The organism is Sphingomonas fucosidasi, from assembly GCF_036663855.1.
GTDB classification, from domain to species: Bacteria; Pseudomonadota; Alphaproteobacteria; order Sphingomonadales; family Sphingomonadaceae; genus Sphingomonas; species Sphingomonas faeni_B.
Map to the genome: position 1 here is coordinate 340,930 of NZ_JAXOJR010000001.1, position 57,671 is coordinate 398,600.

The following is a 57,671-nucleotide window of genomic DNA, read 5'->3' on the forward strand; positions in this document are numbered from 1 at the left end:
TTCCACCTCAGGCGAAGGACATTTGCTCTGCGTCAGCACACCGGCGACCACGGTCCCCGGCTCCAGCGTCACGAACGTCAGGTCGCACCGATCCCAATTCTTGTACGCCGCGCGCGCGACATGCAGCGCGACTCCGTCGATCGAAGGGGCGGCGGGGAAGGGCAAGGCGAGCGGCGAGGTCTGCATCCCGCCTTCATAGTCGCTGCAATCCAGGCGGCAAGATCGCCGATCGCGCTTGACCATCGACGGTCCGCCGGTGTCCAAGATAGCGCGAGGGGGCTCGACGATGACGGACGCGAACGCAAGCGAACCCTATTCCAGCCGCTTGGATGCCCGGTTCGACGGCAGCAGCCGGACGGTGATGATAACCGTCCTCGCGCTGATCGCGGCGTGCAGCCTCGCCTTCGCCGCCTGCATCCTGCTCATCGCCAAGGACGGTTATCGCTCGTGGCGATCTCCGTACCCGACGATTCTCCCCCGTGATCTTCCCGTTGCCGTAACCCCTGCGAGCCCGATTGGCAGGTATGCGGACTGGTTCGGTCCCGATGACTATCCCCCGGCAGCAATCCGCGCCGAGCAGGAGGGTGCGGTCCGGGTCGCGCTACTCGTCGGCGTCGATGGACGCGTCGAGGCCTGCGAGATCCTCGCCGGAAGCGGTATCAAGAGGCTCGATCGCGGGACATGCCGCGCGGCGGTCCGTCACGGTCGCTTCAGGCCGGCGCGCGATGCACGGGGCGCAGCGATCGTCTCGCGCTTCGAGCTCCCCCGCGTCCGATGGGCGCTGCCACGAGACGAACGGTAGATTTATCGCGCCGGCTCGCATACAGCCGGTGCTGCATGAACCTGCTGCTGCTCCTTTCCGCCCTCCTGTCCGCGCTGACCGGCGCGGTGCCGGGCGTGCGTGGCCAGTCGGCACAGGCTGTCGCGCAGGGCAGCGTTTGCTCGCAGTCGGTGGCGGCAGCGCCGGTCAAGGTTGCGATACGGCCGGCCGCCGTTCTGGCGTCGTTGGAAGACGTTTCCGTCTCCGCGGCGTTGCGGGTTATCGCCTTGAGCAAGGCTCCGATCTGGGCGGACCGCCGGCGCGAATAGCGTCGGGCTTCTGACCCCTCGGCTTACGGGCCGCCCTATCTCTCCCCGCGTGCGTGCCCTCAGCGTGCCGCCGCGTCATAAATTCAGGAAATCAGCCCATGTTCGGTGGCCTCGCCAAATCCTTGTTCGGTTCGTCCAACGACCGCTACGTCAAGTCGCTCAACCCGATCCTCGCGAAGATCGCCTCGTTCGAGCCGTCGCTTCAGGCGATGTCGGACGAAGAGCTCTCCGCGCAGACCGTCAAGTTCCGCGCGCGTCTCGCGAACGGCGAGAAGCTCGACGACCTGCTCCCCGAGGCATTCGCGACCGTCCGCGAGGCCGCGCACCGCGTGCTCGGCCAGCGCCATTACGACGTGCAGATGGTCGGCGGCATCGTCCTCCACCGCGGCGAGATCGCCGAGATGCGGACCGGCGAGGGCAAGACGCTCGTCGCCACGCTCGCGACCTATCTCAACGCGCTCCCAGGTGATGGCGTCCACGTCGTCACGGTCAACGACTATCTCGCGGCACGCGATGCGGAGTGGATGGGGCAGGTCTACACCTTCCTCGGCATGACGATCGGCGTCATCATCCCGAACCTGTCGGACGAGGAACGCCGCGCCGCCTATGCCGCCGACATCACCTACGGCACCAACAACGAGTTCGGCTTCGACTATTTGCGCGACAACATGAAGTACGAGCGCAGCGCGATGACGCAGCGCGCCTTCAACTTCGCGGTCGTCGACGAGGTCGATTCGGTCTTGATCGACGAGGCGCGCACGCCGCTGATCATTTCCGGCCCGACCGACGACAAGTCCGAGCTGTACATGCAGGTCGACGCGGTCGTGAAGCAGTTGGAGCCAATCGACTACGACAAGGACGAGAAGCAGAAGACCATCATCCTCACCGAGGACGGCACCGAGAAGGTCGAGCGGATGCTCGAGGCGGCGGGGCTGCTCGAGGGGCAGAACCTGTACGACTTCGAGAACACGCAGGTCGTCCATCACCTCAACCAGGCGCTGCGCGCGATCGTGATGTTCAAGTCGGACATCGACTACATCGTCAAGGACGGCAAGGTCATCATCATCGACGAGTTCACCGGTCGCATGATGGACGGCCGGCGCTGGTCGGACGGCCTGCACCAGGCGGTCGAGGCCAAGGAGGGCGTCCAGATCGAGCCCGAGAACCAGACGATGGCCTCGATCACGTTCCAGAACTATTTCCGCATGTACCCGAAGATCGGCGGCATGACCGGCACCGCGGCGACCGAGGCGGCCGAGTTCTACGACATCTACAAGATCAACGTCGTCAGCATCCCGACCAACGTCGAGGTGAAGCGCGTCGACGAGGAAGACGAGTTCTACAAGGACACCAAGGACAAGTTCGCGGCGATCGCCAAGAAGATCAAGCATCACGCCGATCTGGGCCAGCCGGTGCTGGTCGGCACGGTGTCGATCGAGAAGTCCGAGATGCTGAGCGAGTTCCTCGTCGGCGAGCAGGTCGAGCACAAGGTGCTGAACGCGCGCTTCCACGAGATGGAGGCGCACATCGTCGCGCAGGCCGGGCGCAAGTCCGCGGTGACGATCGCGACCAACATGGCGGGCCGCGGCACCGACATCAAACTCGGCGGCAACCTCGAATTCCGCATGCTCGACGAGCATCCCGAGCTGGTCGAGGGCACGCCCGAATATGACGAGGCGGCGGCGCGCATCACGATCGAGATCGAGGCGGAGAAGCAGGCGGTGCTCGCCGCGGGCGGCCTGTTCGTGCTCGGCACCGAGCGTCACGAGAGCCGGCGCATCGACAACCAGCTGCGCGGGCGCTCGGGTCGCCAGGGCGATCCGGGCCTGTCGCGCTTCTATCTCAGCCTCGACGACGATCTGCTGCGGATCTTCGGGCCTGACACGCTGTTCGCCAAGATGATGCGCAACAACATCGAGGACGGCGAGGCGATCGGCAGCAAGTGGTTGTCGAAGGCGATCGAGACCGCGCAGAAGAAGGTCGAGGCGCGCAACTACGACATCCGCAAGCAGGTCGTCGAATATGATGACGTGATGAACGAGCAGCGGAAAGTGATCTACGAGCAGCGCGCGGACATCATGGATGCCGATACGGTCGGCGACGTGGTGACCGACATGCGCGCGGAGACGGTCAACGTGATCGTCGGCGATGCATGCCCACCCAACTCCTATCCCGAGCAGTGGGACGTGGCGGGGATGAAGACGCGGCTGGCCGAGGTGATGAACCTTGAGCCGCCGATCGACGCGTGGCTGCTCGAGGAATCGGTCGATCCCGAGGTGATCGAGGAGCGCGTCCGCGCGCTGGCGGACGAGGCGATCGCGACGAAGGCGGCCGATCTCGATACCGAGACGTGGACCTCGGTCGAGAAGTCGATCCTGCTGCAGAATCTCGACCATCACTGGAAGGAGCATCTGGCGACGCTCGATGCGCTGCGTCAGGTCGTCCATCTGCGGGCTTATGCGCAGAAAACGCCCATCAACGAGTATAAGCAGGAGGCGTTCTCGCTGTTCCAGCGGATGCTCGAAACGATCCGCGAGGACGTGACCAAGACGATCGCGCATGCGCAGTTCCAGATGCAGGCGCCGGTCGGTTTGCCGGAATTGCCCGACTTCATCACGACGCATTTCGACCCGTTCACGGGGGAAGATAACTCGAATGATTTCGACGGCGGCACGCGCGGCCACATCACGTCGACGATGCCGCCGTTGCAGATCCCGCAGCCGCAGGAGGCCGACATCGGCGAGGATCCAGCGAACTGGGAGGGCGTCGTGAGCCGGAACGCGCCATGCCCGTGCGGGTCGGGACGCAAGTACAAGCAGTGCCACGGCGCGGTTTGATCGAATGAGTCCGGCCTGCTTGGATGTAGAGGCATCCCAAGCAGGCCGCCCCGCAGTCCTCGCAACGCCCCGTCCCGCGACCGGCTAGTCGATCCGCCCGTGGCGACGATGCTGGTGCCGGACTACGTACCAAACGCCTTGGAAAACGGGACGTGCGGCCAGCGCCACACGTCCCGCCTGGTTACCAGATATGGACGCGCTGTGCGGGCGCCAGGTACAACGCGTTACCCGGCTTTACGCCGAACGCCGTGTACCATGCGTCGACGTTGCGGACGATGCCGTTGACCCGGTAGAAGGGTGGCGAATGCGGATCGGTCAGCAGCCGCGCCCGCGCCGCGCCTTCGCGCAGTTTCGCCTGCCATGCCTGCGCATAAGCCAGGAAGAACCGCTGGTCGCCGGTCAATCCGCCGATCACCGGCGCCTTGCCGTGATCCGCCTGGTATTTCTGATACGCCGCATAGGCGGTCTCGACGCCGCCGAGATCGCCGATATTCTCGCCGAGCGTCAGCGCGCCCTTCACATGCACGCCGGGGATCGGCTCATACGCGTCATATTGTTTCGACAGCGCGGCGGTGCGCTGCGTGAACGCCGCTCGTGCCTCCGGCGTCCACCAGTTCTCGAACTTGCCGGACGCACTAAACTGGCTGCCCTGGTCGTCGAAGCCATGCCCCATCTCGTGCCCGATGATCGCCCCGATCGCCCCGTAATTCACCGCGGCATCCGCCTTCAGATCGAAATAGGGGGGCTGCAGGATCGCCGCCGGGAAAGTGATCTGGTTGTTGAGCGGGTCATAATAGGCGTTCACGGTCTGCGGCGTCATGCCCCACAGCGTGCGATCGACCGGCTTGCCGAGCCGCGACAGTTCGAGCTGGTGCTGGAACTCGCCCGAGCGCATCGCATTGCCGACCGGATCGCCGCGAACGACCTGCAACGATGCATAGTCGATATACTTGACCGGATGCCCGATCCGCGGATCGAACGCGGCGAGTTTGGCCAGCGCCTGCGTCTTGGTCGCCTGGTCCATCCAGGTGTTCGCGGTGATCCGCTCCTTGTACGCGGCGCGCAGATTGGCGATCAGCTCGCCCATCTTCGCTTCGCTCTCGGGCGGGTAATGGCGCTTCACATAGACTTCGCCGACCGCCTCGCCCATCGTCCCGTTGACCAGCGCGATGCCGCGCTTCCACCGCGCGCGCTGCTGCGGCTGGTCGGCGAGCGTCTTGCCGTAGAAATCGAACGTCGCCTGATCGAACGCCTTGGGCAACACGGCGGAGCTGGCCGAGGCGAGACGGAACTTCATCCAGTCCTGCCACGTCGATACCGGCGTCGCCGCAAAGATCTTGCCCAGTTCGGTCAGCGCGGTCGAATTGGTCATGTAGACGATCGGGAAATTGCCATAGCCCGCGGTCGACAGCAGCAAAGGCCAGTCGAATTCGGGGGCCAGTGCCTTGCGACCTGCCGCATCCATGGGCTTGAGCATCGCCTTGAGGTCACGCGACTGGACCGGCGACCATTGCACCTTCGCCATCGCCGTTTCCAACGCGACGATCCGATCCGCCTTGGCCGACGCGTCCGGGATCCCGGACAAGGTCAGCATCTTCTCGACATACGCACGATAGGCGGTGCGGAAGGTATCGTATTTCGGACCCTGTTCGAGATAGTAATCGCGACCGCCCATACCGAGCGAACCTTGGCCGGCGGCGACTGAATAGCGCTTCGGATCGGCTGGATCGGGCAACTGGCCGACCTCGACCGGCGCGGCATAGCCGACCGTTGAGAACAGCGTTTGCAGCTTCTGCTTGTCGCCGGCCGCATCGATTTTCGCGAAATACGGCTTCAGCGGTGCAGCCCCGGCGCGTTCGATCGCGGCTTCGTCCATGAAGCTTGCATACAGGTCGCCGAATTGCTTCGCGCCGGGGCCGACCGCGGCCGGATCACGCGCGGCGTCGTCGAGGATCGTGCGGACCTGCTGCTCGGCCTGGTCGGCGAGAATGACGCTGCCGCCCGCTGAGGTGCGATCGGCGGCGATCTCGGTCCGCTTGTTCCAGTTGCCGTTCGCATACGTCCAGAAATCGTCACCCGGCTTCACCGCCTTGTCGGCCGCGGTCAGGTCGATCCCGAACGTCCCGTAGCGCGTGCCGGTCGAGGCTTGTGGCGCCGCCGGTGTGGATTGGGTCTGCGCGACGGCCGACGCCGACAAGGCGAGCACGGCGACGCCGAGCGATAGGCGGGGAATGTGGGTGAACGGCATCGAAACTCCTGGACGAGAAGGGGCAACCCCCGGGTTGAACGCTGATCGATAAAGCAAGCCGGACGACATCGCCTCCGGTCGGCGTGCACGAAGGTGCCCCCGTCGCGCAGCCGGCAAGCTGACGCATATTTCGTCCGCTAGCAATATCCGTGCGATGGTCGGCAAAACGCGCTGCGCAACTGCCCTGCGCTCGTCGCACCATCTCGTGCGACGTCGAAGCCCAGTCTGGATTCCGTGCTGCACGGCGCAATGATCCCGTCGAAGGAAACCGGGATCACCCTGTTCAAAAGGTTAGCGCTTTCCAATGCCGACACGACCACCTAAGCGACGGGCATCCCCGGGGGGCCGCTGATGCGCGGCTGAGAGGTGGGCTGCAGCCCATGACCCGCTGAACCTGATCCGGCTTATACCGGCGTAGGGAGGGTCTGCGGCTGGCCCGTCGTCCCTCCGATTGGAGTGGACGTGATTTTTTTCAGTGCTGGTTTTCGTATAATGTCCGCCGCGCGCGAGCGCAGGCTTTTAGGCCTGGTCGTAACAACCTTCGCCGCATCGTCGGCAGGTGCGCAGGTGGCTGACCCGGTCGAACCCGCAGAAATCCGCGTCGTCGGCAAGCAGGACCCGGCAGGGCTGCTGCCCGACCAGAAGGTCCCGCGCGCGCAGAGCGCGATCTCCGCCGACTTCATCAACAAGCAGGCACCGACGCTCAACGCGTTCCAGCTCGTCACGCTGCTCCCCGGTGCGAACGTCGCGTCGAGCGATCCCTATGGCCTGTCGACGAGCTCCAGCCTGACGCTGCGCGGTCTCGGCCAGGACGAGATCGGCGTGCTGATGGAGGGCGCACCGCAGAACGACATCGGCTATTACTACGCCTACCCCTCGCAGTTCGCCGACCCAGAGAACCTCAAGCGCATCTCGCTCGCCCAAGGCTCGGTCGATATCGATTCCCCGACGCTCGGCGGTGCAGGCGGTTTACTGTCGCTATCGCTCGACGATCCGAAGGCGCGTCCCGGCGCGCTGGTCGACCTGTCGCTCGGCAGCTACGCGGCGCGGCGCGCGTTCGTCCGGATCGATAGCGGGACGATCGGCAACACCGGGCTGAAGGCGTTCCTGTCCTATTCGAACACGCGCGCGGACAATTGGCGGGGGGCGGGCTACGACACGCGCCAGCACATCGACGCCAAGATCCTCAGCGAATGGGGCGCCGGCAACCGCGCCAGCCTCGCGCTCTCCTACAACGACGCGAACTCGTCGAGCTACCCAAGCCCGACGCTCGCCGAGTGGAACGCGCAGGGCCGCGATTTCAATTTCGACGAGCGCTACACGGCAGGGAACACCAACTATTGGCGGCTGTACCGCGCGCCGTTCCGCAATCTCTACGCCTCCGCGCCGGTGCACCTCGTGCTGAACGATCGGCTTGCGCTCGACAGCACCACCTATCTCCAGTTCGGTTACGGCAACTCGCCCTACGGGACGCAGCTGACCACCGAAGGCAATTTCCTCGGCACCGAGGCACTCGCCCAGCCGATCGCGCTGCCCGGCGCAGTCGACGGCGTCGCGACCGTGCTCGGCAATTACACCGGCGACCAGATGCGGACCGGCAACGTCAGCAAGCTCACCTTCAAGACAGGCATGCACACGCTGACCGCCGGGCTCTGGTTCGATTATGGCACCGATCGCGTCACCCAGTCGTACACGTCGATCGACGCCGATGGGCAGCCGTTCGACCGCTGGGGGTATCGCGCGAAAGCGATCCGCACCGCCGACGGCCGCCTGCTCGCCTATGAGAACCAGCGCACCGTCACGGTCACGAAGGGCTTCTTCCTCGCCGACAGCATCGCGCTGACGCCGCGGCTGACGATCGACGCCGGGTTCAAGGGCGTCAACGTGCTGCGCAACGGCCGCACCTATTTGCCTGGACCGCAGGACAAGGTCCGCAACGACAGTTTCGCCGCATTGCCGCGCGCCGCGATCCACTACCGGCTCGACGATCGCCAACAGCTGTTCGCCAACATCACCACCAACTTCCGCACGCCCAACGAATTCACGCTCTACAACAGCTATTTCGGCGGCGAAGTCGTCGTGCGCGGGACGAACGCGCTCAAGAACGAATATTCGGTCTCGCAGGAGATCGGCTATCGCTTCATCGGCGAACAGCTCTCCGCCTCGGTGACCGGCTTCCACTACAAGTTCCGCAACCGACAACTCGCCACCGTGCTCGACCAGGGCGGCGCGCAGGTCAACGCGACGCTCAACGCCGGCGGCCAGACCTCGTACGGGGTGGATGCGGAGATCGACTATCGCCCGGTCGCAGGCGTCAGCCTCTACCTTTCGGGCGAATATCTGCGCGCGCGGATCGACGACGACCTGCCCGTCGGCGCGGACTTCCTGCCGACCAAGGGCAAGCACGCGGTCTCCAGTCCCACCGTCCAGTTCGGTGCCGGCGGGATCTATGACGATGGCCGGTTCTTCGGCAGCGTCGCGTCGAAATATATCGGCCGGCAATATGCGAGCTTCATGAACGACGAGCGGATCAAGGGCTATGCGACGCTCGATCTGTCGGTCGGCATGCACCTCGCCGACTGGCTCGACGGCAAGCGCACCGATCTGCGCGTCAACGCGATCAACGTCACCGATCCGCACGTCCTCGCCGGCGTCCAGTCGGTCAGCACCAACGCGCAGGACACGATCGGCCGCAACGGCACGGTCATCGCAGGCTCCCCCCCGGCCTATTATATCGGCAGCGGTGCGGCGGTCATGGCGACGATCTCGCGGGCATTCTGAGATGGCGACGCAGCCTGCGCATCTGGTCCACGGCATGGGCACCGCGATGGAGGCGCCGACCTGGCCCGCGATCACCGCCGACGAGGCGAATGCGGTGATCGCCCGCTTTCCGGCGGCAGGGCGGCTGACCGGGCTGCACTGGCATTCCCCGCGACCGTTCTCCGCCGCGACGCTGGCGCACACGACGCAGGGCGCGTTCCTGTTGAAGCGCCACCACCGCAGCGTCCGCTCGATCGAGGGACTGGCGGAGGAGCACGCGTTCATCGCGCACCTCGCCGGCGCGGGCATGTCGGTACCCGAGGTGATGGCAACCGCAGACGGCGCGACGGCGGTGACGAGCGGCGCCTGGTCGTACGAACTGCACCGTGCGGCGCCGGGTGCGGACCTGTACCGCAACAGCCTGTCATGGACGCCGTTCGCCTCGCACGCGCATGCCCATGCCGCCGGTGTCGCGCTCGCGAATTTACATGAGGCGGCGCGCAGTTTCAGCGCGCCGGCCCGCCGACCGCAGCCACTGGTTGCCAGCTTCACCATCCTCCCCGCCGCCGATCCGCTCGCCGCAGCCGAAGCCTATGTCGCGGCCCGTCCCGCGCTGGCCGCGTTCCTCGAATCCAAGCCTTGGCGACGCGAGCTCGCGAGGCTGTTCGAAGCCTTGGGGCAGGGGTTGGCCCCTCTGCTTGCCGAGCAAACGCCGCTGTGGACGCACAACGACTGGCACCCCTCCAACCTGCTCTGGACGAACGGCGGCAGTGTCCGAACCGCGTTCGACTTCGGACTCGCCGACCGGACCTGCGCCGTGCACGACATCGCCACCGCGATCGAGCGCACCGCCGTTCGCTGGCTCGACCTAGGGCAGGGGACCGACGACATCGGCGATCCAGAGGCAGCATTGGCGCTGCTTGCGGGCTACGCCACCACCGCGCCGCTCGCTCGCGCCGACATTGCCGCGGTCGTTCGCGTGTTGCCGCTGGTCCACCTCGAGTTCGCGCTGTCGGAGATCGATTACTTCACCGCAGTGGTCGAAGACCCGGCATCTGCCGGGCTCGCCTGGGACGGGTATGTGATCGGCCACGCCGAGTGGTTTTTGTCTACCCCAGGGCAGGATTTCCTTCGCGCGATCGAAGCCGGGGCTCATTCCCAATGACCGCGTTCGAGATCGTCGCGGTCGCGGTGAGCGTCACGGGCATCTGGCTGACCGCGACGCGCCGCATGCTGTGCTGGCCGGTCAACCTCATCGCCTGCGGGCTCTATTTCAAGCTGTTCCTCGACGTCCGGCTCTATGCCGACATGGTCCTGCAAGCGCTGTTCGGGCTCGCGATCCTCTATGGCTGGGTCGCCTGGACCCGCGGCAAGGACGCCACCGGCGACGTCGTCGTGGTCCCGCTTCGCCCCGCGCACGCGATCGCGAGTCTCGCCGCGGGCGCGGCCGGCGCCGTCGCGATCGGCTGGTTCATGAGCCGCTACACCGACGCCGCGCTGCCATGGATGGACGCCGCGCTCAGCAGCTTCAGCCTCGTCGCGCAATATTGGACCGCACGCCGCCACACCGCCAACTGGCTGCTCTGGATCGCAGTCGACATTCTCTATGTCGGGATGTTCCTGGTCAAAGGCCTGACGCTGACCGCGGGCTTGTACGCGGCGATGATCGCGCTCGCGGTGATCGGCTATCGCCGCTGGCGACAAGCGGAAGTGCCCCAGGTGGCCGCCCCCATCGCCTCGCGCTGACCGCCCCCGCGACGGTTGCGCAGCGGGCTGCAGCATGCTCTACCTACTCAGACAAATAGAATGTCGAGAAGAGGGTGCTGCCATGACCGATCCGTCGCCTGCCGGACAATCGCGTCGTCATTTCCTGACGAGCGTCGGCAAAAGCGCGCTGCTGGCGGGGCCGTTGGCGGCCACCGCCAACGCCGTCTATGCCGCAACCCCCGTTAAGGCGCCGGGGGTGCCGACGGCGTCGCTGCGTCCGTTCGACATGGCCGATGTGACGCTCGGCGAGGGACCGTTCCTGCACGCGCAGCGCAAGACCGAAGCGTATCTCCTGTCGCTCGACCCCGATCGGATGCTCCACAATTTCCGCGTGAATGCTGGATTGCCGCCCAAGGCGCCGGTCTATGGCGGCTGGGAATCGGATCCGATGTGGGCGGACATCAACTGCCACGGGCACACGCTCGGGCATTATCTGTCGGCCTGCGCGCTCGCCTATCGCGCCACCGGCGATAAGCGGTTCAAGGCGCGGATCGAACATATCGCCGACGATCTTGCAGCCTGCCAGGCGGCGTCGGGCACCGGCCTGGTCTGTGCCTTCCCCGATGGGCCGGCGCTGGTGGCGGCCCATCTGCGTGGCGAACCGATTACCGGCGTGCCCTGGTATACGCTTCACAAGGTCTATGCAGGCTTGCGGGATTCCGCGGTATTGGCGGACAGCGATACGGCGCGTGCGGTACTGATGCGGCTGGCGGATTGGGCGGTCGTGGCGAGCCGACCGCTCAGCCCGGCGCAGTTCGAGACGATGCTCGACACCGAGCATGGCGGCATGAACGAGGTGTTCGCCGATCTCTACACGATGACCGGCACCGCCGAATATCGCACGATGGCCGAACGATTCTCGCACAAGGCGATCCTCGCGCCCTTGGCCCAGAACCGCGATCATCTCGACGGACTTCATGCCAATACGCAGGTGCCCAAGATCATCGGGTTCCAGCGTGTGTGGGAGATCACCGGTGACGCTAAATACCGCACGGCCTCGGAGTTTTTCTGGAATACGGTAGCGCTGACCCGGTCGTTCGCGACCGGCGGGCACGGCGACAACGAGCATTTCTTTCCCGTCGCGGATTTCGGCAAGCACGTTTTCTCGGCCAAGGGGTCCGAGACCTGCTGCCAGCACAATATGCTGAAACTGACCCGAGCGCTGTTTCTGCACGATCCACAGGCGCGCTACGCCGATTATTACGAGCGGACGTTGTATAACGGAATCCTGGCGTCGCAGGATCCCGATACCGGCATGGCGACGTATTTCCAGGGTGCGCGGCCCGGTTACATGAAGCTGTATCATGCTCCCGAGACGGCGTTCTGGTGCTGCACGGGCACGGGGATGGAGAACCACGTCAAGTATCGCGATTCGATCTACTTCCATGACGACCGCGCGCTGTATGTGAACCTGTTCGTGCCGTCCGCGGTCCGGTGGCGGGAGAAAGGCGCAGTCCTGACGCAGACGACCGCGTTCCCCGAAACCTCCACGACAAGCTTGCGCTGGACGCTGAAGTCGCCGGCCGAACTGGCGCTCAAATTGCGCCATCCCGGCTGGAGCGGCACCGCGATCGTCCTGATCAACGGCGTCGAGGCCATGCGGTCGAGCGTTCCCGGTCGGTATCTGGAGATCGCCCGCGTCTGGCGGAACGGCGATGTGGTGGAAGTGCGTCTGGATATGGATCCGGTCGCCGAACGCCTGCCAACCGCCCCGGATATCGTCGCCTTCACCGTCGGTCCGCTGGTACTGGCAGGCGCGTTCGGACAGGACGGGCTGGCGCCGGGCGCGGACATCGTCACCAACGAGCGTAAATATGGCGACTATAACGCGACCGCGTTCACGCCGCCCAGATTGACGGGTGATCCCGAGACGCTCGCGCAGGCGATCCGCCCGACCAAGCGCACGCTGGAGTTCACGATCCCCGCTGCAGACGGCCGTCCTGTCCGCCTGGTCCCGTATCACCGGATCGCGCACGAACGGTACGCGACCTATTGGCAAGTCGGACCGGTCACGCCGACGGTCTAAGCGCTGGCAACGATTGAGGATGGATACGTGACGGTCGAACTATACGGAATTCCGAACTGCGACACGATGAAGAAGGCGCGCGCTTGGCTTGATGCGCAGGACGTCACGTACGTGTTCCACGATTACAAGAAGGTCGGCATCACGGAGGATCGGTTGCGGCGCTGGATCGGGATGTCGGGCTGGGAGGTTCTGCTCAACCGCAACGGCACCACGTTTCGCAAGCTCCCCGAGGCCGAGCGGTCCGACATGAGCGCCGATCGCGCGGTGGCGCTGATGCTGGCGCAACCGTCGATGATCAAGCGTCCGGTGCTCGAAGCCGGCGATACGCTGCTGGTAGGATTCACGCCCGAGCGGTATGACGCGGCGGGGCTGGGCAACGCCTGAAGGAGAGTAGAATGCCTGTCGCTACATGGAATGGCCGCGAGATTGCGCGATCGGACGATACCGTCGTCGTCGAAGGCAATCACTACTTCCCCGCCGACAGCGTCGACCCGGCGCTGCTCGAGGAGAGCGCTACGCACTCGAACTGCCCGTGGAAGGGTGTGGCGAGCTACAAGACGCTGGTCGTCGACGGCAAGCGCAACATCGATGCGGTCTGGTATTACCCGGACCCGAAGTCGGCCGCGGCCGAGATAAAGGACCGCTATGCGTTCTGGAAAGGCGTGACGGTCGGTTGAGGACGCGAGGTACGCGATGCTGTCGCCGCCGAGCCTCGCCATCGTCTTTTGGGGCTCGCCGTCGTCCCCAAGCCCCCCGTCATCCCAGCGAAAGCTGGGATCTCCCGGTTAGGCACACTTCGTGAACCACGAGGGATACCCCAGCTTTCGCTAGGGTGACGGTTATCGAACTCGGATCGCAGCCCGCAATCCTCCCCCGCCAGGGGGAGGTGTCGCCGAAGGCGACGGAGGGGGAGGACACGGAGCAGGTGTTATCCCTTTCCCCCCTCCGTCTGGCAAAGGCCAGCCCCCCCCCCCCCTGGCGGGGGAGGTTCAAAGGTTCAGCTCAGATCGCGCCCGAGAACGTGTCGCACTGCGCCGGATCGCCGCTGTCCAGCCCGCGCTTCAACCACGACTGGCGCTGCGCCGACGTCCCATGCGTGAAGCTATCCGGCACCACACGCCCCTGCGACTCCTTCTGCAGCGTATCGTCGCCGATCGCCTGCGCGGCCGTCATGCCCTCCTGGATATCGCCAGCCTCGAGTCGCGACCGGTTGGCCGCCGCCCACACGCCCGCATAGCAATCCGCCTGCAGTTCCAACCGTACCGACAGCGCATTGCCTTCGGTCTCGCTAGCCTGGCGCTGCGCCTGCTGGACCTGCGCGTTGGTGCCGAGCAGCTTCTGGATATGATGACCGAACTCGTGCGCGATCACGTAATCCTGTGCGAAATCACCGTCCGCCTTGAACCGGGTCGACAGCTCGTTGAAGAAGCTCGTGTCGAGATAGATGCCCTGATCGGTCGGGCAATAGAACGGCCCCATCGCCGACTGCGCGGCACCGCATCCCGAACGGCCATTGCCGTCGAAGAACACCAGCTTGGGCGCTTCGAAGCGCTGGCCGTTCTTGGCGAAGATCGCCTCCCAGGTATTGTCGGCCGAACTGAACGCGTTGCAGGCCGCCTTGCTCTCGGGCGTCAGGTTGCAGCTCGACGTCGTGTCGGTGCCGGCGCGCGGCGCTCCGCTCTGTGTGGTCGGGGCAGAGGACTGTCCGCCGCCGAGCAGGCCGCCCAGGCCACCCATGCCGCCGAACACTGCCATCAGGATCAGCACGACGACGATCCCGCCGCACCCGAATCGGCTGCCGATCATCGGCAACAGCCCCATCAGCAGGCCGCCGCCACCGCCGCCGAAACCGCCGCCGCCGCCGCCCGAGCCGCGCTGGTCCTCGACGTTGATGTTCGGATCGTAATCGTCGAGCCGCATGAATATGCCCCTTTTCGTTTCTTCTCGGGAACGAAATGCGCAAGGTGGCGCTAGAGTTGCACGGCGGTCGAATCCGCCGCGTAAAGCGATAGGGGGAGTGCGTATGTTCCTGAAGGGCAAGACCGCGGTCATCACCGGATCCACCTCGGGGATCGGCCTGGCCTACGCCAAGGCGTTTGCGGCGCAGGGCGCCGCGGTGGTGCTCAACGGCTTCGGCGACGCGGACGCGATCGAGCGGGACCGCGCCGCCTTGGCGCAGGTCAGCGGAGCCGCCGCGCTCTACGATCCCGCCGACATGACGAAGCCCGACGAAATCGCCGCGATGGTCGAGCGGGCGGCGCGTGAGACCGGCAGCGTCGACATCGTCGTCAACAACGCGGGCATCCAGCACGTCGCCGGGATCGCCGACTTTCCTATCGACAAGTTCGACGCGATCATCGCGATCAACCTGTCCTCGGCGTGGCACACGATGCGCGCCGCGGTGCCGCACATGCGCGCGAAGGGCTGGGGCCGGATCATCTCGACCGCGTCGGCGCACTCGCTCGTCGCGAGCCCCAACAAGTCGGCGTACGTCATGGCCAAGCACGCGATCGCCGGGCTCACCAAGACGATCGCGCTGGAGACCGCGACCGACGGCATCACCGTCAACTGCATCTCGCCCGGCTATGTCTGGACCCCGCTGGTCGAGAACCAGATTCCGGACACGATGGCGGCGCGGGGGATGACGCGCGATCAGGTGATGAACGACGTCCTGCTTGCCGCGCAACCGACCAAGGAATTCGTCACGCCGGAGCAGGTCGCGGCGTTCGCGCTGTTCCTGTGTCGCGACGAGGCCAAGGCGATCACCGGCGCGAACCTGTCGATGGATGGCGGCTGGACGGCGGCGTGACCGATCGGCGCGCCGCCGCCCGGAAAACCATTGCCGTTCAAGGCGATACGCGCTTAGCTTGGCGCAGGCCAACGGGACACGAGACGATGCGAACCTGGTTCGGAACTGCCGCGTGCATGATGGTCGTGGCCTGTGGATCGACCGTGGCCGGTGTCGGGAACGCCAGCGCCGCGCGGCCCAACCTGGATTGGCGGCGGGTAGCCACCCCAGCGGATCGCGCGCGGCTGCGCGGCTGGCGTGGCGCCTGGGTCGCCGCGCTCGCGCAGGTCGATCCGAAGGAGGTCGCGCGCGATCCGGTGCTGTTCGACCCCGACCGTTCGCTGGTCGACCCGTTGCCACCCGCGGGCGCGTATCGGTGTCGCACGTACAAGCTCGGTGCTCGCGCGGGCATCGGCCCGACCTTCACGGCCTCGGGCTGGTTCGCCTGCCGGATCGGCACGAGCGAGGACGATGGCGAGCGCGTGGTCAGCCTCGTCAAGCTCGACGGATCGCAGCGCCCGGTCGGCTCGGTCTTCGCCGACACCAATGCGCGGGCGATCTTCCTGGGAACGATGGAGCTCGGCGACGAGACGCGGCCGCTGCGCTATGGTCGCGACGCCAACCGCGACATGGCCGGGCTGATCGAGCGGATCGCCCCGCAGCGCTGGCGCGTGGTGCTGCCCTATCCGCGGTTCGAATCGCTCCTCGACGTGGTCGAGCTGGTCCCCGCGTCCTAGCGAGCGGCGGGCAGGTGGCCCGGAACCGTCGTCGTCACCATGCCGGATGCGGCCGCTCCCGTCGCGACCGCTACGCCGGGCGACTCGATCGGGCCAAGGCTGGTGAGATACTGCCTGCCGTGCATCTCGATCGGCGTGACGCGGCCGGCGTTACCGGCCAGCACCGCCTTCAGATACGAGCGCGGTTTCTTCATCAACCCGGGCTGATCGAGCGCGGACAGCCCCACCAGGCGCGCGGCTTCCTTGACGAAGTGGACGCAATTATGGTCGCCCAGACGGTACACGCTGTCTGGCTTGCCCTCGCTCCACGCCTCGACCAGCCGCAGCACGGCGACGTATTGCGCGTCGGTCATCACCACCGAGAATTGCGCGTCGCTGCTCGCGACATAGCTCGGCCTGGCGATGTCGAGCTTGCCCGCGACCGGTCCCATCAACAGCGCGGGCGATACCGATTTCGCCGTGAAGCCTGCATTCGTGTCGACCCGCGCGCCGCCCGCATCGGGCACCCCGCGCAAGGTGAAGAACGCGTGCGGGAAACTGTTGCCGAGTTCATGGCTCCAGAACGTGATCGTGACCGCAGCCTGCGCCGGCAGTGCGTATCCGACGCACAGGCAGAACAGGGCGATCAGGCGTAGCAGCGGCTTCATCGGCCGAGGCTATCGCCGAATCTCCAGCCTTACCAGAGGCATGCGTCCGATTTACATCAGCGCTGCGTGGTAGTTTCGCCGCCGCCGGAGGCTGGCGCCGGGGCAAGCGTCGCGTTCTCGCGCTTCTCGGGCCGGATATAGATCGACGACAGCGTCGGTACGGCGGCGCGCAGTTCGGTCTCCATCGCCTCGATCATCGTCTCGCCGTCGCCCATCGTCACCGCATCGTCGAAGTCCGCGCTGATCGCGGCGAAGATGCTGTCGGGCGCGGCATGGACCGTGCGGACATGGTTGACCGAGACGATCGCAGGATGCGCCGCAACGATCTTGTGGATCGTGGCGATCACCGCCGGGTCGGCGCGCTCGCCGATCAGCAGGCCCTTCGATTCGCGCGCGAGCAGCACGGCGACCAGCGCGAGGATCAGCCCGATCGCGATCGACGCGGCGCCGTCGATGCGCGGATCGTCGAACGCGTGGCTCGCCCAGATACCGATCCCGGCGATGACGAGGCCCGCCAGCGCCGCGGAATCCTCGAACAGCACGATGAAGCCGGTGGGATCCTTCGACCGGTGGATCGCCGACCACCAGCCCATGTCGCCCTTGGTCTTCGAGAATTCCCGCACCGCGATCGTCCAGCTGCTGCCCTCGAGCGCGAACGAGATCGCCAGCACGATGTAGTTGATCGTCGGGGTCGTCAGCGGCTCGGGGTCCTGGATGTGCCGCCAGCCCTCGAAGATCGACACGCCCGCGCCGATCGCGAAGATCAGGATCGCGACGACGAACGCCCAGAAATACAGCTCGCGGCCATAGCCGAACGGGTGCGCCTCGTCGGCGGGACGCTTGGCCTTGCCCTGGCCATACAGCAGCAACACTTGGTTGCCGCTGTCGACCACCGAGTGGAAGCCTTCGGTCAGCATCGACGACGAACCGGTCATCCCGGCCGCGACGAATTTCGCCACGCCGATCCCGAGATTGGCGGCGAGGGCGCCATAGAGGACGATGTCGTCCTTGATGCGAGCGGTCAGTGTCTTGGCCATCCCGCCGTCCTACACGAGGGGATGCGGTTGGAAAGGGGCGGCTTCGCAAGAGGTTGGGGGGTGCAATCGAAGCGCGACGGCAATTGGAATGCGGCTGCGGCGTGCGACTTGCTACTTCGCGCTGCGTCATCCTGACGAAAGTCAGGACCCAGAGCCACAAGCGTATCCGCCTGTAATCCTGGGTCCTGACTTTCGTCAGGATGACGGATGGGTGCAACGTGCAGCAGCCGCGCCAAAACAGGAATACCCGCCGGTGGACGAGCCACCGGCGGACACCTTTCCTCCCCAGGAAACTGCGTAAATCGTATCAGCCGAGCCGGCCGAGGCGGTGGTACAGCGCACTCATCCGCATCAGCCGCGCGTCGTCGATCGAGGTCTTGCTGATCATCTCGCCGAGCACTTCCTTCATCAGCGCGAAATCGTTGGTCGAGAAGACGGCGCGGGCGCGGGGTTGTTCGGTGGTGGTCTGCATGGCTTGCCTCCTTCGATGGCTCGTCTTGTCTCTCTCTTTACAGCGACTGCGTATCGAGAGAGGCGATACGCATTCAATAGCGAGCAACACCGGCGTGCTGGAAGGCGCGACCGCGTTACGCCAGCGTCGCGGTGTCCGCCGTCCTTGTATCTGAGCTGTCGACCTGTAAAGATCGTGACAGGAGGGCTTCAGGATGGCGGAACGGAAATTACTGGCGGGGCACGCGATCCGTCGTCTGCGGCGCGGCGCTGGGCTGACGCAGGCGGCGATGGCCGACATGCTGGCGATCAGCCCGAGCTACCTGAACCTGGTCGAGCGCAACCAGCGCCCGGTGTCGGCGACATTGCTGATCAAGCTGGCGGAGAGCTTCGACTTCGATCCGCGTTCGCTCACTGCGGCCGAGCCCGGCGGCGGCGCGGAGGCAATCCGGCGGCGGCTGGCTGACCCGATGTTCGCCGACCTAGAGATCGATCGCAACGAGGTCGAGGAATGGCTCGCCAGCGCGCCCGGCGGTGCGGCGGCGTTCGCGCGCGTGTTCGACCGGATCGGTGGGGGCGCGGTGGTCGAGGCGGGCGACGATCCGGTGACGCTCGTGCGCCGCGAGATCGAGCGCTGGCGCAATCACTTCGCCGATCTCGACGCGGCGGCCGAGGCGCTGGCGGACGAACTGCGGCTCGGCGCGGGCGACCTGTACGGCGCCATCGCCGAGCGACTGCGCGCGAAACACGGCCTGACGATCCGCGTGCTGCCGGCCGACGTGCTGCCGGACATGCTGCGCCGGCTCGACCTCCACGCGCGCCAGTTGCAGTTGAGCGAGATGCTCGACCCCGCGTCGCGGACGTTCGCGGTCGCCTTCCAGCTCGGCCAGATCGAGGCGAAGGCGGAGATCGATGCGCTCGCGAAGGGCGCAGGCTTCACCGATCGCGCCGCCGAGCGCCTCTATCGCCGTCACCTGCTCGGCTATTTCGCCGCAGCGCTGATGATGCCGTACGCCCGATTCCTGCGCGGGTGCGAGACGACAGGGTACGATATCGAGCTTCTGCAACGCCGGTTCGGTGCAGGCTTCGAACAGGTCGCGCACCGCTTGACGACGTTGCAGCGGGTGGGCGCGCGCGGGCTCCCGTTCTTCATGATCCGGATCGACCGCGCGGGACAGGCATCGAAGCGCTACCCCGGCGCAAGCGGCGCGGCGCTGGTCGAGGCGGTGGGGCGCTGTCCGTTGTGGCGGCTCCACCACGCGTTCGACCGGCCGGGCAGCCTGATGGTCCAGCTCGTCGAGTTGGAGGACGGCGCGCGCTGGCTGACGATGGCGCGGACGGTTACGCCGCAGGGCAGTCGCTTCGGCGCGGTCCATGCCGAGTTCGCGATCGGCCTGGGCGTGGCGGCATCGCAGGCCGGCGTGCTCGCGGCGGCGAGCGGTTTCGATCTGGCGGGAAGGGCGATGCCGATCGGCCTGGGTTGCCGCGCCTGCTTCCGCAACGACTGCCCGCAACGCTCGATCGCACCGGCGGGCCGTGCGCTGCTGATCAACGAACGCGAACGGAAAACGTCGGCGCTCACGTTTGCGGGGGACTGATACGCCGGCACGACGACGATCCCTTAACCGGCACCGGCAAAGCTTCGCGTTGGAGATTGCGCTACTTCGCGCTATGTCATGGCTGAGACTATCGAATTGGTAAGCAAACCCCATGCGTCTGATAAATATAGACTGGAGCTCGGATGCGGCTATATTTCTCATCGGTGTTTTTGTGCTGGTCGTCGTCGCCGTCATTCTACTTGAGAGAATGCGGTCGGGAGGACGATCCAAGGGCCGACGTTCGCTAAATAAATCGAACGATATCATAGATTAGGCGTTATCGGTCACATTGTGCGTTACAGGCGCCGGTTTTGTGGAAGTTTATTTGATACGCGCCCTTTTTCCTCCAACGATGAAATACTGTGGACGAATGCCGATCATGGGCGACCGCGGAATGCACTTGTGAGATCACCAAGGACACTGTCTCTACAATAATCACCCCGACATGATCGGCTGGACCGGGGCGAGCGGGGGAAGTGCAATGACGCGTGTTCTGGTGTTCGGGTTCAGCGTTACCGAAGAAACCGCAGGCTTCGTTCCGCTGGTAAAACGGGCGCTAGCCGGAGAGATCGCGGTCGACAGAAAGGCGGTCGGCGGTGCCGCCATCGCCGTAGTGCCCTATCTGGGCCGACTGCTACGCTACGACCGGTACGACTACGTCCTGTTCGAGATCGCCACCTGCCTGCGCTATGCCGAGGCCGATCCCGGGCGCTATGACACCGCGTTGGCAGAGATCGTCGCGCAGGTTCGGCAGGGCGGTGCGGTTCCGTGTTTCGTCAACCTGTTCCGTGGCCCGGTCGACTATCGAACCGATCGGCTCGTCCGATCGATTCGTGCGATCGCAGATAAAGAAGATCTGCCCTTGCTCGATCTGACCGACCGCATGGTCCAGGCCAAGGCGGAGGGGCGGCTGGCGGATTTTCTTCGCGACGGTACGCACACCACGCCGCTCGGTGCCGCCTGTTATGCCGACGAGATCGGCGCGTTCCTGCGGCAGGTCGTCCGGGACCGGCCTTGGGTCAATACGACCAACACCGTTTGCGAAGCCCGCTTCCGCTATATTCCCGCGACAAGTTTCGGTGCGGTGGCCGGCGTCCTGGAACGCAAGGGGGTGAAGCTTTCCTATGTCGAGCTGGCGGCGGGCGCCATGCTGCGCGGTACGCTGTCCGAGGAACTGACGTTTCGCGGGCTGCTGTTCGCGATGGGCCCGAGCACCGGCATCCTCGAGGTGGCATCCGGGGGCATGGCGCACAAGGCGACGGCCTATGACGAGTTCAGCTATTACCGGCGCTTTTCCTATTGGCTTCGCACCTTGCCGGAATCCCGTAACTTCATCGTCCGACAACTCGATCTCGAACCCAAGGCCGTCCTGCGAAAAGGAGACCGCCACAGCGGCCCGCGCGTCGGACAGATTGCCGGGATCCTCGCCGAAGCCGTCGGCGAGCAGGGCCCGGTCTGCCTGTCTGAGTGATGCCCGGCATGGTCGGCGGTGGCATCTTCGGCGGTTCGTGCGGTGTGATGCGGTGTGATGCGGTGGCCGATCCGCGCGACGCTCCGTTGACGATCGCAAGGCTTGGCAATAGCCAGCCTGACGAGGCCCCATCGCATCGACCGCCACCAGAGCCTGTGCCGCCAGGCTGGGGCCGAGATGCCATTGCTAGGATCGATCATGTCCCATTCTGATCGCTACGACGTCCTGATCGTCGGCGCGGGCCATGCCGGAGCGCAGGCGGCGATCGCGCTGCGCCAACGCGGGTTCGAGGGGACGATCGCGCTGCTCGGCGACGAGCCTTCGCTGCCCTATGAACGTCCGCCCCTGTCGAAAGACTATTTGGCCGGCGACAAGCCGTTCGAGCGTATCCTGCTGCGTCCCGCGGCGTTCTGGGCCGACCGCATGATCACGCTCCTGCCGGGGCATATGGTCGTTGCGGTCGATCCCGAGGCGCATCACGTGGTCACCGCCGAGGGGCTCACACTCCGATACGGCCAGTTGATCTGGGCGGCGGGAGGCGTGCCGCGGCGGTTGGCCTGCACCGGCTATGACACGACCGGCGTGCATAGCGTTCGCACGCGCGCCGATGTCGATCGGATGATCGCGGAAATGCCGATGGTCGACCGAGTCGTCGTGATCGGTGGTGGCTATATCGGGCTCGAGGCCGCGGCCGTGCTCACCAAGCTCGGCAAGCATGTCACGGTTCTCGAGGCGCAGGACCGCGTGCTCGCGCGCGTCACGGGCGAGGTGTTGTCACGGTTCTACGAGGCAGAACATCGCGCGCACGGCGTCGACCTGCGCACCGGCGTGGAAGTGGCGGGCATAGACGTAGCCGCCGGTAGGGCTTGCGGCGTCCGGCTCACCGACGGCTCCGTCGTGCCGTGTCAGATGGTCATCGTCGGGATCGGCATCATACCCGCGGTCGCCCCCCTGCTCGCTGCCGGGGCCGAGGGCGGCAATGGCGTGCATGTCGACGATCAGTGCCGCACGACGCTGGCCGATATCTTCGCGATCGGCGACTGTGCCGCGCATGTCAACGCGTTTGCCGAGGGGCACGTGATCCGCCTGGAATCGGTGCAGAACGCCAATGACCAGGCGACCACCGTCGCGAAATTGCTGACCGGTACGCCCGAGCCCTATCATGCGGTGCCCTGGTTCTGGTCCAATCAATATGATCTGAAGCTCCAGACCGTCGGTCTGTCCTCGGGGTACGACGACGCGGTGCTGCGCGGCGATCCGGAAAGTCGCAGCTTCTCGCTCGTCTATCTCAAGCACGGACGGGTTATCGCGCTGGACTGCGTCAACCGGGTACGGGATTACGTGCAGGGTCGTGCGCTGGTCGCCGGATCGATCCCTGTCGATCCGGCGGTGCTCGCGGATCCATCGATCGAACTCAAGACGCTGGCGCTTGCTGCTGTCGGCACCTGAAGGCTGGGTTGGGAGCGGATGCCCTAGAATCAGGCCAACCAACCTCCCGTGAAACCAGCACGTTGCAGGCCGCGGCGGATGTGCGGGTTGCGCTTCATCGTTTTCCAGACCAGCCCGGTGCGCCAGTTCTCCATCATCACCACGATCGGCCCCTGATCGATGCCGATATAATCGTCGTCGACCCACCCTGCGCCGGGAATGATACGACCGTGCTTCAACGGCTGCGTCGTGGCGGTCAGCGTCGGATTGAACGCGTCGAGAAAGCCGTATTTGCCATAGATGTTGGCGCCATAGCGTTCGTGCATCGCCTCGATCGCCTGGCGTGAGAGCTCCGGCTCGAACGCGAACGACGCGGCGGCCGCGGTCGGTGCGATCGTGCCGTCGTCGCGGTCACCGGGGCCCCGCGCGGAATAGCTGAAGAGCTCGCGCTTGCGACCGCCGATAGTGGCGGTGAAGTCGCCTGGCCCGTCGCTCGCGGTCAGCCCCCAGACATCGGCGCCATAGCCCGTCCACCCGCCCGGATTGGCGATCGCATAGGCGCGCTGCGCCCGCACCGCACGGCGGCTGTTCTCGAAATAATCGATGCCTTTGGTCGCGATGTAGCGGTCGCGGATGTCGCGGAAGTCGATCCAGCAATGGCTGTACTGGTGGACGAACATCGGCCCGAAATGAATATACGGCTCGCCGCCCCAGCGATCGGTCCACTGCGCGCCGAAGCGGCTGGTCCAGGCATCCCAGGTCTGCGGCGGCAGCGCGTGCGTGGGCGAGCCGATCGCCAGGATGTAGAGCAGCATCGCCTCGTTGTAGATGTTCCAGTCGTGCGGGATGAACCCGCTTTCGGGATGCCAGCCCATCGCCATGAACGGCGGGCGCGGCACGATCCAGGCCCAGTCGACCGCGGCATATAGCTGCTCCGCCAGCGCGCGGATCCGCACCTCGTCGGGGTGGTCGGAGTCGAACCAGCTCTGGGAGAACAACACGCCGCCCATCAGCAGCGCCGTGTCGACCGTCGACAGTTCGGCACGGGCGAAGCGGTGGCCCTTGGTGGTGCCGAGGAAGTGATAGAACAGGCCGTGAAAGCCGCTGTCGTCGTTCTGGCTGTCGCCCTGCGGCGCCGCGGCGAAGAATTGCAGCGTCGTCAGGGTCCGGGTGCGCGCCTGATCCCGCGTGATCCAGCCATTCTCGACCCCGATCGGATAGGCGGTGAGCGCGAACCCGACCGCGGCGATCGACGCGAAGGACGGTGTCGGCCCGCGATCGGGGGTGAGGCCGGTCGCCGGATCGGTGGTGTCCCAGAAATAATAGAAACTGCGTTCGTGCAGATTGGCGATCAACGGGGTCGGCATCGGCCGCCCCGTCGAGGTGCCCGTATTGGCGGTGAGGTCCGCTCCGCCGGCAGGATCCGCGGTGCCGGGCCGGGGAAGGGGCGGGACGGCGCAACCGGCCATCAGTCCAGCCAGGCCAAGTGCGCTGGTACCCAGCATGTGCCTGCGATCGATCATGATGTCCTTCGGGTACTGATACGCTGAGACGATGCGGGACACGGCTTGGCCGCATCCCGCAAAACGGAGTTTATTAGAACGAGAAGCCGGCCGACAGCTTGATGGTACGCGGCGCGTTGCCGCCCGTGCTGTAGGTCGAACGCCTGCCATAGTTCGGATCGAGCGGACTGTTGTTGAAGTCCGTGTAGTTGCGATCGTTCATCACGTTCAGGATATCGAGCCGCATGCGGATCCTGGTCTGGTCGGTGATGAAACCGAGCGGGACATATTTGGTGAACGCGAAATCCAGCTGTCGGCGTCCCCAGAGATCGCCGAGGCCATCCGCCTCCCGCCCGACCAGCGTCCGCGAGAACGGATCCGAATTGTCGATGAACGACTTCAGATAGATCGGCGATTCGATCTGGAACTTGCTCGAGATCGTCACGCCGATCGGCGTGTCGACGCTGCCCGCGATCACGAACCGGTGGCGCGGCACGCCCGACGAGCGGAGCGTCGGATAATTCGAGAGCTGCGCGTAATCGAGCGAATAGGTCTCGCCGAACTGCCGGTTCTCGTCCGCCTGCGTGTAGGTGTAAGTCGCGTCGATGCTCCACGGCGAGGCCGCCGAATAGGTCTTGGTCAGCTTGAAATAGACCGCGTCGGAATTGGTCTTGAGGCCATTGGTGCCGAGGATGATCGAGCCATAGCCATTGGGCGAGAACGAGAAGGGCGACTGGGGTACGTCCGACACGCTGGCGGGATCGTTGAAGAAGAAGCTCCCGTCCGGGCGGCGATTGCCGAGCAGGAACGCGAACCCGTCGTTGCTCTCGATATGCGTGAAGCCCACCTCGAGCTCGACCGGCGAGAAGCGTCCGCGCAGGCCGAGGCTGAACTGGTCCGAATAGGGCAGCTTCAGGTCGTTGTTCATCATGACGATCGCGCGCCCGCCGCCGGTCGCCGAATTGGCCAGCTGCTGGCGTCCGGCCTCGGTCAGGTAGGACGGGTCCCACGCGATACAGGTCTGGCTCGGCACGCACGGGTTGAGCGAATCGTTGCCGATGAAGTTGAACGTGCGGACCTGGTATGCGCCCTGGCTGACCTCCTGTTGGAGGAAGTCGAACTGGTTGCGGTCATACGACCGGCCATAGCCACCGAACATCGAGAACCGCCCTGCGTCGTCGAAGCGATAGGTGAAGCCGAGCCGCGGCTGCCACGCGCCCTTGAACGCCTTCCGGTTGTTGCCGGTCGAGATATAGTCGTTGATGTCGTAATCGGCGTTGACGAGGTTGGGATAGTTGGCGGGCGATACCGCCGTGATGTTCTCCGCCGAGGTGACATAGTCCAGATACGCCGGGGTCCGCTCGTAATCCCAGCGCAGGCCAAGGTTGAGCGTCAGGTGGCTGGTGACGTCCCAATCGTCCTGTGCGTAGAAGCCGATCTGGAAATTTTTCGACCGGACGCCGGGGTTGCCCGAACCGACCGGCGCTCCGAACTGGAGCTGATAGGGCAGCGTATCATTGAACGCGACGCCGGGGATCGCATTGACGTCATAAGTGTATTGCGGGTTGGTCAGGTTCTGCTCGAGCGTGTTGAGCTTCACCCATTTGCCCTTGGCACCGACCTTGATCGTGTGGCCCTGAAGGCCGGTGAAGGTGAAGTCGTCCTGGACGGTCCAGCCCTTCTGGCCCTTGGTCTGGAAGTTACCGCCGGCGCCGGCGCGGAGCAGGTCGGTGCGCTGCGTGCCGTTGCCGATCCGCTGCGTCGCCTGGAAGAACTGCGTGATGCCGTCGGTCGCGGGGGTCGGCGAGAAGACCACGTCCTCATACGACACGCGCGCGTCGTTGATCCACTGGTTGCCGGTATGCTGCCACCGCAGCAGGCCGCGCTTGTCGACCACCTTGTTCAGCGTCGACGTGCTGGCGGCATTAATGCCGGTCGCGTTCTGGAGGCCAGATTCGTTGCGATACTTGCCCGACAGTTCGATCAGGTCGTTGTCGGTCGGCACGATATCGATCTTGCCGAAGTAGAGGTCTTCCTTGAAGTTCTGCGCAAAGGTGCCGAAGTTATCCTGGTACTGGGCCGGGATCGACGAGATCGGGTAGCCATTCTCGGGTCGCACATCGTACGGGCTGGAGATGCGCTTGCCTTCATAGGTGAAGAAGAAGTGCGCCTTGTCCTTGATGATCGGGCCACCGAGCGCCGCACCGAACTGCTTGTTGCTGGTGTCGACCTTGGGAATCGTGGTCGGAAAGATCTCGCTCGGCCGACGATCGCGCAGGTTCTGGTTGGTGAAGTCGAAAAAGCCTTCGCCGTGGAACTGGTTCGTGCCCGACTTGGTCACCGCGGTGATCGCGACCGAGCTGACCTGGTCGAACTCCGCCTTGTAGTTCGACGAGAGCACCTGATACTCGCCGATGCCGAGCTGTGGGAACGGGTTGCCGGGCGACGAATCCTGGCCGGTGATGCCGTTCTTCAGGACATAGTCCTTCTGGCTGACGCCATCGATGAACACGTTGACGGTGCGGCTGTCCTGGCCGCCGCCCTGGATGCGCGACGCGCCGCTGGCGTCCTCGATGAACCGCACGCCCGGTGCCAGATCGGCGAAGGCGAGGAAGTTGCGGTTGTTCTGCGGCAACTGCTCGATCAGGCGCGACGAGATGACGCTGCCGACCTGCCCGCCCGACAGCGAGCGGATGCGGTTGCCCGTGACGACGATCTCATCGCCGGCTGTGGCGCCGGTTTCCGCCGTCCCAGCGGCGGGCGTGTCGCCGGACGTGGTCTCACCGGCCGCATCGCCCGCCGCAGGAGCAGGGGCAGGGGCTGGCGTACCCGTCGCAGCGAGATCCAAGTCGAGCCCGGCCGACTGGCCGACGCGCAGCGTGAACGCGTCCGAGTTGCGCGTGCCGTTTTTCTGCTTGATCTCGAGCCGATAGGTGCCCGCGCGCAGCGACGCGAAGTTGTACGCGCCGCCAGCTTCGGCCGGCACGGTGCGCCGCAAGCCCGTGGAAATCTCGATCGCGGTGACCTCGACGACCGGATTGTCGGCGGGTGCGGTGATCGTGCCGCGCAGCGATGCCTGGCCGACCTGTGCGACTGCCGGCGTCGGCGCAAACAGCAGCCCGCTCGACAGCGCGGTCAGCGAGACGACCGCCGCGCGCAACATCATCTTGGTCATTCTAGTTCCCCTTTTCCCGATTGTTCGGGTTTGTTGTTGTGGACGTTGGAAAGATTTTGGCCGGGCTGGACGGCTCGCGCCGGGCCGGTGGACTCGCGCACCATCACGATCGGCACGCGCTGCTCGACGCCGCCGTCGTCGTCGCCCGCGATCGCGTTCACTAGCCGCGCGACCGCACTGGCGCCGAAGCTCGCGATGTCGATGCTCGCCGAGGTCAGCGACGGCGAGATGAGGCGGGTGAGGGGGATGTCGTCGAAGCCGCAGATCGCGACCTGATCGGGCACCGCGACGCCGGCGCGCTTGAGCACCATCATCGCGCCGATCGCCATCATGTCGTTGGCGGCGAAGATCGCGTCGAACGCCGCACCCTCGTCGATCAGGGTCATGGCGGCGGCGGCGCCGGACGGTTCCTTGAAGTCGCCGGGCAGCACGCGCAGCGACACGCCGGCGCGGGCGCACGCGTCCTGCGCGCCGCGCAGGCGCTCGTCGGCATCGATGTTGCCCGCAGGCCCGGCGACGTGGACTAGCCGCCGCCGGCCGGTCGCGATCAGATGCTCGACCAATGCCGACGCTCCGGCAACATTGTCGATGCGCAATTCGGTGCGACCCGATTGTCCCGGCGCGCAGTTCACCAAGACCGCGGGCATGCCGCGCGGTAGATGCACCAGCAGTTCGTCCGCCGACACCTGTGGCGCCATCACCACCAAACCGTCGACCCGACCGCGCATCGCGTGCAGTGCCGCGACGCCGCGCTGCGCATCGCCGTGCATCACCATCATCATGCAATACAGGCCGCGCTCGGATGCCTCGCGGTCCATCCCGCGCAACAGTTCGGAAAAGAACTCGCCGTGCAGGTCGGGCACCACGACGCCGATCATCCCCGACTTCGCCGAGCTCAGATGGCGCGCCGCGGCGTGGGGGACATAACCAAGCCGCAACGCGACGCTCTCGATGTGCTCCCGCACTTCGGGGCGCACGTTGCTGTGTCCGTTCAGTGCGCGCGACACCGTCGCCACCGACACCGCGGCTTCGCGGGCGATATCACGGACAGTAGCATGCGGCATGAAGCGTCAGGACCCTCTCTGGCGCCGATCTGCGTGTCGCGATCAGCATCTTGTTCTTGATGTAACCGGTTACATGATCCAGAAGCAGGGATCAAGAACCTTGCGACGATCGTCCTTCCGGGTGATCGCGACAGGCATGGACAGGGGTGAGTGGATGACGGCGGCAGTTTCGGAACGGATGATTTCACGACGGGCGATGATGATGGGCGCGGCCGCGGTGACGGCCTGGACGGCGAGTCCCGCGCGCGCACTGCTCCAGCAGGCGAGTGGCGGCATGGCGGCATTGCCCGCCTCGGTCGAGGCGCTGATCGGACGGATGACGGTCGTCGAAAAAGCCGGCCAGCTGACGCTGATGGCCGCGGCCTGGGCAGGCGGCGCGGCGACCTCGCTCAACCCGGCGGGTGGTTCGTCCAGCTTCGACGGACAATTGGCGGAGGTGCGCGGCGGCCTGCTCGGCGGTGTTTTCAACGGTAACGGCGCGGTCATGGCCAAGCGGATGCAGACGACTGCGATGCGCGAATCGCGGCTGAAGATTCCGCTGCTGTTCGCGGCCGACGTCATCCACGGGTTGCGGACCGTGTTCCCGGTACCGCTGGCCGAGGCTGCGAGCTTCGATCCGGAACTCGCCCGGCGCACCGCGCGGGCGGCGGGGGCGGAGGCTGCTGCGTCGGGGATCGACTGGACCTTCGCGCCGATGGTCGACATCGCCCATGACGCGCGCTGGGGTCGCGGCGTCGAGGGTGCGGGCGAGGACGTCCTGCTCGGCCGGCTGATGGCGGCCGCCCGCGTGCGAGGCTTCCAGGGCGAGCGCGGTCTCGCGGCCCCCGATGCGGTCGCGTCCTGCGCCAAGCATTTCGCGGCCTATGGCGCGGCCGAGGCGGGGCTCGACTACAACTCGGTCGACATCTCCGAACGCACGCTGCGCGAAACGTATTTCCCGCCGTTCCAGTCGGCCTTCGCGGCGGGCTCACCGACCGTCATGGCCTCGTTCAACGAGATCAACGGCGTCCCCGCCACTGCCAACCCCTGGCTGCTCACCGACGTGCTGCGCCGCGAATGGGGTTTCGGCGGGCTGGTCGTGTCCGATTACACCGGGGACGAGGAGCTGATCGCGCACGGCTTCGCCGCCGACGCACGCGAGGCGACCAAGCTCGCCTTCATGGCCGGCGTCGACATGAGCATGCAGAGCGGGTTCTACCTCAAACACCTGCCCGATCTGGTCGCGGCGGGCGAGGTCGCGATGGCGCGGCTCGACGAGGCGGTGCGCCGCGTGCTCGCGCTGAAAGTGCAACTCGGGCTGTTCGACGATCCGTTCCGCCGGATCGACCCCCGCCGCGAGAAGACCCGCATCCGCACGCGCGAAAACCTGGCGCTCGCGCGCGAGGCTGGTGCGAAGTCGATCGTCCTGCTCAAGAACGACGGCGATCTCCTGCCATTGCCACGCGCAGGCAAGCGGATCGCGTTGATCGGTCCGTTCGCGGCAGGGCAGCACGACCTGATCGGCCCTTGGAACGTCTATGGTACCGACGCGGAGGCGGTCGACCTAGCGACCGGCGTCCGTGCGACCGTCGCCGATCCGTCGCTCGTCAGTGTCGCGCTCGGCTCGGGTGTCGACGAACCGCTGGCCGGCGGAATTTCGGCGGCCGTCGCGGCCGCGCAGGCTGCCGATATCGTCGTGTTGGCGGTCGGCGAGAGCCAGCGCATGTCGGGCGAGGCGCAGTCGCGCGTCGATATCGTCATTCCGCCTGCGCAGATGGCGCTGGTCGAGGCGGTCGCGGCGACCGGGAAGCCGATCGTAGTCCTGCTCCGCACCGGTCGCGCGCTGGCGTTGCGTGGCGCCGTGCTAGACGCTTCCGCGATCCTCGTGACCTGGTTCCTCGGGTCGCAGGATGGACCGGCGATCGCGGATGTGCTGTTCGGCAGGATCGGTCCCTCCGCGCGCCTGCCGGTGTCGTTTCCGCACGCGACGGGCCAAGAGCCCTATCATTACGATCACAAGAGCACCGGCCGTCCCAACCCGCCGGGGCCGCTCGCCGAATACAAGGCGCATTACCGCGAGTTCGCCAACGACGCGCTGTTCCCGTTCGGCCACGGCCTGACCTATGGCGCGATCGATTATGCCGGACTCGATCTCGGCACCGGCCAGATGACGGGCGACGACACGCTCACCGTGCGCGCGACGATCGCCAACACCGGCAAGCATGCCGCGGAGGAAACCGTCCAGCTCTACATCCGCGATCTCGCCGCCAGCATCACCCGGCCGGTGCGCGAACTGAAGGCGTTCCGGAAGATCGCGCTCAAGCCCGGCGAGCGTCAGGTCGTGACGTTCACGCTGCGCAAGGCCGACCTGATGTACGTCGGTCGCGACCTCAAGCCGACCGTCGAGCCCGGCCGGTTCCAGATCTGGATCGCTCCCTCGGCGCAGGCCGAAGGCGTCTCGGGCGAGTTCACGCTCGCCTGACGGTTTCCAGCGTATCGCGGCGAAGCGGGATGGCGACCACCGCCGCCAGCATCGCCGCGATCAGCAGAGCCGGCCCCGCCAGCATCAGCCAGCGGATCGCGTACAGGCTGTCGGCGCCCTGGGCGGCCCCGGCGACGAAGCCGTTCGCCTGATACACCGCGCCGATCGCGAACCCGGCCCCGGCCAGCGCGACCTTCTGCACCAGCGCGAAAGTGCCGAAGGCGAGCGCCTCGACGCGCGTGCCGCTCTGCGCTTCGCCCCAGTCGACCGCGTCCGGCAACAGCGTCCACGCCGCCAGCGCAAACCCGACGAACGTCGCCTGCATCGCCAGCAGGAATGCGGTGGTTGCCACGGTCCCAGGGGCAATCGCGAGAGCAAACCCGGCGGGCAACACCAGCGCCAGCGCGCCCGCACCGATCCAGGCCGCGCGGGCGCCACGAGCACGGGCAAGCGCCGTCCAGACCGGTACCGCGACAAGGCTGGCAAGGGCCATGCCTGCCAGCGCACGGGGGCCACCGGGCGTGTCGAGCAGGACGTAGCGAAAGAAATACAGCACCGATTGGGTGGTCAGCGCGGTCGCCGCGCCGCCCAGCGCGGCGGCGATGTTGAGCGCGACGAACGCCCGATTGCGCGCGAGTGCTGCGAGGCCTGCGCGGATAGCGGGACGATCGCCAGACCGGGCAGGGGCAATCGGTTCGGGAACGCGCCACGCCAGTATCGCGAGCAAGGGTATGCCGACCGCGGCGAGCAACGCCGTTGCGGGGCCGTAGCCGCCAGTCGCCGTCACCAGCCTGGGCAGCGCGATCGCCACCAACGCCGCGGCGGCCGCGCCGAAGCCCATACGCCACCCCGCGATCAGCGACCGTTCCCGACTGGTCTGCGCCACGCGCGTCGTCCACGCCGCGTATGGAATGTTGGTGAACGCATAGATCGTCCTGAACACGATCTGCGTTGCCAGCGCCCACTGCGCCGCTCCCGCCGGCACTGCGAACATCGCCACGAACGCCACGCCCAGCGGCAACGCACCCCATCCAACCAGCCGACGATACGAAAGCCGCATCCGCTCCGCCGCAGCCCCTGCAAGAAAATCGGCGGCACCATCCCAGATCGCCCCGAGCATGAAGATCAGCCCGGCGGTGGCCGGCGCCAACGCCAGCGCGTCCATGTAGAAGAACAACAGATACAGGCTGATTGCCTGCCAATAGAGATTGAACGCGAAATCTCCTGCGCTGAACAGCACCAGCGTGGCGTTCGGCGTCGTCGAACTAGGACGGTCGGCGCGGTGGTCGGGCGTCAGAAGCGGCACGTCATTCCCTGCGATCCATTCCGCGCACCCGGTTTCCGGCTGCGTAGCGCAGGCAGGGGGCCGATAACAGGACCGCGACCTGTCGGCATCGGCAACAGACCGCGAACCGGCGTCGGTCTGGCCCGGTCTGGAGCATTTTCGCGGCTTGCCGGCGCCAGCGCGACGATAACCGGTATGATCCGGACTGGCATCCTGAAAGATCGCCCTATAAACAGGGACATGTCCTTATTTCATGTTCCCAGATCTATCGTGCTCGCGCTCGCTTTGGCGCCGTCCGTTGCGACCGCGAACGGTCCCATGCTCGCGGCCGGGCGATGGGATGTGACCTCCACCGTTGCCGACATCTCCATTCCCGGCGCGCCAGGCTTTATCGTGCGGATGATGCGCGGCAAATCGAAGGCCGAGCATAAGCGCTTGCCGGCGGCGCAGGGTGTCGAGGCGTTGCTGGTCCCCGATCCAAAGGCACGGTGCCGAGTCGATAGCCAGCGGATTGCCGGCGGTCGTTACACCCAGGCGCTCACCTGCCCGCAAAAGCGCGGCGAGCCGATGCATATCGCGCGGGACGGCACGTATGACGGTAGCGGCTTTGTCGGGCAGGCCACCGTCACCGGTACGACGCCCAAGGGTGCCATGCGGATCGTCCTAAACCAGCGTGCCGCGCGCGTCGGCGACTAGAGTCCCCAGCGACATTTTTTCCGGGTCGCGGCATAGCGTGATCGGTCCTGCGTCAAGATCAAACTAGACTTCTGCGGCAGCACTGTTGCTGCGTGTGCAGAAGGACGTCGTAATGACTCTCGAATATTCCCCCTCAGTGTCGACCGACCGAGACGAAACGTCCCACCGGCCCGTCGAATTGCGGACCACCCCGCGGCGACCGTTCGAGGCGATCGATCTGGAGTCGCAGTTCGATCCCGCCACCGACACCCTATGGACCTATATGTGCCAGCGCAGCCGACCCAGTTTCAATCCGGGGTTGTTGGCGGAATTTCGACAGTGGCAGGACGACATCGTCGCCGCGCAGTCTTCGGGATCGATGCCGATCCGTTATGTCGTGCTGGGGTCGCGGTTTCCCGGCGTCTTTTCGCTGGGCGGCGATCTGGACCTGTTCGCGGCGCATATCCGCAAGGGCGATCGTGGCGCGCTGGTTCGGTATGGTCGCGCCTGCGTCGAGATCCTGCACCGTAACATGCGCAGCCTGGACCGACCGATCATCACGATCGGGCTGGTCGAAGGCGATGCGCTCGGCGGTGGCTTCGAAGCGCTGCTGTCGTTCAACGTCGTCATTGCCGAACGCGGCACGCAATTCGGGTTGCCCGAGACCAATTTCGGCCTGTTTCCGGGGATGGGCGCGCACTGCTTCCTGTCCCGCAGGCTCGGCGCGGCCCGGGCGGAACACATGATCCTCAGCGGGCGCTCCTATAGTGCCGAGGACCTGTACGATCTCGGCATCGTCCACGCGCTCGCCGATCCCGGCAAGGGACGCGCAGAGGTCGAGAGCTATATCCGTCAGAACCGGCGGCGCCATAGCGGCCATTGCGCGATCTACGAAGCCTCGCGGTCGGTCAATCCACTGCCGTTGTCCGAACTTCAGGCGGTCGTCGACCTGTGGGCCGATGCGGCGTTGCGGCTTAGCGAGGCGGACCTGAAGCTGATGCGCCGACTGGTCGGGGCGCAGACCAGGTTGCTGGACAAGATGGCGGCATGATCGCCCCGTTCATGATCCGGCCGCTCCTGATCCGGCCGTTCATGATCGCACTTGTGCTTTGATGGGTGTCCCGGCGAGCATGGTCGCGACCATGTTCGCCGGCATCGGCCGCGCCAGAAGAAAGCCCTGCACCGCGTCGCAGCGCGTCCGGCGCAACTGATCCAGCTGCGCTTGGGTCTCGATACCCTCGGCAACCGTCCGCATGCCGAGTTTCGCCGCCAGATCGATGACGGTCTGCACGATCGCGACCGAGGCCGGGCTCTGCTCGAGATCGGCGATGAACGACCGGTCGATCTTCAGCGTCTGGAATGGAAATTTGGTCAGGTAGCTGAGCGAGGAATAGCCGGTGCCGAAATCGTCGAGCGTCGTGCGGACGTGAAGGCGATTGATCGCATCCAGTGCCGCCAGCGATGCTTCGATGTCGTCGAGCAGGACCGACTCGGTCACTTCCAGTTCCAGCCGTTCCGGATCGAGGTTGCTGGAGGCCAACGCGCTCATGATGACCATGGGCAGATTGGCGGATCGCAACTGGATCGGCGACAGGTTGACCGCGATCTTGACCTCGGACGGCCATGTGCTCGCGGTTCGACAGGCTTCGCGGATCACCCAGCTGCCGATCGGTACGATCAGGCCGTTGTCTTCGGCGATCGGGATGAATTCGGCTGGCGAGATCGCACCATGGCGGCGATTGGTCCAGCGTAGCAGCGTCTCGCACGACAGCACTTGTTGGCCGGCCAGATCGAATATCGGCTGGTACATCAAATGGAATTCACCGCGTTCCAGGGCACCTTGCATCTCGCTCGCGAGATCGCGGCTGCGCTCGACCTTCTCGTCCATCAGCGGCTCGTAGAAACACATTTGTCCGCGCCCGCTGTCCTTCGCCCGGTACAGCGCGAGATCGGCGTTTTTCAGCAGGGTATCGGCGTCCGCGCCATCCACCGGCGCGATCGCGATGCCCAGCGATGCCCCGACATGCAGCAGCCGTCCGTCATGGTGGACCGGCCGCTCCACCAAATCGATGATCCGGCGGCCGATCGTCGTCGCGTCGGCCCGGTGCTCGACCTCGCAGACGACCGCGAACTCATCGCCGCCCAGCCTTGCGACGATACCCGTGCTTCCGAAATTCTCGTTCAGCCTGTGTGCGACTCCGGCGAGCAGCGCGTTGCCCGCAAGATGCCCGAACGAATCGTTGATCTCCTTGAAGCGATCCAGGTCGATCCAGTGGATCGTCAGCCACCGCTCAGTTCGCGACAGCGCTCTCAGGCGCGCTTCGAACTGTTCGCGAAACGCGGTTCGATTGGCAACGCCGGTCAGGTCGTCGCGGCGCGCGACCGCGGCATGATATTCGGCCAGCGCCGCCTTCTCGCGCGAGACCGTGGTCGCCTTCAGGATCACGCCGTACGTCTGCAACGTGATGTCCATCATGGCCACGACGAACAACATGATCACCACCGCCAGCGTGATCTTCAGCGGATCGAGCGACACGATCAGGCCAACCGCGAGCGGGAGCGAGGCGAAGCACAATTGGGACAGCGCGATCCAGGGCCTACCGGCGTTTCGTCCCGCGATCCCGGCCGCGTATCCGATCGTCGTCGTCACTGCGAGCAATTGGAGAACTGCGGTGTCGGTGTTCACCAGGGTCAGAAGCCCGAACACACCGAGCAACGCCGAGTAACACAACGCGCCGAGCCGGTAGAGCATTTCCTGTCGACCCGGCGTGGTCCGCGCGGATGCGCCGCTGCGTTCCGACCGCGGCCATATCCCGATCGCATCGCAAACCCGCACCCCGGCGACGACCGCAATCGCCGCTGCGCACAGCATCATCGACCGACGGCCGCTGGCGAGCGCCACGATGCCCATGACCCCGCTGGAGGTCAGCGCACCGATCACCAGCGATTGGGGGGACGCATACAGTGATCCGACAAGGGTCTCACGCACCGATGCAGCGATTGCGTGATCGGAATGCCGAAGCTGCCTCAGGCGGGATATCAGACCAGTCATCCGTAGTGCCATGAAGCGCATAGATGTAAAAGCAACGAACAAAATCCTCTAACCCGGTCAAACTGCCAGATATTATAAATGGGCTGTCAATGCGACAGGTCACTGTGACTGCGCGCCGTCTCCGTCCGATCGTATATGATCCAAGTTAAGGGGAATTAGACGAGGCTCGCCGGCAATACATGCTGCATTCGCCGCGCGGATACCGTCGAACCGCTGCAAGAGGGGGGTGTGATTTTCACCGGAATGGGGGGGATCGATCTCATTTTGGTTTCGTTACTATTCGTTAGGCGCGAGCTCCGATCGTTAAGGCGCGTGGGACCGTACGCAGTCATCGGAGAGGCGAGAGTTTGGATCAGCTTGGGTATCGACGCTTCGACGTCGACGAAGACAGACAGGGTTCTCAAGCCGTTGTTGCTCGAGAGATACCCGGCGACAGTGAATCCGCGCCAAGCGGTGCTTATCCGCCGCTGTCCGTCGCCAATCTGGACGAGTGTGATGAGGACTCCCGATATGCCGTGGCGCTCAGCCCCCAGATAAACTGGACCGCCGCCCCGGACGGTAGCGTCGAGCGTGTGAGTCCCCGCTGGGCGGAGATGACGGGGGCAGATCGTTCGGCCGCACTGGGCGATCAGTGGCTCAAGCATCTTCATCGCGACGATGTGGCAGAGACGGTGAAAGCGTGGAAAAAGACGCTCGAGACCAAGCTGCCGATCGATATCGAATACCGCCTTAAGACGCGTAACGCCGGGTATCGATGGGTGCGTTCGCGCGCTGTAGCCCGGCTGGATTGTTCGGGATCGGTCGTGCGCTGGTACGGCACGCTCGAGGATATCCACGATCGCAAGCTGGCGGAACACGCGCTGCGCGACAGCGAGGAGCGCTTCCGTCTGGCCGCACAAGCCGCTGGCCTCGGCATCTGGGATTATAACGCATCCGACGACCGGCGCGAGTGGTCCGACGAGTTCAAGTCGATGCTTGGGCTGCCGCGCGATGCCGTACCATCGATCGACAGCGCACGGTCGTGCGTGGTGCCTGACGATCGACCCAAGCTGCTGGCCCTGATCGGCGCGGTTCGAGCAGGGCACAGCGGTTACCGCTTCGAGACCATGGTGCGCATCCGGCGTGCCGACACCGGCGAAGAGCGATGGATGAAGACGGCTGGGTGGCGAATCGAAGCGCCGCAGGGAAGGCTGCACCGCGTTCTCGTGACGGTCCGCGACGTGACCGAGGAACGCAGCGTCGAGGAACGGATCAGATGGACGGCGGAACACGACGGGATGACGCGTCTGCCCAATCGCACCGCGTTTGGCGATCGGCTGGAACGCGCCATCGCCATCGCCAGGCGCGAGCATACCCATGTTGCGCTGGTGCTGTTCGATGTGGATCATCTGAAGGAAACCAACGACACGATCGGGCACGACGCAGGCGACTCGCTGTTGCAGACCCTCGCCGAACGCCTCACCACCTTCTTCGGCAAGCGCGGCACCGTCGGCAGGCTCGGTGGCGATGAATTCGCCGCCATTCTGGAACTCACCGATGAGCGGGGCATGGTCGCCGAGGTTCAGGCGGCGCTGGACGTACTGCGTGAGCCCTTCACCTATGAAGGGCGCATCGTCGACTGCCAGGCAACGGCCGGCGGATCGGTGTTTCCCCAGCATGGGGCAAACGCTGCGGAATTGCTGAAGGCCGCCGACATCGCGCTCTATGCTGCGAAAGAGCGCAACCGTGGTGGATTGCTGACCTTCAGATCGACGATGCGCGCCGACCTCCAGCGACGGTCGTCGATGATCAGCGTGGCCCGCGACGCCGCGCGCGAGGACCGTATCGTGCCCTATTATCAACCGAAGGTCTCGTTGCAGGACAACGCGGTTCGCGGCTTCGAGGCGCTGTTGCGCTGGCATCACCCGACCCTGGGCATCCAGGCGCCGGGGACCATTTCCGCCGCATTCGAAGATCTCGATCTGGCGACGAGCATAAGCGAACGCATGCTGGCGCAAATCGTCGAGGACATGCGGCGCTGGCTCGATAATGGCGTGGAATTTGGGCGGATCGCCGTGAACCTGTCGCCCGCCGAGTTCCGGCAGGAGGCGCTTGTTTCACGGGTTCTGGAGCGGTTGCACCGCGCGGGAGTGCCAACCTCGCGTCTTGAACTGGAAGTTACCGAAACGGTGTTCCTCGGACGGGGGGCGGATTCCGTGGCAGAAGCCTTGAACGCCTTCAGCCGCGAAGGGGTGAAGATCGCCCTCGACGACTTCGGAACGGGCTATGCTTCGCTGACCCATCTGAAGGCTTTCCCGGTCGATATCATCAAGATCGACCGGAGCTTCGTCAGCAGTCTGGACACCAGCCCCAACGACGCCGCGATCATCGACGCGGTGGTGGGCCTCGGTCACCGACTGGGTATGGAGGTCGTCGCCGAGGGGGTCGAAACGGACGTCCAAGCGCAATACCTACTCGACCGCGGCTGCGACTATGGCCAAGGATATCTCTTTGGCAAAGCCGGACCTTCTGGGACGGTGCCCGGTATCATCGCCGGGAAAGTAACGCACTGAAGTTGCCGGCGTTCGTACGGATTGATCACCGGCGAACGACACGGTGCGGATGATCAAAGCGCGGGTTCGGCGCGCTGGGTCGGCGGTGCGCTTTCGAAGGAAAAATTGAAACTTATGAGGACCGCGTGGCTCGCGGTTTGGGAGCGGTACCATCCGCAGTGCGTAAGATTGCTATCGGTTCCGGCACCGAGGGCTTCTCGTCGAAGACACTTGAGAGTTTCGACGCCCCCGTTGGAGATGTCATCCTGCGCCTCGGACGACCACCGGCTTTACGAACGGGGCCGGTCGCTAGGTCAGGTTCGCCGCCCTATGCGCGGAACACACAACTAGTGCTGGGACGGCGCGCGGCAGAGCCCGCGCAGCGATCGCGATCCGAAAATATTGGTAATACAGATCTAGATATAGATACCAGTCTAATCGGTGGCGAAACCGACCGAATTGGCCATGCCGGAAAGCCTTGACTCGTCAACAGGTCGCAGTAAGGTACCGCTATCAAACGCCTGCATAAGACAGGAATGATCGGGAGTTGGATGGTTTTGGCGCCTCATTACAGTTCTGGCGACGTACCGGGCGCATAGCGTCTTGCGCCGTCCGACGCGCGCCGATTTCCGACGACCATAACATGTTTTCCCACCGCAACGACGGTGAGGTTTCAGAGAGGATCCTGATCATGACACCTTATAAAACGGTACCTCGGATGACGCGCGCGGCCCTGTTGTGCGCGACGACGATGGCCGCGCTATGTGCGACCCTTGCAACGGCGCAAACCATCCCGCCGACGCAGGATCCGTCACCGCCCGTAACGCAAGACGTTGCACCGCCCACCGCGGCGGACCCTGCCGCGCCCGCGGCACCACCAGCAGCCGGCTTGCCCAGCTCCGACCAGGTTCCAGGGACCGTCGACGCAACCGATAGTGCCGACATTGTCGTCACCGGCTATCGCTCCAGTCTCGCCAAGTCGACCAATGCCAAGCGCGCCGCGACCGGGTTCACCGATTCGATCTTCGCCGAAGACATCGGCAAGTTCCCGGACACGAACATCGCAGAATCCTTCAACCGTATTCCCGGCATCACGATCACGCGCGACGTGACGGGTGAGGGCACGAACGTCGCGATCCGCGGGCTCGGCTCGAACTTCACCAACGTGACGCTCAACGGCGCGACGATCGCAGTGGCATCGTCGGGCGCGACCGATGCGCAGGGCACCGATCGTTCGGTCGATCTGAGCTTCTTCCCGACCGACCTGTTCACCAAGCTGACCGTCAACAAGAGCTATACCGCGGACCTGCTCGAAGGCGGTGCGGCGGGCAATATCGATCTGCGGTCGGCGCGACCGTTCGACCGTGCGACCTCGTTCCTCGCCTATAATGTGCAGGGGACCAAGCAGTCGCCGGAGGACCGGATCGGTGCGCGCGGCTCGCTGATCGGCAGCTGGCGCAACGACACGTTCGGCATCCTCGCGGGTGTCTCGGCGCAGCGCCTGTTCACCGACACGCGCGGCTTCGAGACGATCGGTTATACCAATCCGGCCTTGACCGCGGCGCAGTGCGGTGCTGCCACTGGCTGCAACACAACCGGCGGCGGCAACTGGACGATCCCTGCGACAGTGCCTGTCGGCGCTGGCGGCGGCCTCGTCGCCGGCACGCCGATCACCCAGGCCTTCCTGCTCGCCAACAATCCCGGTGCGACGATCCAGCAGATCGACAACGCGTTGCTACCGCGGCTCGGCCGCAACACCAGCATCCGTGGACCCCGCGACCGCATCAACGCGATCATGAGCGCGGAATGGCAGCCGACCGATACGCTGCATTTCTACATCGACGGTCTCTACGGCTACAAGAAGAACGAGCTGATCCGCGAGAATGTCGCGTGGATCGTCCGCAACAGCGCGATCATCCCGACGAACCTGACGTTCGACAAGGCGGATTGCACGATCGGCTGCGTCGTCACCGGCGGCACGTTTGCCAACGCGCAGTTCTTCAACGAATTCCGCCCCTATACCGAAACGACGAAGCTCTTCAGCATCAATCCCGGCGGCGAATGGGAGATTTCGGACACGCTGAAGCTCAACCTCCAGGGCAATTATGCGCGCTCGACGTTCCACCGCGAAAGCCCGTCGGTCGGCCTGACGACGCCGCTGGGTGTTGGTAACACGGTCACGTACACAAATGACGGCGGTATCCCGACCATCCAGAGCGGGCTGGACCTCAACGATCCGGCCAATTTCGGCTGGAACGCAGGCAGCCGCGTCAATATCCAGGACGAGCGGCGGCTGAACACGAGCAAGGGCGGGCGCGGCGATCTCACCTGGGGTAGCAAGGCCCTTAATCTGAAGGTCGGCGGTGCGTTCGACGACGTGTTTCGTCGAATCCGCGGATACGATAACAGTCAGGCGTGGCAGAACGCGGTCTGCGGCAACAATCCCAACGTATTTGTTGGCTCGCCCAATTCGCAACCGCCCTGCGAAGGCCTTAACGCGCCCGGCGCAGCCCCGGCCGGCTATCCGACCTATCCTGGCTATGGCACCGGATCGACCGCGGGGATGACCGGGCCGGTGAGCTATGGGGGTTCGCTGATCCCGAATTCGGCGGCACCGACCTATCTGACGCCCGGTCCGGCAGGGTTCGTGACGGTCGACTGGCCGAAGTTCGCGGCCGCCAGCAACTATGATTTCTATCAAGAAAACGCCCCGGAAACCGGTGCTGCCAACACTGGTGCCAGCGGCGGTGCGATCCGCGAAGTCGTCAAATCGGCATTCGCGACGGTGAACGGCGAGCAGGAATTGGGTGGCAACATGCTGCGGTTCAACGTCGGCGTGCGCTATGTGAACACGATTCAGTCGATCACCGGGCGCGTGTCGCTGCCCGATCCGCGCAACACGACGTCGACCGGTGCCTCGCTGCCCGACGGCAGCCGCTATCCGAACCTCGTCAGCAACGTCTCGACGCGGAACGTCTATTCGAAGTGGCTGCCAGCCGCGACCTTCGCCTACGACGTCAGCGAGCATGCCGTGGTCCGCGTCGCAGGTTCGCGGACGATGACCCGCCCCGATCCGTCCGCGCAGTTGCCGGGCGTCAATTTCGGCGCCCCCTCGGCGGACCAGGCGACGATCGGCAACCCCGCACTGAAGCCCTATCTGTCGACCAACCTCGATCTGGGCTTCGAATATTACACCGGCCGAGAAGGCGTGGTCAGCTTCAACGCCTTCCGCAAGTCGATCGAGGGCTTCACCAACACGTTCATCAGCACGGTGCCGTTCGCCGATCTGGCGCAATATGGCATCACTTACGATACGCTGAACCCGACACAGCAGATCGCACTGAACTCGCGTGGCGGCCCCGGCGCCGCGCAGGTGCAGGTCACGTCGCAGGTCAACGTGCCCAACAAGTTGACGATCAACGGCCTCGAGTTCCAGTGGGTCCAGCCGCTCGACTTCATCACCAAGCACATCGGCGTCACCGGCTTCGGCTTCAATGCCAACGCAACGGTCGTCGATCAGCGCAGCGACGGTCCGGCCCAGGCGTTCGGCGTGGCACCGTTCACCTACAACATCACCGGCTATTACGAGAAGAACGGCGTGATGCTGCGCGTGTCGACGACCTCGCGCGAAGGCTCGCAGAACAGCGGCGCGGCACAGAACGGCATTCCGGCGGCGGCGTTGTTCGGCACGGACTATACGACGTACGACTTCTCGTCGTCGTTCGATCTGGACAAGATCTTCGGCCTTGCGGGTGCACCGCAGCTGACGATCAACGTCGCGAACTTTACCGATGCGACGCTGCGGTCGTACTTCCAGTTCGAGAACGCGACCTTCACGCAGTACAAGCCCGGTCGCCAGTTCCTGATCGGTCTGCGCGGCACGTTCTAGGAGGCACATGCGGGGCGGTCGTGATGCGGCCGCCCCGTTCATGGATGCGACACCGTTCCCGGCGCTGGTCGCGGGGCCGGTCTATACTAAGGGCAAGGCGAGCATGTCGACGATCGACGGATCGGCGGCGCGAAGGCGGTACGGCAAGCTCTACCTCGCGCTGGTCAACGTCAGCCCCGATACCGCGGTGCCTGTTCGCACCAACCTGACCGGCGCGGCGCAGGGCCGGTTGCTCACCGCGCCGCAAATCGACAGCCACACCAGCTTCGACGCGCCGGACGCGGTTGCGGTGACAGGAGAGCATCCGATGACACAGGCCGTATCGCGCCGCACGATGATGGGCGGCGCCGCGTTCAGCGCTGCGCTCGCTTCTCTGCCCGCACCCGTGTTCGGCGCGGGGGCACAGGACCCGGCACCCGATCCACGCACCGCGTTTCCGCTGATCGCCAAGGGCGTGCCGGCGACAGTCCTGATCGATGCCGACGCCGACAGCGCGGTTCGCCACGTCGCGGCGGACTTTGCCAAGGATCTGGAGCGGGTCAGCGGCACCGCGGGACGGCTTGTCGACGGCGCTGGCGGATCGGTGCGGGGGCCTGCGGTAATCATCGGCGTGCTCGGCCACAGTGGCGTGATCGATCGCCTGGTCGCGGCCGGCAAGATCACGGCCGCGGACATCCGCGGCGAATGGGAAGCCTTTCGCCAGATCGTCGTCGACGATCCGATGCCGGGCGTGGCGCGTGGGCTGGTAATCGTCGGATCCGACCGGCGCGGCGCCGTGTTCGGCACCTATGACGTGTCCGAGCGGATCGGCGTATCGCCCTGGTACTGGTTCGCGGACGTGCCGGTCCGCCGCCAGCGCGACGTGCTGATCCCGGCCGGCTCCAGGCGCGACCAGCCCAAGGTCCACTATCGCGGGTTCTTCATCAACGACGAGGATCCATGCCTCAGCGGCTGGGCGAAGAAGGCGTTCGGCGGCGTCAATTCGGCGATGTACGCGCACGTCTTCGAGCTGCTGCTGCGGATGAAGGGCAATTATCTGTGGCCCGCAATGTGGGGCAAGGCGTTCGCCGACGACGATCCCGCGAGCATGGTGCTCGCCGACGCGATGGGCGTCGTGATGGGCAATTCGCATCACGAGCCGATGCTGCGCGCGCAGGCCGAATGGCACCGGCATGAGGACCAGGGCGTCACCGGCGGCGCGTGGGACTATGACAGGAACGGCGCCAATCTGCGCAAATTCTGGCGCGGCGGCATCGAGCGCATGATGGCGAAGGGCGGCGGGGGGCAATACGATTCGGTGGTGACCGTCGGCATGCGCGGCGATGGCGACGAGGCGATGGCCGAGGGCACCGCGACCGGGCTGCTCGAACGCGTCGTTACCGAGCAGCGCAAGATCATCGCCGACGTTACCGGCAAACCCGCGAGCGAGACCCCGCAGGTCTGGGCGCTCTACAAGGAAGTGCAGGACTATTACGATCACGGCATGAAGGTGCCCGATGACGTCACGCTGTTGTTTTCGGACGATAACTGGGGCCAGATCCGGCGCCTGCCCGATCCCGCCGCACCGCCGCGCAAGGGCGGGTACGGCATCTATTATCACTTCGATTACGTCGGCGTGCCGCGCAACTATAAATGGCTCAACACCAACCAGATCGAAAAGATCTGGCAGCAGATGGACCTGGCGTACAGGCGCGGTGCGGCGCAGATCTGGATCGCCAATGTCGGCGATATCAAGCCGATGGAATATCCGCTCGGCTTCTTCCTCGCGCAGGCGTGGAATCCCGACGCGATGACGCCCACCGCGGTCGCCGACTATCCACGGGCGTGGGCGGCGGCGACGTTCGATCCGGCCCAGGCCGATGCTATCGGCGAGATCGTCACGCGGTACAGCAAGTATGTCGCGCGGCGGAAGCCCGAGCTGATCGACCAGGGCAGCTTCCCGCTCGGCGGCGTCACGCCCAAGGGGCTCGACGGCGGCGAATTCGGCGCGATGGTCGGCGAATGGGATGCCCTGGAGGCTCGCATGCTGGCGGTCCGCGCCACGCTGCGACCCGAGCAGCACGACGCCTATTACCAGCTTGTCGAGTTTCCGATCGCGGCGGTCGCGAACCTGTATCGGCTCTATTACGGCACCGCCTGGAACCGGGTATTGGGGGCACGGAACGATCCGCGCGCCAATTACTTCGCCGATCGGGTGGAGACCGCCTTCCGCCGCGACGGCGAATTGACGCAGCGATACCATAGTATCAACGGCGGCAAGTGGGACGGCATGATGGCGCAGGTCCATATGAGCTACGTCATCTGGAACGACCCCACCGAGCAGACGATGCCGAGCATCATGCGCGTCGGCGCCGACACGCCCGAGGCAGAGCGTGGGCGGCAACCGGTGTTCGTCCGATCGCCTGCCACTGATCCCGGAATCGTCGCCATAGAGGCGCCGGCGTTCAGTCGTGCGCGCGACGGCAAGGGCCTGCGCTGGACCGCGATACCGCATCTCGGCCGGACCGTCGGCGCGGTGATCGCCCTGCCGCAGGGGCGACCCGCGACCCGTCCGGAAGACGGCGTGTGCCTGGAATACGACGTCACCGTACGCAAGGCCGGCCCCGCAACGCTGACGCTCTATCTCGCGCCGACCCTCGATACCTTCGGCCGTGACGGATCGCGCATCGGCGTGTCGATCGACGGCGGGGCGGTTCAGGTGCTTCGTGCCGTGCTCGAACCGACCGGCGGCGGTGCGGACAATCCGGACAAGGAGCGGTGGGCGGCGGCCGTGAAGGACAACATCGTGCAGGTGTCGACCAGCTTGGGCAGCGTCGCAACGGGACGGCATACCATCAAGGTCTGGAGGCTGGACGACAACATGGTCCTCGAAAAACTGGTATTCGGTACCATTCCGGTTCCGTTTTCCTATCTCGGTCCGGTTCCCACCGCTTGATGGAGCTTGCGGGAACGCCGCCATTCCCGGATATTCCGCGACGTCTGCTTCCTTCGAGAGGGTGCCATGACAGCACCGATACGCAAATATTAGATTGGTCAGTCCAATGAAGAATTCCCAAGCCCGCAATGCGCTGTTCGCCGTCGGACAATATGACGTTCCGGCGAACGATCGCTTGTACCAGCGTTTGGCGCGGCGACTGTTTGAGGAACTGGTCGCGGGGACCTATGCGATCGGCGATCGTCTGCCTGCGGAGCGCGAACTCGCGATTGATTACGGCGCCAGTCGCCCGGCGGTACGTGAAGCACTGATTGCGTTGGAAGTGCAGGGGTTTATCGAAGTCCGGGTCGGCTCGGGAGCGTATGTCTGCCGTTTGCCGGGGCAGGGGGAGGAGCCCGGTTTTGCGATCACCGCATTCGAACTGACGGAAGCACGGATCATGTTCGAGGGCGAGGCGGCGGCACTCGCTGCAGCCCAGATTACCGACGCGGAGATCGAGCAGCTCGACGGGCTGGTCGAGGCCATGACGACCGAGAACCTGCTTCCCGAGGTCACCGAGATTGCCGATCGCGATTTCCACATCGCGATCGCCAGGGCGACGCGGAATGCGGGCGTGGTGCGGACGATCGAGGATCTGTGGCATTTGCGCTCGACCTCGCCCGAGTGCGCGTTGCTCCATGCCAAGGCGCGCAATGCCAAGGTGCGGCCGGTCGTCGCCGAACACGCTGCGATCGTTGAGGCTTTACGCGCACGAGACTCGGCGGCGGCGCGCGCTGCGATGCGCGCGCATCTGACGTCGGTCATGGACCATCTCCTGTTCCAGACCGAAGAAATGGCAATGGAGCAGGCTCGCCTCGCCCTTGCAACGACCCGCCAGCGCTATGGCGGCGCTACAAGCCTTTGAGTCCTTCACCGCAGCGTTCTTCTAGGTTGTCAGACCAATTCGATCGTTGCTATCTGGTTCGCATGGACGTGGCCGCATCGCCGCGGAATACGGACCGGACCATGGGCCGGAAGATGAGGATGACCGGCAGATGATGATGACCCAGACCATGCGCTGGTTTGGCCCGAACGACCCGGTGCCGCTCAACGCCATCCGCCAGGCTGGCGCGACCGGGATCGTCACGGCGCTGCACGAGGTTTCCAACGGCGACGTATGGACCGCGGACGCCATCGCCGCACATCGCCGCATGATCGAGGATGCCGGCCTCGAGTGGAAGGTGGTCGAGAGCCTTCCCGTCACGGAGGGCCTGAAGACGGGCTCGGAGAAGACGGGCTCGGGTGAATGGGATCGGCTGATCGAGGCCTATGTCGCCAGTCTGCGAAACCTTGCGGGGCAGGGCATCGAGGTGGTGACCTATAATTTCATGCCGCTGCTCGACTGGACGCGGACCGACCTGAGCTGGGCGTTGCCTGACGGCGCGCGCGCGCTGCGGTTCGAGCTGCACGCGCTTGCCGCGTACGATATTCACATTCTGCGCCGCCCGGATGCCGAGCGGGATTACGCGCCCGACGTCATTGCCAGCGCCGCCGAGCGGTTCGCGGCCATGGACGACGTGGCGCGCGGGACGCTGGAACGGACGATCATCGCCGGCTTGCCGGGGAGCGAAGAGAGCTTCAGTTCGCCGCAGCTGCTCGAGCAGATCGAGACCTATGCCGAGATCGATGCCGCCCGGCTCCGCGCCAACCACATCGCGTTCCTGGAGGCGGTATGCCCTACCGCCGAGGCCGAAGGGATCAGGCTGGTGGTGCATCCCGACGACCCGCCATTCCCCCTCTTCGGCCTGCCACGCGTCGTAAGCACCGAGGCGGACGTAGCCGCGGTGTTTGCCGCCGTGCCTTCCGCTGCGAACGGACTCTGCTTTTGCAGCGGGTCGTTCGGTGTGCGCGCGGACAACGACTTGCCGGGCATGGTGCGACGGCTTGGTGACCGCATCGGTTTCGTCCATCTGCGCTCCGTCCAGCGCGAGCCCGATGGCGCGTTTCACGAGGCAGCGCATCTGGAGGGCGATGCGAACATGCCCGCGATCATGGCCGAGCTGGTCGCGTTGCAGGCGCGGACGGGGCGGTCGTTGCCGATGCGTCCGGATCATGGTCATCAGATGGTGGACGACCTGACCAAGCATACCAACCCCGGCTATTCGCTGATCGGCCGTCTGCGCGGGCTGGCGGAGCTGCGCGGGCTGGAAGTCGGTCTAGGTTATGGCCGCGCACGATATTGACCGGCGCGTGACGACTGCCGGCTCGGCGACCTCTCGATCTGCGGCCAATCTTCTCCCCTGTGCGCCGAACGGGGTGCGAAGCGCGCCGAAGCCGGCGCTGCCCGGTTTCCTCGGGACGACAGATCGTTAGAAGACGACAAAAGGGAAGTGTCGTTGTCTTTTGAATCCGTGTGTCGACGCCTTGGCGGCTTTGCCGGCGTGTCTGTTCTTGCCGCTTGCGTTCCTGCGGGGCAGCAGCCCGCGTCGCCTGCATCCGTGCCGATCACCGTGCAGACCACCGCCCCCGCGAAAATACCGCCAAGGCCGCAGATACGGCGCAGTCAGCCGTCGGCAGGTCTGCTCAACGCCATCCAGGCACTGGGTGCGAGCTTCAAGGGTGAGGCGGGCATCAGTGTCCGCGATATCGATGAAGGGTGGGTGGTTGCGTGGGAAGGCGATAGCCCGCGTCCGCAGCAGAGCGTCAGCAAGCTGTGGGTGGCGATCGCGGTAATGGACGCGGTCGACCGGGGCCGTATGTCGCTGGCCGATCCGGTGACGGTCACACGATCCGATCTCACGCTGTTTCACCAACCGATCAGGGCGCTCGTCGGCAAAAACGGTTACACCACGACGATCGGCGCGCTGTTGGGCGGGGCGATGACGCGCAGCGACAACACCTGCAACGATGTTCTCCTGTGGCGGGTCGGCGGGCCTGCGGCGATCAATCGCATGCTCGCGGACAAGGCCGTCGCCGGCGTCAAGTTCGGCCCTGGGGAGCGGCAGTTGCAAGCCCGTACCGCGGGACTCGAATGGCAACCGGAATGGGCTGGAGGCTGGGGATTCCTCAAGGCGCGCGCCGCCATGACGTACGAAGCCCGCGACAAGGCGTTGCGCCGCTATCTCGCAGCACCGCTGGACGGCGCGTCGGCGAATGGCATCACGCTCGGACTATCGCTGCTGGCGCAGGGCAAGCTGTTGAGCCGTCGCTCGACCGCCTCGCTGCTGACGTTGATGCGATCCAGCAAGACGGGTCCGCTTCGCCTCAAATCCGGACTCCGCCCCGGTTGGACGCTCGCGCACAAGACGGGGACAGGCCAGGATCTCGGAAATCTGTCGACCGGTTATAACGATGTGGGATTGCTCGTTGCGCCCGATGGCCATCGCTATGCGGTCGCCGTGATGATCGCGAGCACGCGTCAGCCCATTCCAGTCCGGATGCGGTTGATGGGCGACGTCACCCGCGCAGTCGTGGCGGCCGCCGATCGCTGATCGCCAGGCGTGGTACCCGACGTCCCCGTATCACCGCCGCGGGACCACCTCGACGATCAGGTCGTCGGCTTCCAAATGGCGCGCTTCGGGTTCCCAGAAGCCGAAATCCTGATGCCCTCGATAGATGCGGTGACCAAGACCGGTGGCGATCCCGGCAAGCGGTTTGCCGACCTCATCTGCGGTTACGCACCGCTCGCGCAACGCGACCCGACCGCCGGTCGCGGCGAGATCGGCCATATAGTCTGCGATATGCGGGCCGTGCGTCGATCCGGCGAGCAGGAGTCCGGCAAAACTGGCGGGATTGATGACCACGTTCGCACCCGCCTGATGGGCGATCGCTTCGTTGTCCTCGGATCGGATGACGACGCTGATCGGCAGGTCGGGTGCGATCCTGCGCGCCGTCAGGACGATGAGTATCGACGTGTCGTCGCGGCCTGCGGATACGATCAGCGCGCGGGCGTTGGCGATCCGGGCGGCTTCGAGCGCGGCATTGCGCGTCGCGTTCCCCTCCATCACGGTCGTGCCGTACGTTTCGGCGGTGCGCAGTGCGGCAGCGTTTTCGTCGATGACCACGATCATGCCTGGATCGGCGCCGCGCCGGACCAGCTCGCTGACCGCCTCCGACCCGCTCGTACCGAAACCGGCCACGACGACATGACCATCGAGATGGCGCTGGATCACCGACATGCGCCATCTCTCCCAGACGCCCTTGAGCAAAAAGTCATACGCCGTCCCCAGAAAGATGAGCCATACGAACAACCGGATCGGCGTGACCACGAACGTATCGAACATCCGGGCTTGCTGCGTCACCGGTACGATGTCGCCATAGCCGACCGTCGTCACCGTGATCATGGTGAAATACAGGATATCGAAGAAGGTCACCGGCGCGCCCGAATTCTGTCGCAGGCCCTCCCGGTCGAACCAGTGGACCGCAAGCGCGATGCCGATCAGGCCAAGCGCGACCAGTGCACGCCAGGATAAGGCGAGCCACGCAGGGGTTCGGCTCTTGCGGCGGAGGTGGTAATGATCGGTCTTCGCATCGTCGCTGCGCATCCGACGCTTCTGCTACGCGGAAGCGGCGTTGGGAAGACGTCCGGCGGTTCGCGATCGAAATCTGTCCATCGATTATCACCGACGGTGTTTGTCTCGCGGCCGTCGGGATCGAGGCTGACCGTGTTTCCTGCGGCGTCTCAATCCTCGGCCCAGCGCCTGAGCAGATTGGACTGCGTCTTCGCCAGCAAATCCAGCTCGGGCGTTTTGCCCAGCTGCTCGAACAGCGCGTGCCGTGCGGTTTCGAGATCGAACAACAGCTCGCGGGCGTCGGCATCGCGGATCAGGCTGCGGACCCAGGTCACGGCGGCCAGCCGTTCGCCGGAAACGACTGGCGCGACGCGGTGCAGCGCGGTCGTCGGATAGACCACGGCATCGCCCGCCGCCAGCTTCACGTCCTGCTCGCCCGCCGCGGAGTCGATGACCAGTTCGCCGCCCTCGTAGGTGTCGGGATCGGACAGGAAGATCGTGACCGACACATCGGTCCGCATCCCGCCCATGATCGCGTCGTCGACATGGTTGCCATAGGCCATGCCGGGCTCGTAGCGGCTGAACAGCGGAGGGCGCACGACATGCGGCCGGGTCGCCATCCGGAACAGCGGGTTCGCCAGCAGCCGGTCGATCACGAGGTCCTGCATGTCGGCGAGCAACGGGTCGCTACGGTCGACCTGCTCGTTGCGCTTGACCGGCCGCGCCTCGCGACCGGCGGTCTGGCGCCCGTCGACGAAGCGGGTCTTGCCGAGATTATCTCGCAGCCACTGGAGATTGTCGGCATCCAGAACGTTGGCAATCATGATCAACATAGGGAAACTCGTGGCATCGACATGACGTCGGGTCGCGGGTCCTATCAGTAAGTCCCCATGCGGCCAACGGCTTGGCGAGTAAGGAAATATCATGCGTACGAAATTGTGGATGGGCGTCGGTGCCTTCGTGGTCGCGCAATCTGGCCAGGCGATCCTGACCGAAGCGGCAGCCAAGCCGCTGGCGTCGTCGGTCGATCAGGTCGGCGAAGGCGGCGAGAACGAGCGCGGCGAAGGTGAAGGCGAGGGGGAGGGGGAGGGGCGTCAGGTCGTCCGCTCGGCCAAGTCTCGGCATGTCGTCCGCAACCCCCGTCGCGCCCGTGCCGCGCAGCAGCATTCAGGCCAGCGTGGCGAAGGCGAATATGAGGGTGGCGAAAACGAGCGAGGCGAAGGCGGCGAAGGCGAGCGCTGATCGAGGGACATAGCGGGGAATGAGCCGGTCAGGGATCACGCGCACCGTCATATGGGCCGCGATTGCGCTGTGCGTAGGCATAGTGGTCTTTGCGATCATCGCCTACCGACCGGCCATTGCGGCGGTGACGCGGCCTGATCCGCGGTTGTTCGATGCGGCGCTGGTCGCGCGCGGCGCCAATCTCGCACGGCTGGGCAATTGCGTCAGTTGCCATCAGGCCGCGGGCGAACGTCCCTATGCGGGCGGCTATCCGATCAAGACGCCGTTCGGGACGGTCTATGGCAGCAACATCACGCCCGACCCGGCGACGGGAATCGGGAAATGGTCACCGGCTGCATTCAACCGCGCGATGCGTGAGGGCGTGGGGCGTGACGGTAGCCATTTGTATCCGGCTTTTCCGTATACCCATTATGCCAACGTGACGGACAGCGACCTGGGCGCGTTGTACGCGTTCCTGATGACCCGGCCGGCCGTGCGTGCGGTACCGCCGGCCAATACGATGATCCCGCCGCTCGGCTTTCGCCCCTTGCTCGCCGGCTGGAAGTTGCTGTTCTTGCGACCGCAACCGATGGCGTCCGATCCTCGCCAGTCGGCCGCGTGGAACCGGGGTCGCTACATCGGCGAGACGTTGGCGCATTGCACCGCGTGCCACAGTCCGCGCGGCCTGTTGCAGCAGGAAAAGCGTGGCGCCGAAGCCTATGATGGCGGGTGGTCGGGTGGCTGGTATGCTCCCCCGATCAACGCGCGCTCCCCGGCAGTTCGGGCATGGACCGTGGACCGGCTCGATGCGTATTTCCGTACCGGCCTGAGTACCGCGCATGCCGCGGCCGCCGGGCCGATGGGGCCGGTCACGTATAATCTGGCGCGCGCTGCACCGGCGGATGTGCGCGCGCTCGCGACCTATTACGCGTGGCAGATGCGCGAGGCGCCAGCCGCGCGCGTCGAGCCGCCGCTACCCGATCGTCGTGCATCGGCATCGCAGCGGCATCCGGTTGGCGCGCGCCTGTACGAGGGTGCCTGCGCGGTGTGCCACGAGCCGGGTGCGGCAATGATGGTCGCGGGGCGCCCGGTCTTGCCGCTCGGCACGCCGCTGCACGAGGACAATCCCCGCGACACGATCCAGATCATCCTGCAGGGGCTGCGTCCGCCGGTTTCGGCGCGTGGGCCCTATATGCCAGCCTTTGCCGATGCGCTCGACGACCGTCAGGTGGCGGAAATCGTGGCGTATCTGCAGGTGCGGCATGGCAGCGGTCCGGCCTGGAAAGACCTGGAGAAGGACGTCGCCAAGGCGCGCGAGGAGGGCGAATGATCGACTTGACCGTCAACGGGGCGGCGGCGCGGGTCGATGTCGATCCCGCCACTCCGCTGCTCTATGTCTTGCGTGACGATCTCCATCTCCATGCCGCAAAGTTCGGGTGCGGACTGGGGCAGTGCGGGGCATGCACCGTGCTGGTCGACGATCGACCGGTATTTTCGTGCCTGATGCCCGTCGGCGCGATCGGGACGCGGAAGGTCACCACGGTCGAGGGGCTGGGGACTGCCGCCAAACCGGGCGACGTCCAGCGCGCCTTCCTCCACGAGCAGGCGGCGCAATGCGGCTATTGCATCCCCGGAATGATGGCGCGCGCGGAAGGCCTGCTGCGCAAGACGACCACACCGACCGAATACGCGATGCGGACGGCGATGGCACCGTCGCTCTGTCGGTGTGGCACGCACATGCGGATTTTGCGCGCGGTGCGGCGCGCGGCGGTGATGCGCGGCGGCGGGGTGGTCGATGCCGCGGAACCGGTGACATGAGCGGGCAGGCGTCACGTCGCGATGTGCTGGGCGGGCTGCTGGTCGCGTTTTCCTTCGCGCCCGCCGCGCTTGCACAGACCGGCGGCGGCGAGGGCAGCGGCGGACCGCCGACGGTCGCGCCCGATCTGCCGGGGACATTGGCCAAGTTTCCCGATCTCGACGCGTGGATCCGCATCGCACCGGACGGTCGCGTGACGGTGTTCACGGGCAAGGTCGAACTCGGTACCGGCGTGAAGACCGCGATGGCGCAATTGGCCGCCGACGAACTCGACGTGGCGATCGAACGGGTCGATCTGATTACTGCGGATACCGGGCTGACCCCCAACGAGGGCGTGACAGCGGGTAGCCAGACGCTCGAACAGAGCGGTACCGCGATCGCCAACGCCGCCGCCAACGTCCGGTTGTTGCTGGCAGAGACGGCGGCGGGACGATGGGGCGTGGCTGCGACGAGCTTGTTCACGCGCGACGGCGCCGTGCTCGACGGGCAGGGACGGCGCGCGACCTATGCCGAGCTCGCCGCGTCGACGTCGCTGGCCGTGCGTGCACGCGCCGACGTGCCGCGCAAGCGTCTGGCGGCGCGGCGGTTGATCGGACGGCCGGTGCCGCGCGTCGACCTGCCTGCCAAGCTGACCGGCTTGCCGAGCTATGTCCACGATATGGTGCTGCCCGGCATGGTGCACGCCCGGGTGCTGCGCGGCCCCTCGTCCGGCACGCGACTGACGCCTGATCTTGCCGCGCTTCGCCGGCAATCGGGTGTCGCCAAAGTCGTGCAGGTCGGGCGGTTCGCGGCGATCGTCGGACCGCGCGAATGGCCGCTCGAGCAGGCGCTTCGGGTCGCCAATCGTGGCCGCTGGGTGCGCGATGCCGCGGTGCCGGCGCTACCGCCCATGCCCGCGGGACTGTTGACCATGCGCCGCGAAAGCCAAGTGATCGACACGCGTCGCGACGACCCCGCGGCGCGCGGCATTCGGCGGCTGTCGGCGCGCTACGACCGCCCTTATCTGATGCACGGCGCGATAGGACCATCCTGTGCCGTGGCGCTTTTCGAGGAGGGCCGACTGACGGTCTGGACGCACAGCCAGGGCGTCGAGCCGTTGCGCCAGGCGATCGCCGAACTTCTTGCGATGCCGGTCGACCGCATCCGCTGCGTCCACCGCGAAGGAGCAGGGTGCTACGGGCATAACGGCGCCGATGACGTCGCGGGCGACGTCGCGCTGATCGCGCGCGCGATGCCCGGCGTGCCGGTCCGGCTGCAATGGAGCCGCGAGCAGGAAAATGGCTGGGAACCGCTCGGCCCGGCGATGCTCGCGCAGGTCGATGCGACGCTCGACGCGTCGGGGCGGATCGTCGACTGGCGGCATCAGGTGTGGAGCAACACGCACAGCACCCGCCCGACGGCAGCTGGCGATCTGCTCGCCGGCTCGGAGGTGGTGCCACCTTTCACGCCGACGCCACCCAAGCCGATCCCGCAGCCTAACGGCGGCGGCGACCGCAACGCCATTCCGCTCTATCGCTTTCCCAACCAGACCATCGTCAGCCATTTCCTGCCCGACATGCCGGTGCGCGTCTCGGCGTTGCGGGGGCTTGGCGCGCATCTCAACATCTTCGCGCTCGAAAGCTTCATGGACGAACTGGCGGTCGCGGCGGGACGCGACCCGGTGGCGTTCCGACTGGCGCATATCGACGATCCGCGTGCCGCCGCAGTGATCCGGCGCGCGGCGGATCGGTTCGGCTGGGGACGATACCGACCCGCATCCAATCGCGGGCGGGGATTCGCGTTTGCGCGCTACAAGAACCACGGCGCCTATTGCGCGGTCGCGCTCGATGTCGAGCGCATCCCCGACGAGGGTCGGCTCATCGTCCACCGCGCGGTCGCCGCGGTGGACAGCGGCGAGGCGGTCAATCCGGACGGCATCCGCAACCAGGTTGAGGGCGGGATCGTCCAGTCGCTGAGCTGGACCGCGATCGAGGCGGCAGGTCATGACGGTGCACGCCGCACCGATTACGACTGGAGCACCTATCCGATCCTTCGCTTCGCTGACGCGCCGCGCAGCGTCAGCGTCGAGGTGATCGATCGGCCGGGGACGCCGTTCCTCGGCACGGGCGAGTGCGCGCAAGGCCCGACCGCAGCGGCACTCGGTAACGCGCTCGCTGCCGCCACGGGGGTGCGATCCAGGAGTATGCCTCTAGCGGCTGGGTCTCCCACGCCAGTATGAACACCCGACCCTGAGTGAACCGATAGCCGGACCGGTAAGGTGTCCTGTGGCGATCCGGCGATGGTGATGCAGCCCTCCCGTCAGCGCGTATGCCGTGACAGGAAAGCCCACATCGCCTCGTTGTCGACTACCGACCAATTATGCGGGCCGCCGCGCATCACGCGCGCCACGACGGTCGCACCGTCCCGGCACCGCGCATAGCCCTGCTCGTACACGGACCCGCCGACGGTGCGCGCATAAGGGCTCGAGCAGCCGTTGAGCGCCGCCCAGCGTTGCAGCGCGGTGATCTGCGAATATTGCCAATAGGGCGCGCCACCGCCCGCGATCGGGTTGGTCGTATCGGCGTCGCCGGAAAAGGCGAGCAGCGGCACGGATACGCCGGGGCGGCAGGTTGCGGGATCCGCCTGCATCGGGTCGGACCCGAGCGGGCGTCCGGCGCGCAACCCGACGACCGGCGCGATCGCGGCAAAGCGGCCAGGGGCGACGCAGCCCAGCCACGAGGTCATGCGTCCACCGCCCGACAACCCGGTCAGGTACGCACGCTTGGCGTCGACGCAACCGGTGGCGACCAGTCGGTCGACCAGATCCGTGAGGTAGGCGACATCGTCGCGCGCATCTTTGGGGGGCAGGGTGCCGCTGACCGTCAGCACGCCCGGAATATTCCACACATAGCCGCGTTTCGCGGCGATCCCGCCATCCGGGGCAACGACGACGACGCCGTGCCGGTCGGCGGTCTCGGCGAGGTGGCTGTCGCGCAGCATCTCGGCACCGGTGCCCGTGCTGCCGTGGAGCAGCACGACCAATGGCATCGGTGCCGAGGACCGGGCAGCGGGCAGGTGGATGAGCGCGCGTTCGGGCATCGTCTCGAAGGCGCCCACGCGACATTCGGCAAGGGCGGGACCGGCAACGAAGCACGCGGCTAGCACGGCGAGGAAACGAAACAGGGGCATCGCAGCCGTCTATAACGCTTGCGCGCCGGCTCCTAGCCTAGACCCTGTCGTGGCGCGCCCGCATCATCCGCATTTGCTGTACCCGCATTGATAGCAGGTCAGGCACCCCTCCAGCATGTGCGCGGTGTTGCGCTTGCAGCTCGGGCATTGCTCGCCCGTGGCCTCACCGCCGGGTGCACCGGTCGTATCCAGCGCGAGTGCCGGCTCGGGTTCCGAATGCTGGCGCAGGATCCTGCCAATAAGCGCAATGAGGCTGGGAGCATAGCTACCCTTGGCTTCGTGATCGAGGCGGACGAGCGCGCCACCCTTGGGCGAATGAACCCGTTCCAGTTCCTCGAACAGGAAGGTCGCGTCGCCGCGCCGGCACGCCGCGGACAGCGTCCGGGTGAGCGCAGCCATGGTCTCGAAATTCTCGACCGAGCTGGTCGAAATGAAGATCTCGAACGGGACGCGACGTCCATCGGGATGCACATAGTCGTTGATGGTGAGGTAGTAATTCTCGCCGTCGATCGGCCATTTGATCTTTACCGTCTTGCCGCTCAGCACCTGCGGGCGGGTCAGCACGTCGGATGCCGCGACGGCGGGGGGCGCGACGACCGGCTCGGGCTCGGCGGTATCGCTCTTCACCGACAGCACGGAGCCGCGAACGCCGCTCGGACGATAGGTCGTGCAGCCCTTCATGCCCTCGCGGTAGGCGGTGAGATAGACCTCGCGAAACGCCTCGTACGGCATGTCGGCCGGGCAGTTGATGGTCTTAGAGATCGCGGCATCGACCCATGCCTGCGCCGCGGCGGCGACCGCGATATGATCGTCGACCGACAGCGCGAGCGCGGTGACCATATAGTCGGGCAGGGCGGCGGCGGCATCGAAGCCCGGCATGCGGCTATACAGGTACCAGCCGTAATCCTGCACTTCGAAACGCTCGAGCGTCTGATCGGTCGCGGTCTGCTCGATCACGACCGCGCGGTCGTAATGCCAGCTGAAGGTCGGTTCGACGCCCGAGCTGACATTGCCGTAGAAGATCGACGTCGTGCCGGTCGGTGCCAGCGTCAGAAGTACGCCGTTGCGGATGCCGTGCGTGCGGATGTCGGCGACCAGATCGGCCGGCAGCTTGGTCAGGAACGGCGCGCGGGCGAACGCCTCGGTGTCGTAGACGGGAAAGGCGCCGCGTTCGCGCGCCAGCGCCACCGACGTCCGATAAGCCTCGATCGCGATCGCCTTGCCGATCTCCTCGACCAGCGGCGTCGCCGTGCGGCCATAGCGTACCCGCATCTGCTGCAACAAATTGCCAAGACCGGTATAACCGAGACCGATGCGGCGCTTGGCGAGCGCTTCGGCACGCTGCTCCGGAGTAGGGAAGGGCGACGTATCGAGGACGTTGTCCAGAAATCGTACGCCGACCTGCACCGCGCTCCGCAGCCTGTCCCAGTCGACCGCCGCATCGGCCGTGAACGGATTCAGGACCATGTTGGCGAGGTTCACATGACCGAGATCGCAGTCGCCATTGGGCGGCAAAGGCTGCTC

General features: G+C 65.7%; 42 protein-coding genes and 1 riboswitch (2 of these 43 only partly in view). Of the genes, 27 read left to right on the forward strand and 15 right to left on the reverse strand.

What is annotated here, in order from left to right; translation table 11 throughout:
• Nucleotides 1-186, reverse strand: partial view of a bifunctional glutamate N-acetyltransferase/amino-acid acetyltransferase ArgJ gene (gene argJ, locus U1737_RS01605; RefSeq protein ID WP_332795337.1) — the 5' end (the start) only. It extends 1,035 nt beyond the left edge of the window; 186 of the gene's 1,221 nt are visible here — the first part of the coding sequence; it begins with the start codon at nt 184-186; the stop codon falls past the left edge of the window.
• Between the two features lie 100 nt (nt 187-286).
• Here argJ and U1737_RS01610 point away from each other — a divergent pair, with 100 nt between their 5' ends.
• From U1737_RS01610 to secA, 3 genes are all read left to right on the forward strand, one after another.
• Nucleotides 287-802 carry an energy transducer TonB gene (locus U1737_RS01610; protein ID WP_332795338.1) on the forward strand — a complete coding sequence of 172 codons (516 nt, stop codon included), beginning with the start codon at nt 287-289 and terminating at the stop codon, nt 800-802.
• A 35-nt stretch (nt 803-837) separates the two neighbouring features.
• The gene (locus tag U1737_RS01615) at nt 838-1,089 is read left to right on the forward strand and encodes a hypothetical protein (RefSeq protein WP_332795339.1); all 252 of its coding nucleotides are present in this window, start codon (nt 838-840) and stop codon (nt 1,087-1,089) included.
• A 98-nt stretch (nt 1,090-1,187) separates the two neighbouring features.
• The gene (gene secA / locus U1737_RS01620) at nt 1,188-3,926 is read left to right on the forward strand and encodes a preprotein translocase subunit SecA (RefSeq protein WP_332795340.1); all 2,739 of its coding nucleotides are present in this window, start codon (nt 1,188-1,190) and stop codon (nt 3,924-3,926) included.
• Between the two features lie 181 nt (nt 3,927-4,107).
• Here the strand turns inward: secA and U1737_RS01625 are convergent, their stop codons facing one another.
• Nucleotides 4,108-6,174, reverse strand: a complete 2,067-nt coding sequence (locus U1737_RS01625; RefSeq protein WP_332795341.1) for a M13 family metallopeptidase — start codon at nt 6,172-6,174, stop codon at nt 4,108-4,110.
• A gap of 328 nt (nt 6,175-6,502) precedes the next feature.
• Nucleotides 6,503-6,612, forward strand: a riboswitch (TPP riboswitch).
• Nucleotides 6,613-6,666: 54 nt separating this feature from the next.
• Here U1737_RS01625 and U1737_RS01630 point away from each other — a divergent pair.
• The 6 genes from U1737_RS01630 (at nt 6,667) to U1737_RS01655 (ending at nt 13,404) form a co-directional block, all read left to right on the forward strand.
• Complete coding sequence (locus U1737_RS01630) at nt 6,667-8,955, forward strand: TonB-dependent receptor (protein ID WP_332795629.1); 2,289 nt, start codon at nt 6,667-6,669, stop codon at nt 8,953-8,955.
• A 1-nt stretch (nt 8,956) separates the two neighbouring features.
• Nucleotides 8,957-10,099, forward strand: coding sequence for a phosphotransferase enzyme family protein (locus U1737_RS01635; protein ID WP_332795342.1), 1,143 nt, complete (start codon nt 8,957-8,959; stop codon nt 10,097-10,099).
• Nucleotides 10,096-10,680: a nicotinamide riboside transporter PnuC gene (gene pnuC / locus U1737_RS01640; protein WP_332795343.1), complete on the forward strand. Its 585-nt coding sequence runs from the start codon at nt 10,096-10,098 to the stop codon at nt 10,678-10,680. Before U1737_RS01635 ends, pnuC begins: the two co-directional genes overlap by 4 nt.
• A gap of 82 nt (nt 10,681-10,762) precedes the next feature.
• Nucleotides 10,763-12,727, forward strand: coding sequence for a glycoside hydrolase family 127 protein (locus U1737_RS01645; RefSeq protein WP_332795344.1), 1,965 nt, complete (start codon nt 10,763-10,765; stop codon nt 12,725-12,727).
• A gap of 27 nt (nt 12,728-12,754) precedes the next feature.
• A complete protein-coding gene (locus U1737_RS01650; protein WP_332795345.1) occupies nt 12,755-13,111 on the forward strand; it encodes an ArsC family reductase in 357 nt (118 codons plus the stop codon).
• Nucleotides 13,112-13,122: 11 nt separating this feature from the next.
• Nucleotides 13,123-13,404 carry a DUF427 domain-containing protein gene (locus tag U1737_RS01655; protein WP_248520916.1) on the forward strand — a complete coding sequence of 94 codons (282 nt, stop codon included), beginning with the start codon at nt 13,123-13,125 and terminating at the stop codon, nt 13,402-13,404.
• Between the two features lie 325 nt (nt 13,405-13,729).
• Here the strand turns inward: U1737_RS01655 and ypfJ are convergent, their stop codons facing one another.
• Nucleotides 13,730-14,647 (reverse strand): KPN_02809 family neutral zinc metallopeptidase, encoded by a 918-nt coding sequence (gene ypfJ / locus U1737_RS01660; protein WP_248520915.1) that lies wholly within the window; start codon nt 14,645-14,647, stop codon nt 13,730-13,732.
• A 103-nt stretch (nt 14,648-14,750) separates the two neighbouring features.
• Between ypfJ and U1737_RS01665 the strand changes: the two genes are divergently transcribed.
• A complete protein-coding gene (locus tag U1737_RS01665; RefSeq protein WP_332795630.1) occupies nt 14,751-15,536 on the forward strand; it encodes a 3-hydroxybutyrate dehydrogenase in 786 nt (261 codons plus the stop codon).
• An 86-nt stretch (nt 15,537-15,622) separates the two neighbouring features.
• Nucleotides 15,623-16,252, forward strand: a complete 630-nt coding sequence (locus U1737_RS01670) for a DUF4893 domain-containing protein (RefSeq protein ID WP_248520914.1) — start codon at nt 15,623-15,625, stop codon at nt 16,250-16,252.
• On the opposite strand, the gene U1737_RS01675 is transcribed toward U1737_RS01670, so the two are convergent.
• The 3 genes from U1737_RS01675 to U1737_RS01685 all read right to left on the reverse strand — a co-directional run bounded on the left by U1737_RS01675 (nt 16,249) and on the right by U1737_RS01685 (nt 18,408).
• Nucleotides 16,249-16,899, reverse strand: a complete 651-nt coding sequence (locus U1737_RS01675; RefSeq protein ID WP_332795346.1) for a nuclear transport factor 2 family protein — start codon at nt 16,897-16,899, stop codon at nt 16,249-16,251. The two genes, U1737_RS01670 and U1737_RS01675, sit on opposite strands and share 4 nt — an antisense overlap.
• Nucleotides 16,900-16,955: 56 nt before the next feature.
• On the reverse strand, nt 16,956-17,936 hold the full coding sequence (locus tag U1737_RS01680; RefSeq protein WP_332795347.1) for a cation diffusion facilitator family transporter: 981 nt from the start codon (nt 17,934-17,936) through the stop codon (nt 16,956-16,958).
• Nucleotides 17,937-18,243: 307 nt separating this feature from the next.
• Entirely contained in the window at nt 18,244-18,408 is a 165-nt protein-coding gene (locus tag U1737_RS01685) for a hypothetical protein (protein ID WP_167398800.1), read from the reverse strand.
• A 193-nt stretch (nt 18,409-18,601) separates the two neighbouring features.
• Between U1737_RS01685 and U1737_RS01690 the strand changes: the two genes are divergently transcribed.
• From U1737_RS01690 to U1737_RS01700, 3 genes are all read left to right on the forward strand, one after another.
• Nucleotides 18,602-19,984 (forward strand): helix-turn-helix domain-containing protein, encoded by a 1,383-nt coding sequence (locus U1737_RS01690; RefSeq protein ID WP_332795348.1) that lies wholly within the window; start codon nt 18,602-18,604, stop codon nt 19,982-19,984.
• Between the two features lie 481 nt (nt 19,985-20,465).
• Nucleotides 20,466-21,455 carry an SGNH/GDSL hydrolase family protein gene (locus tag U1737_RS01695; RefSeq protein ID WP_248520910.1) on the forward strand — a complete coding sequence of 330 codons (990 nt, stop codon included), beginning with the start codon at nt 20,466-20,468 and terminating at the stop codon, nt 21,453-21,455.
• A 198-nt stretch (nt 21,456-21,653) separates the two neighbouring features.
• Nucleotides 21,654-22,904, forward strand: coding sequence for an NAD(P)/FAD-dependent oxidoreductase (locus tag U1737_RS01700; RefSeq protein WP_332795349.1), 1,251 nt, complete (start codon nt 21,654-21,656; stop codon nt 22,902-22,904).
• A gap of 29 nt (nt 22,905-22,933) precedes the next feature.
• Here U1737_RS01700 and U1737_RS01705 read toward each other — a convergent pair whose 3' ends face one another.
• The 3 genes from U1737_RS01705 to U1737_RS01715 all read right to left on the reverse strand — a co-directional run bounded on the left by U1737_RS01705 (nt 22,934) and on the right by U1737_RS01715 (nt 28,624).
• Nucleotides 22,934-24,406, reverse strand: coding sequence for a glucoamylase family protein (locus U1737_RS01705; RefSeq protein WP_332795350.1), 1,473 nt, complete (start codon nt 24,404-24,406; stop codon nt 22,934-22,936).
• A gap of 73 nt (nt 24,407-24,479) precedes the next feature.
• Nucleotides 24,480-27,560, reverse strand: a complete 3,081-nt coding sequence (locus U1737_RS01710; protein WP_332795351.1) for a TonB-dependent receptor — start codon at nt 27,558-27,560, stop codon at nt 24,480-24,482.
• A complete protein-coding gene (locus U1737_RS01715; protein WP_248520906.1) occupies nt 27,557-28,624 on the reverse strand; it encodes a LacI family DNA-binding transcriptional regulator in 1,068 nt (355 codons plus the stop codon). Before U1737_RS01715 ends, U1737_RS01710 begins: the two co-directional genes overlap by 4 nt.
• A 154-nt stretch (nt 28,625-28,778) precedes the next feature.
• On the opposite strand from U1737_RS01715, the gene U1737_RS01720 reads away from it, so the two are divergent.
• Nucleotides 28,779-31,085 carry a glycoside hydrolase family 3 N-terminal domain-containing protein gene (locus tag U1737_RS01720; RefSeq protein ID WP_332795352.1) on the forward strand — a complete coding sequence of 769 codons (2,307 nt, stop codon included), beginning with the start codon at nt 28,779-28,781 and terminating at the stop codon, nt 31,083-31,085.
• Here U1737_RS01720 and U1737_RS01725 read toward each other — a convergent pair.
• Nucleotides 31,072-32,391: an MFS transporter gene (locus tag U1737_RS01725; protein WP_332795353.1), complete on the reverse strand. Its 1,320-nt coding sequence runs from the start codon at nt 32,389-32,391 to the stop codon at nt 31,072-31,074. The two genes, U1737_RS01720 and U1737_RS01725, sit on opposite strands and share 14 nt — an antisense overlap.
• Nucleotides 32,392-32,688: 297 nt before the next feature.
• Here U1737_RS01725 and U1737_RS01730 point away from each other — a divergent pair, with 297 nt between their 5' ends.
• Nucleotides 32,689-33,066 (forward strand): DUF3617 domain-containing protein, encoded by a 378-nt coding sequence (locus U1737_RS01730; protein ID WP_332795631.1) that lies wholly within the window; start codon nt 32,689-32,691, stop codon nt 33,064-33,066.
• Between the two features lie 112 nt (nt 33,067-33,178).
• Nucleotides 33,179-34,096 (forward strand): crotonase/enoyl-CoA hydratase family protein, encoded by a 918-nt coding sequence (locus tag U1737_RS01735; protein WP_332795354.1) that lies wholly within the window; start codon nt 33,179-33,181, stop codon nt 34,094-34,096.
• Between the two features lie 39 nt (nt 34,097-34,135).
• Here the strand turns inward: U1737_RS01735 and U1737_RS01740 are convergent, their stop codons facing one another.
• Nucleotides 34,136-36,034, reverse strand: coding sequence for a putative bifunctional diguanylate cyclase/phosphodiesterase (locus tag U1737_RS01740; RefSeq protein WP_332795355.1), 1,899 nt, complete (start codon nt 36,032-36,034; stop codon nt 34,136-34,138).
• Between the two features lie 410 nt (nt 36,035-36,444).
• Between U1737_RS01740 and U1737_RS01745 the strand changes: the two genes are divergently transcribed.
• The 6 genes from U1737_RS01745 to U1737_RS01770 all read left to right on the forward strand — a co-directional run bounded on the left by U1737_RS01745 (nt 36,445) and on the right by U1737_RS01770 (nt 48,922).
• Entirely contained in the window at nt 36,445-38,649 is a 2,205-nt protein-coding gene (locus U1737_RS01745) for a putative bifunctional diguanylate cyclase/phosphodiesterase (RefSeq protein ID WP_332795356.1), read from the forward strand.
• Between the two features lie 670 nt (nt 38,650-39,319).
• Entirely contained in the window at nt 39,320-42,517 is a 3,198-nt protein-coding gene (locus U1737_RS01750) for a TonB-dependent receptor (RefSeq protein ID WP_248520899.1), read from the forward strand.
• 7 nt (nt 42,518-42,524) lie between these two features.
• Nucleotides 42,525-45,452, forward strand: a complete 2,928-nt coding sequence (locus U1737_RS01755) for a glycosyl hydrolase 115 family protein (protein WP_332795357.1) — start codon at nt 42,525-42,527, stop codon at nt 45,450-45,452.
• Between the two features lie 106 nt (nt 45,453-45,558).
• A complete protein-coding gene (locus tag U1737_RS01760; RefSeq protein ID WP_332795358.1) occupies nt 45,559-46,356 on the forward strand; it encodes a FadR/GntR family transcriptional regulator in 798 nt (265 codons plus the stop codon).
• Between the two features lie 130 nt (nt 46,357-46,486).
• A complete protein-coding gene (gene uxuA, locus U1737_RS01765) occupies nt 46,487-47,674 on the forward strand; it encodes a mannonate dehydratase (protein WP_332795359.1) in 1,188 nt (395 codons plus the stop codon).
• 153 nt (nt 47,675-47,827) lie between these two features.
• Nucleotides 47,828-48,922 (forward strand): serine hydrolase, encoded by a 1,095-nt coding sequence (locus tag U1737_RS01770; RefSeq protein ID WP_443027064.1) that lies wholly within the window; start codon nt 47,828-47,830, stop codon nt 48,920-48,922.
• 30 nt (nt 48,923-48,952) lie between these two features.
• On the opposite strand, the gene U1737_RS01775 is transcribed toward U1737_RS01770, so the two are convergent.
• Complete coding sequence (locus U1737_RS01775; RefSeq protein WP_248520895.1) at nt 48,953-49,975, reverse strand: potassium channel family protein; 1,023 nt, start codon at nt 49,973-49,975, stop codon at nt 48,953-48,955.
• Between the two features lie 137 nt (nt 49,976-50,112).
• A complete protein-coding gene (locus U1737_RS01780; protein WP_248520894.1) occupies nt 50,113-50,775 on the reverse strand; it encodes a Fe2+-dependent dioxygenase in 663 nt (220 codons plus the stop codon).
• Nucleotides 50,776-50,866: 91 nt separating this feature from the next.
• On the opposite strand from U1737_RS01780, the gene U1737_RS01785 reads away from it, so the two are divergent.
• The 4 genes from U1737_RS01785 to U1737_RS01800 are packed head-to-tail and all read left to right on the forward strand — an operon-like array spanning nt 50,867 to nt 55,197.
• Entirely contained in the window at nt 50,867-51,184 is a 318-nt protein-coding gene (locus U1737_RS01785) for a hypothetical protein (protein ID WP_248520893.1), read from the forward strand.
• Between the two features lie 19 nt (nt 51,185-51,203).
• The gene (locus U1737_RS01790) at nt 51,204-52,493 is read left to right on the forward strand and encodes a c-type cytochrome (protein WP_332795360.1); all 1,290 of its coding nucleotides are present in this window, start codon (nt 51,204-51,206) and stop codon (nt 52,491-52,493) included.
• Nucleotides 52,490-52,981: a (2Fe-2S)-binding protein gene (locus U1737_RS01795; RefSeq protein WP_332795361.1), complete on the forward strand. Its 492-nt coding sequence runs from the start codon at nt 52,490-52,492 to the stop codon at nt 52,979-52,981. Before U1737_RS01790 ends, U1737_RS01795 begins: the two co-directional genes overlap by 4 nt.
• Nucleotides 52,978-55,197 carry a molybdopterin cofactor-binding domain-containing protein gene (locus U1737_RS01800; RefSeq protein WP_332795362.1) on the forward strand — a complete coding sequence of 740 codons (2,220 nt, stop codon included), beginning with the start codon at nt 52,978-52,980 and terminating at the stop codon, nt 55,195-55,197. The genes U1737_RS01795 and U1737_RS01800 overlap by 4 nt, the downstream gene beginning before the upstream one ends.
• A gap of 80 nt (nt 55,198-55,277) precedes the next feature.
• Here the strand turns inward: U1737_RS01800 and U1737_RS01805 are convergent, their stop codons facing one another.
• Entirely contained in the window at nt 55,278-56,147 is an 870-nt protein-coding gene (locus U1737_RS01805; RefSeq protein WP_332795363.1) for a CE1 family esterase, read from the reverse strand.
• Nucleotides 56,148-56,210: 63 nt separating this feature from the next.
• Nucleotides 56,211-57,671, reverse strand: the 3' portion of a protein-coding gene (locus U1737_RS01810) for an adenosylcobalamin-dependent ribonucleoside-diphosphate reductase (RefSeq protein WP_332795364.1). The gene runs 879 nt beyond the window's last position; only the last 1,461 of its 2,340 coding nucleotides appear in the window; the start codon falls outside the window, past its right edge; the stop codon is at nt 56,211-56,213.

Excerpts from the sequence above, each read along its gene's own strand:
- U1737_RS01710 (WP_332795351.1), bottom strand. The coding sequence starts at position 27,560 with ATGACCAAGATGATGTTGCGCGCGGCGGTCGTCTCGCTGACCGCGCTG.
- pnuC (WP_332795343.1), top strand. The coding sequence starts at position 10,096 with ATGACCGCGTTCGAGATCGTCGCGGTCGCGGTGAGCGTCACGGGCATC.
- U1737_RS01690 (WP_332795348.1), top strand. The coding sequence starts at position 18,602 with ATGGCGGAACGGAAATTACTGGCGGGGCACGCGATCCGTCGTCTGCGG.
- U1737_RS01665 (WP_332795630.1), top strand. The coding sequence starts at position 14,751 with ATGTTCCTGAAGGGCAAGACCGCGGTCATCACCGGATCCACCTCGGGG.
- U1737_RS01695 (WP_248520910.1), top strand. The coding sequence starts at position 20,466 with ATGACGCGTGTTCTGGTGTTCGGGTTCAGCGTTACCGAAGAAACCGCA.
- U1737_RS01630 (WP_332795629.1), top strand. The coding sequence starts at position 6,667 with ATGTCCGCCGCGCGCGAGCGCAGGCTTTTAGGCCTGGTCGTAACAACC.
- U1737_RS01625 (WP_332795341.1), bottom strand. The coding sequence starts at position 6,174 with ATGCCGTTCACCCACATTCCCCGCCTATCGCTCGGCGTCGCCGTGCTC.
- U1737_RS01800 (WP_332795362.1), top strand. The coding sequence starts at position 52,978 with ATGAGCGGGCAGGCGTCACGTCGCGATGTGCTGGGCGGGCTGCTGGTC.
- U1737_RS01615 (WP_332795339.1), top strand. The coding sequence starts at position 838 with ATGAACCTGCTGCTGCTCCTTTCCGCCCTCCTGTCCGCGCTGACCGGC.
- U1737_RS01720 (WP_332795352.1), top strand. The coding sequence starts at position 28,779 with ATGACGGCGGCAGTTTCGGAACGGATGATTTCACGACGGGCGATGATG.
- U1737_RS01610 (WP_332795338.1), top strand. The coding sequence starts at position 287 with ATGACGGACGCGAACGCAAGCGAACCCTATTCCAGCCGCTTGGATGCC.
- U1737_RS01700 (WP_332795349.1), top strand. The coding sequence starts at position 21,654 with ATGTCCCATTCTGATCGCTACGACGTCCTGATCGTCGGCGCGGGCCAT.
- U1737_RS01675 (WP_332795346.1), bottom strand. The coding sequence starts at position 16,899 with ATGAAGCCGCTGCTACGCCTGATCGCCCTGTTCTGCCTGTGCGTCGGA.
- U1737_RS01750 (WP_248520899.1), top strand. The coding sequence starts at position 39,320 with ATGACACCTTATAAAACGGTACCTCGGATGACGCGCGCGGCCCTGTTG.
- U1737_RS01760 (WP_332795358.1), top strand. The coding sequence starts at position 45,559 with ATGAAGAATTCCCAAGCCCGCAATGCGCTGTTCGCCGTCGGACAATAT.
- U1737_RS01685 (WP_167398800.1), bottom strand. The coding sequence starts at position 18,408 with ATGCAGACCACCACCGAACAACCCCGCGCCCGCGCCGTCTTCTCGACC.
- U1737_RS01655 (WP_248520916.1), top strand. The coding sequence starts at position 13,123 with ATGCCTGTCGCTACATGGAATGGCCGCGAGATTGCGCGATCGGACGAT.
- U1737_RS01790 (WP_332795360.1), top strand. The coding sequence starts at position 51,204 with ATGAGCCGGTCAGGGATCACGCGCACCGTCATATGGGCCGCGATTGCG.
- U1737_RS01730 (WP_332795631.1), top strand. The coding sequence starts at position 32,689 with ATGCTCGCGGCCGGGCGATGGGATGTGACCTCCACCGTTGCCGACATC.
- U1737_RS01795 (WP_332795361.1), top strand. The coding sequence starts at position 52,490 with ATGATCGACTTGACCGTCAACGGGGCGGCGGCGCGGGTCGATGTCGAT.
- U1737_RS01780 (WP_248520894.1), bottom strand. The coding sequence starts at position 50,775 with ATGTTGATCATGATTGCCAACGTTCTGGATGCCGACAATCTCCAGTGG.
- uxuA (WP_332795359.1), top strand. The coding sequence starts at position 46,487 with ATGATGATGACCCAGACCATGCGCTGGTTTGGCCCGAACGACCCGGTG.
- U1737_RS01705 (WP_332795350.1), bottom strand. The coding sequence starts at position 24,406 with ATGATCGATCGCAGGCACATGCTGGGTACCAGCGCACTTGGCCTGGCT.
- U1737_RS01755 (WP_332795357.1), top strand. The coding sequence starts at position 42,525 with ATGCGGGGCGGTCGTGATGCGGCCGCCCCGTTCATGGATGCGACACCG.
- U1737_RS01805 (WP_332795363.1), bottom strand. The coding sequence starts at position 56,147 with ATGCCCCTGTTTCGTTTCCTCGCCGTGCTAGCCGCGTGCTTCGTTGCC.
- U1737_RS01645 (WP_332795344.1), top strand. The coding sequence starts at position 10,763 with ATGACCGATCCGTCGCCTGCCGGACAATCGCGTCGTCATTTCCTGACG.
- U1737_RS01680 (WP_332795347.1), bottom strand. The coding sequence starts at position 17,936 with ATGGCCAAGACACTGACCGCTCGCATCAAGGACGACATCGTCCTCTAT.
- U1737_RS01775 (WP_248520895.1), bottom strand. The coding sequence starts at position 49,975 with ATGCGCAGCGACGATGCGAAGACCGATCATTACCACCTCCGCCGCAAG.
- U1737_RS01735 (WP_332795354.1), top strand. The coding sequence starts at position 33,179 with ATGACTCTCGAATATTCCCCCTCAGTGTCGACCGACCGAGACGAAACG.
- U1737_RS01785 (WP_248520893.1), top strand. The coding sequence starts at position 50,867 with ATGCGTACGAAATTGTGGATGGGCGTCGGTGCCTTCGTGGTCGCGCAA.
- ypfJ (WP_248520915.1), bottom strand. The coding sequence starts at position 14,647 with ATGCGGCTCGACGATTACGATCCGAACATCAACGTCGAGGACCAGCGC.
- U1737_RS01635 (WP_332795342.1), top strand. The coding sequence starts at position 8,957 with ATGGCGACGCAGCCTGCGCATCTGGTCCACGGCATGGGCACCGCGATG.
- U1737_RS01715 (WP_248520906.1), bottom strand. The coding sequence starts at position 28,624 with ATGCCGCATGCTACTGTCCGTGATATCGCCCGCGAAGCCGCGGTGTCG.
- U1737_RS01670 (WP_248520914.1), top strand. The coding sequence starts at position 15,623 with ATGCGAACCTGGTTCGGAACTGCCGCGTGCATGATGGTCGTGGCCTGT.
- secA (WP_332795340.1), top strand. The coding sequence starts at position 1,188 with ATGTTCGGTGGCCTCGCCAAATCCTTGTTCGGTTCGTCCAACGACCGC.